60 protein-coding genes, 1 tRNA gene, 1 other RNA gene and 1 pseudogene (1 of these 63 only partly in view) are annotated in these 54633 nt (G+C 62.5%); 27 read left to right on the forward strand and 36 right to left on the reverse strand.

All coding sequences use genetic code 11. The features are described from left to right. Nucleotides 1-357 precede the first annotated feature (357 nt). Nucleotides 358-1266 carry a mechanosensitive ion channel family protein gene (locus DDE76_RS06400; protein WP_104893306.1) on the reverse strand — a complete coding sequence of 303 codons (909 nt, stop codon included), beginning with the start codon at nucleotides 1264-1266 and terminating at the stop codon, nucleotides 358-360. A gap of 160 nt (nucleotides 1267-1426) precedes the next feature. On the opposite strand from DDE76_RS06400, the gene DDE76_RS06405 reads away from it, so the two are divergent. Both DDE76_RS06405 and DDE76_RS06410 read left to right on the forward strand, forming a co-directional pair. After that, nucleotides 1427-1885, forward strand: a complete 459-nt coding sequence (locus DDE76_RS06405) for a PAS domain-containing protein (RefSeq protein ID WP_104893305.1) — start codon at nucleotides 1427-1429, stop codon at nucleotides 1883-1885. 371 nt (nucleotides 1886-2256) lie between these two features. Next, nucleotides 2257-3237 carry a calcium/sodium antiporter gene (locus tag DDE76_RS06410; RefSeq protein ID WP_104893304.1) on the forward strand — a complete coding sequence of 327 codons (981 nt, stop codon included), beginning with the start codon at nucleotides 2257-2259 and terminating at the stop codon, nucleotides 3235-3237. 330 nt (nucleotides 3238-3567) lie between these two features. Here the strand turns inward: DDE76_RS06410 and DDE76_RS20120 are convergent, their stop codons facing one another. Both DDE76_RS20120 and DDE76_RS06420 read right to left on the reverse strand, forming a co-directional pair. Next, nucleotides 3568-3978 (reverse strand): GGDEF domain-containing protein, encoded by a 411-nt coding sequence (locus DDE76_RS20120; RefSeq protein ID WP_104893303.1) that lies wholly within the window; start codon nucleotides 3976-3978, stop codon nucleotides 3568-3570. Nucleotides 3979-3986: 8 nt separating this feature from the next. Continuing rightward, a pseudogene (locus DDE76_RS06420) lies at nucleotides 3987-4247 on the reverse strand (transposase); the annotation flags it as partial. A gap of 99 nt (nucleotides 4248-4346) precedes the next feature. Between DDE76_RS06420 and DDE76_RS06425 the strand changes: the two are divergent. Both DDE76_RS06425 and DDE76_RS06430 read left to right on the forward strand, forming a co-directional pair. After that, the gene (locus DDE76_RS06425) at nucleotides 4347-7085 is read left to right on the forward strand and encodes an ATP-binding protein (RefSeq protein ID WP_198650857.1); all 2739 of its coding nucleotides are present in this window, start codon (nucleotides 4347-4349) and stop codon (nucleotides 7083-7085) included. Between the two features lie 91 nt (nucleotides 7086-7176). Continuing rightward, nucleotides 7177-7557: a tyrosine-type recombinase/integrase gene (locus tag DDE76_RS06430; protein WP_104893301.1), complete on the forward strand. Its 381-nt coding sequence runs from the start codon at nucleotides 7177-7179 to the stop codon at nucleotides 7555-7557. A gap of 1 nt (nucleotide 7558) precedes the next feature. On the opposite strand, the gene DDE76_RS06435 is transcribed toward DDE76_RS06430, so the two are convergent. From DDE76_RS06435 to DDE76_RS06445, 3 genes are all read right to left on the reverse strand, one after another. Then, nucleotides 7559-7635, reverse strand: a tRNA-Arg gene (locus DDE76_RS06435). A gap of 127 nt (nucleotides 7636-7762) precedes the next feature. Then, a complete protein-coding gene (locus tag DDE76_RS06440) occupies nucleotides 7763-9190 on the reverse strand; it encodes a sensor histidine kinase (protein ID WP_104893300.1) in 1428 nt (475 codons plus the stop codon). Between the two features lie 69 nt (nucleotides 9191-9259). Continuing rightward, the gene (locus tag DDE76_RS06445; RefSeq protein ID WP_104893299.1) at nucleotides 9260-10693 is read right to left on the reverse strand and encodes an FAD-dependent oxidoreductase; all 1434 of its coding nucleotides are present in this window, start codon (nucleotides 10691-10693) and stop codon (nucleotides 9260-9262) included. Between the two features lie 224 nt (nucleotides 10694-10917). On the opposite strand from DDE76_RS06445, the gene rpmH reads away from it, so the two are divergent. From rpmH to yihA, 4 genes are all read left to right on the forward strand, one after another. Next, nucleotides 10918-11052, forward strand: a complete 135-nt coding sequence (rpmH, locus tag DDE76_RS06450) for a 50S ribosomal protein L34 (protein WP_035077916.1) — start codon at nucleotides 10918-10920, stop codon at nucleotides 11050-11052. Between the two features lie 15 nt (nucleotides 11053-11067). Next, nucleotides 11068-11475 (forward strand): ribonuclease P protein component, encoded by a 408-nt coding sequence (rnpA, locus tag DDE76_RS06455; RefSeq protein WP_104893298.1) that lies wholly within the window; start codon nucleotides 11068-11070, stop codon nucleotides 11473-11475. Beyond that, nucleotides 11472-13310, forward strand: coding sequence for a membrane protein insertase YidC (yidC, locus tag DDE76_RS06460; RefSeq protein ID WP_104893297.1), 1839 nt, complete (start codon nucleotides 11472-11474; stop codon nucleotides 13308-13310). Before rnpA ends, yidC begins: the two co-directional genes overlap by 4 nt. Nucleotides 13311-13375: 65 nt before the next feature. Then, a complete protein-coding gene (yihA, locus tag DDE76_RS06465; RefSeq protein ID WP_104894909.1) occupies nucleotides 13376-14020 on the forward strand; it encodes a ribosome biogenesis GTP-binding protein YihA/YsxC in 645 nt (214 codons plus the stop codon). A gap of 82 nt (nucleotides 14021-14102) precedes the next feature. Here the strand turns inward: yihA and DDE76_RS06470 are convergent, their stop codons facing one another. The 16 genes from DDE76_RS06470 to ruvC form a co-directional block, all read right to left on the reverse strand. Further along, nucleotides 14103-14831 carry a type 1 glutamine amidotransferase gene (locus DDE76_RS06470; protein WP_104893296.1) on the reverse strand — a complete coding sequence of 243 codons (729 nt, stop codon included), beginning with the start codon at nucleotides 14829-14831 and terminating at the stop codon, nucleotides 14103-14105. A gap of 93 nt (nucleotides 14832-14924) precedes the next feature. Beyond that, complete coding sequence (locus DDE76_RS19750) at nucleotides 14925-15095, reverse strand: hypothetical protein (RefSeq protein WP_198650858.1); 171 nt, start codon at nucleotides 15093-15095, stop codon at nucleotides 14925-14927. A 56-nt stretch (nucleotides 15096-15151) separates the two neighbouring features. Continuing rightward, nucleotides 15152-15640 (reverse strand): peptide-methionine (R)-S-oxide reductase MsrB, encoded by a 489-nt coding sequence (msrB, locus tag DDE76_RS06475; RefSeq protein WP_104893295.1) that lies wholly within the window; start codon nucleotides 15638-15640, stop codon nucleotides 15152-15154. A 180-nt stretch (nucleotides 15641-15820) separates the two neighbouring features. Beyond that, the gene (locus tag DDE76_RS06480) at nucleotides 15821-16384 is read right to left on the reverse strand and encodes a fasciclin domain-containing protein (protein WP_104893294.1); all 564 of its coding nucleotides are present in this window, start codon (nucleotides 16382-16384) and stop codon (nucleotides 15821-15823) included. A 316-nt stretch (nucleotides 16385-16700) separates the two neighbouring features. Further along, nucleotides 16701-18011: a Tol-Pal system beta propeller repeat protein TolB gene (gene tolB, locus DDE76_RS06485; protein WP_104893293.1), complete on the reverse strand. Its 1311-nt coding sequence runs from the start codon at nucleotides 18009-18011 to the stop codon at nucleotides 16701-16703. Nucleotides 18012-18078: 67 nt separating this feature from the next. Next, nucleotides 18079-19242 carry a hypothetical protein gene (locus DDE76_RS19755; protein WP_198650859.1) on the reverse strand — a complete coding sequence of 388 codons (1164 nt, stop codon included), beginning with the start codon at nucleotides 19240-19242 and terminating at the stop codon, nucleotides 18079-18081. 9 nt (nucleotides 19243-19251) lie between these two features. Further along, nucleotides 19252-19689, reverse strand: coding sequence for an ExbD/TolR family protein (locus DDE76_RS06495; RefSeq protein WP_104893292.1), 438 nt, complete (start codon nucleotides 19687-19689; stop codon nucleotides 19252-19254). Between the two features lies 1 nt (nucleotide 19690). Then, the gene (tolQ, locus tag DDE76_RS06500; RefSeq protein ID WP_104894908.1) at nucleotides 19691-20392 is read right to left on the reverse strand and encodes a protein TolQ; all 702 of its coding nucleotides are present in this window, start codon (nucleotides 20390-20392) and stop codon (nucleotides 19691-19693) included. 187 nt (nucleotides 20393-20579) lie between these two features. Then, entirely contained in the window at nucleotides 20580-20978 is a 399-nt protein-coding gene (gene ybgC / locus DDE76_RS06505; RefSeq protein WP_104893291.1) for a tol-pal system-associated acyl-CoA thioesterase, read from the reverse strand. Beyond that, a complete protein-coding gene (locus DDE76_RS06510; protein WP_104893290.1) occupies nucleotides 20975-21184 on the reverse strand; it encodes a helix-hairpin-helix domain-containing protein in 210 nt (69 codons plus the stop codon). Before DDE76_RS06510 ends, ybgC begins: the two co-directional genes overlap by 4 nt. Beyond that, complete coding sequence (locus tag DDE76_RS06515; RefSeq protein ID WP_104893289.1) at nucleotides 21181-21681, reverse strand: NUDIX hydrolase; 501 nt, start codon at nucleotides 21679-21681, stop codon at nucleotides 21181-21183. The genes DDE76_RS06510 and DDE76_RS06515 overlap by 4 nt, the downstream gene beginning before the upstream one ends. Then, the gene (ruvB, locus tag DDE76_RS06520; protein ID WP_104893288.1) at nucleotides 21678-22715 is read right to left on the reverse strand and encodes a Holliday junction branch migration DNA helicase RuvB; all 1038 of its coding nucleotides are present in this window, start codon (nucleotides 22713-22715) and stop codon (nucleotides 21678-21680) included. Before ruvB ends, DDE76_RS06515 begins: the two co-directional genes overlap by 4 nt. Then, entirely contained in the window at nucleotides 22712-23110 is a 399-nt protein-coding gene (locus DDE76_RS06525; protein ID WP_104893287.1) for a type II toxin-antitoxin system VapC family toxin, read from the reverse strand. The genes ruvB and DDE76_RS06525 overlap by 4 nt, the downstream gene beginning before the upstream one ends. Next, nucleotides 23107-23391 carry an AbrB/MazE/SpoVT family DNA-binding domain-containing protein gene (locus DDE76_RS06530; RefSeq protein WP_104893286.1) on the reverse strand — a complete coding sequence of 95 codons (285 nt, stop codon included), beginning with the start codon at nucleotides 23389-23391 and terminating at the stop codon, nucleotides 23107-23109. Before DDE76_RS06530 ends, DDE76_RS06525 begins: the two co-directional genes overlap by 4 nt. A gap of 62 nt (nucleotides 23392-23453) precedes the next feature. Beyond that, a complete protein-coding gene (gene ruvA, locus DDE76_RS06535) occupies nucleotides 23454-24071 on the reverse strand; it encodes a Holliday junction branch migration protein RuvA (RefSeq protein ID WP_104893285.1) in 618 nt (205 codons plus the stop codon). Further along, nucleotides 24068-24574: a crossover junction endodeoxyribonuclease RuvC gene (gene ruvC / locus DDE76_RS06540; RefSeq protein ID WP_104893284.1), complete on the reverse strand. Its 507-nt coding sequence runs from the start codon at nucleotides 24572-24574 to the stop codon at nucleotides 24068-24070. The genes ruvA and ruvC overlap by 4 nt, the downstream gene beginning before the upstream one ends. 282 nt (nucleotides 24575-24856) lie before the next feature. Here ruvC and DDE76_RS06545 point away from each other — a divergent pair, with 282 nt between their 5' ends. Next, nucleotides 24857-25486 carry a GGDEF domain-containing protein gene (locus DDE76_RS06545; protein ID WP_157955687.1) on the forward strand — a complete coding sequence of 210 codons (630 nt, stop codon included), beginning with the start codon at nucleotides 24857-24859 and terminating at the stop codon, nucleotides 25484-25486. 64 nt (nucleotides 25487-25550) lie between these two features. Next, nucleotides 25551-26330: a GGDEF domain-containing protein gene (locus DDE76_RS06550; RefSeq protein WP_104893282.1), complete on the forward strand. Its 780-nt coding sequence runs from the start codon at nucleotides 25551-25553 to the stop codon at nucleotides 26328-26330. Between the two features lie 59 nt (nucleotides 26331-26389). Here the strand turns inward: DDE76_RS06550 and DDE76_RS06555 are convergent, their stop codons facing one another. From DDE76_RS06555 to DDE76_RS06595, 9 genes are all read right to left on the reverse strand, one after another. Then, complete coding sequence (locus DDE76_RS06555; RefSeq protein ID WP_104893281.1) at nucleotides 26390-27136, reverse strand: YebC/PmpR family DNA-binding transcriptional regulator; 747 nt, start codon at nucleotides 27134-27136, stop codon at nucleotides 26390-26392. Between the two features lie 118 nt (nucleotides 27137-27254). Beyond that, complete coding sequence (locus DDE76_RS06560) at nucleotides 27255-28673, reverse strand: alanine/glycine:cation symporter family protein (RefSeq protein ID WP_104893280.1); 1419 nt, start codon at nucleotides 28671-28673, stop codon at nucleotides 27255-27257. 170 nt (nucleotides 28674-28843) lie between these two features. Continuing rightward, a complete protein-coding gene (locus tag DDE76_RS06565) occupies nucleotides 28844-29659 on the reverse strand; it encodes a TIGR00282 family metallophosphoesterase (RefSeq protein WP_104893279.1) in 816 nt (271 codons plus the stop codon). Then, nucleotides 29656-30243: a 5-formyltetrahydrofolate cyclo-ligase gene (locus DDE76_RS06570; RefSeq protein WP_104893278.1), complete on the reverse strand. Its 588-nt coding sequence runs from the start codon at nucleotides 30241-30243 to the stop codon at nucleotides 29656-29658. The genes DDE76_RS06565 and DDE76_RS06570 overlap by 4 nt, the downstream gene beginning before the upstream one ends. Before the next feature lie 20 nt (nucleotides 30244-30263). Next, a non-coding RNA gene (gene ssrS / locus DDE76_RS06575) (6S RNA) lies at nucleotides 30264-30421 on the reverse strand. A 38-nt stretch (nucleotides 30422-30459) separates the two neighbouring features. Continuing rightward, entirely contained in the window at nucleotides 30460-30747 is a 288-nt protein-coding gene (locus tag DDE76_RS06580) for a type II toxin-antitoxin system RelE/ParE family toxin (RefSeq protein WP_104893277.1), read from the reverse strand. Between the two features lie 3 nt (nucleotides 30748-30750). After that, on the reverse strand, nucleotides 30751-31014 hold the full coding sequence (locus tag DDE76_RS06585; protein WP_104894907.1) for a type II toxin-antitoxin system ParD family antitoxin: 264 nt from the start codon (nucleotides 31012-31014) through the stop codon (nucleotides 30751-30753). A 47-nt stretch (nucleotides 31015-31061) separates the two neighbouring features. Further along, nucleotides 31062-31433, reverse strand: a complete 372-nt coding sequence (locus DDE76_RS06590) for a cell division protein ZapA (RefSeq protein ID WP_104893276.1) — start codon at nucleotides 31431-31433, stop codon at nucleotides 31062-31064. Nucleotides 31434-31437: 4 nt separating this feature from the next. Continuing rightward, entirely contained in the window at nucleotides 31438-31725 is a 288-nt protein-coding gene (locus tag DDE76_RS06595) for a DUF4164 family protein (RefSeq protein WP_104893275.1), read from the reverse strand. A gap of 240 nt (nucleotides 31726-31965) precedes the next feature. Between DDE76_RS06595 and tkt the strand changes: the two genes are divergently transcribed. The 6 genes from tkt to DDE76_RS06625 all read left to right on the forward strand — a co-directional run bounded on the left by tkt (nucleotide 31966) and on the right by DDE76_RS06625 (nucleotide 38126). Continuing rightward, nucleotides 31966-33942, forward strand: coding sequence for a transketolase (tkt, locus tag DDE76_RS06600; protein WP_104893274.1), 1977 nt, complete (start codon nucleotides 31966-31968; stop codon nucleotides 33940-33942). A 49-nt stretch (nucleotides 33943-33991) separates the two neighbouring features. Then, on the forward strand, nucleotides 33992-34999 hold the full coding sequence (gene gap, locus DDE76_RS06605) for a type I glyceraldehyde-3-phosphate dehydrogenase (protein ID WP_104893273.1): 1008 nt from the start codon (nucleotides 33992-33994) through the stop codon (nucleotides 34997-34999). Between the two features lie 202 nt (nucleotides 35000-35201). After that, nucleotides 35202-35732 (forward strand): putative glycolipid-binding domain-containing protein, encoded by a 531-nt coding sequence (locus tag DDE76_RS06610; protein ID WP_157955688.1) that lies wholly within the window; start codon nucleotides 35202-35204, stop codon nucleotides 35730-35732. A 64-nt stretch (nucleotides 35733-35796) separates the two neighbouring features. Beyond that, entirely contained in the window at nucleotides 35797-36084 is a 288-nt protein-coding gene (locus DDE76_RS06615) for a hypothetical protein (RefSeq protein WP_104893271.1), read from the forward strand. Between the two features lie 407 nt (nucleotides 36085-36491). After that, nucleotides 36492-37694 carry a phosphoglycerate kinase gene (locus DDE76_RS06620; RefSeq protein ID WP_104893270.1) on the forward strand — a complete coding sequence of 401 codons (1203 nt, stop codon included), beginning with the start codon at nucleotides 36492-36494 and terminating at the stop codon, nucleotides 37692-37694. Further along, entirely contained in the window at nucleotides 37695-38126 is a 432-nt protein-coding gene (locus tag DDE76_RS06625) for a GNAT family N-acetyltransferase (RefSeq protein ID WP_104893269.1), read from the forward strand. 1 nt (nucleotide 38127) lies between these two features. Here the strand turns inward: DDE76_RS06625 and DDE76_RS06630 are convergent, their stop codons facing one another. Continuing rightward, nucleotides 38128-38958 carry an aldo/keto reductase gene (locus DDE76_RS06630; RefSeq protein ID WP_104893268.1) on the reverse strand — a complete coding sequence of 277 codons (831 nt, stop codon included), beginning with the start codon at nucleotides 38956-38958 and terminating at the stop codon, nucleotides 38128-38130. Nucleotides 38959-39175: 217 nt separating this feature from the next. Between DDE76_RS06630 and DDE76_RS06635 the strand changes: the two genes are divergently transcribed. From DDE76_RS06635 to tilS, 9 genes are all read left to right on the forward strand, one after another. Further along, a complete protein-coding gene (locus tag DDE76_RS06635; RefSeq protein ID WP_104893267.1) occupies nucleotides 39176-40204 on the forward strand; it encodes a class I fructose-bisphosphate aldolase in 1029 nt (342 codons plus the stop codon). 182 nt (nucleotides 40205-40386) lie between these two features. Next, nucleotides 40387-40992 (forward strand): thiamine phosphate synthase, encoded by a 606-nt coding sequence (locus DDE76_RS06640; protein WP_104893266.1) that lies wholly within the window; start codon nucleotides 40387-40389, stop codon nucleotides 40990-40992. After that, nucleotides 40989-42098 (forward strand): tetratricopeptide repeat protein, encoded by a 1110-nt coding sequence (locus DDE76_RS06645; protein WP_104893265.1) that lies wholly within the window; start codon nucleotides 40989-40991, stop codon nucleotides 42096-42098. The genes DDE76_RS06640 and DDE76_RS06645 overlap by 4 nt, the downstream gene beginning before the upstream one ends. A gap of 132 nt (nucleotides 42099-42230) precedes the next feature. Beyond that, nucleotides 42231-43025, forward strand: a complete 795-nt coding sequence (locus DDE76_RS06650; protein ID WP_104893264.1) for an inositol monophosphatase family protein — start codon at nucleotides 42231-42233, stop codon at nucleotides 43023-43025. Nucleotides 43026-43141: 116 nt separating this feature from the next. Next, complete coding sequence (locus DDE76_RS06655; protein ID WP_104893263.1) at nucleotides 43142-44137, forward strand: flagellar motor protein MotA; 996 nt, start codon at nucleotides 43142-43144, stop codon at nucleotides 44135-44137. 3 nt (nucleotides 44138-44140) lie between these two features. Next, nucleotides 44141-45166 carry a peptidoglycan -binding protein gene (locus DDE76_RS06660; protein WP_104893262.1) on the forward strand — a complete coding sequence of 342 codons (1026 nt, stop codon included), beginning with the start codon at nucleotides 44141-44143 and terminating at the stop codon, nucleotides 45164-45166. Between the two features lie 636 nt (nucleotides 45167-45802). Further along, complete coding sequence (gene pal, locus DDE76_RS06665; protein ID WP_425430619.1) at nucleotides 45803-46297, forward strand: peptidoglycan-associated lipoprotein Pal; 495 nt, start codon at nucleotides 45803-45805, stop codon at nucleotides 46295-46297. 143 nt (nucleotides 46298-46440) lie between these two features. Beyond that, nucleotides 46441-47460, forward strand: coding sequence for a tol-pal system protein YbgF (ybgF, locus tag DDE76_RS06670; RefSeq protein WP_157955689.1), 1020 nt, complete (start codon nucleotides 46441-46443; stop codon nucleotides 47458-47460). After that, a complete protein-coding gene (gene tilS, locus DDE76_RS06675) occupies nucleotides 47445-48719 on the forward strand; it encodes a tRNA lysidine(34) synthetase TilS (protein ID WP_104893260.1) in 1275 nt (424 codons plus the stop codon). The genes ybgF and tilS overlap by 16 nt, the downstream gene beginning before the upstream one ends. Here tilS and DDE76_RS06680 read toward each other — a convergent pair. Further along, nucleotides 48716-49420, reverse strand: a complete 705-nt coding sequence (locus tag DDE76_RS06680; RefSeq protein ID WP_104893259.1) for an anti-sigma factor — start codon at nucleotides 49418-49420, stop codon at nucleotides 48716-48718. The two genes, tilS and DDE76_RS06680, sit on opposite strands and share 4 nt — an antisense overlap. Further along, nucleotides 49417-49968, reverse strand: coding sequence for a sigma-70 family RNA polymerase sigma factor (locus DDE76_RS06685; protein WP_104893258.1), 552 nt, complete (start codon nucleotides 49966-49968; stop codon nucleotides 49417-49419). Before DDE76_RS06685 ends, DDE76_RS06680 begins: the two co-directional genes overlap by 4 nt. Before the next feature lie 177 nt (nucleotides 49969-50145). Here DDE76_RS06685 and argB point away from each other — a divergent pair, with 177 nt between their 5' ends. Beyond that, a complete protein-coding gene (argB, locus tag DDE76_RS06690) occupies nucleotides 50146-51048 on the forward strand; it encodes an acetylglutamate kinase (RefSeq protein WP_104893257.1) in 903 nt (300 codons plus the stop codon). A 54-nt stretch (nucleotides 51049-51102) separates the two neighbouring features. On the opposite strand, the gene DDE76_RS06695 is transcribed toward argB, so the two are convergent. Further along, nucleotides 51103-52587 (reverse strand): MFS transporter, encoded by a 1485-nt coding sequence (locus DDE76_RS06695; protein WP_104893256.1) that lies wholly within the window; start codon nucleotides 52585-52587, stop codon nucleotides 51103-51105. 89 nt (nucleotides 52588-52676) lie between these two features. After that, on the reverse strand, nucleotides 52677-52910 hold the full coding sequence (locus DDE76_RS06700; RefSeq protein WP_104893255.1) for a hypothetical protein: 234 nt from the start codon (nucleotides 52908-52910) through the stop codon (nucleotides 52677-52679). 230 nt (nucleotides 52911-53140) lie between these two features. Here DDE76_RS06700 and ilvA point away from each other — a divergent pair, with 230 nt between their 5' ends. Next, on the forward strand, nucleotides 53141-54633 hold the 5' portion of the coding sequence (gene ilvA, locus DDE76_RS06705; RefSeq protein ID WP_104893254.1) for a threonine ammonia-lyase, biosynthetic. Its footprint extends 28 nt past the window's final position; the window shows 1493 of its 1521 coding nt (coding positions 1-1493); the start codon lies at nucleotides 53141-53143; its stop codon lies off the right edge, out of view.

Raw genomic sequence — 54633 nt, forward strand, 5'->3', positions numbered from 1 at the left:
ATCAAGCGCGCCATCGCCGTTGCCGGCGTTGCTTCAACACTCAGGGCGATAACAGGATGAAGGGAGCCTAGGTGCTCCATCGCAAATTACCTGAGCCAACAGCCGCGCGGAGTTCTCACACAGCCTCGGGCGCTTTGCCGATCGGCAAGTGTCAGCCCCATTTCTGCCGTTTGCGGGATAGCAAGACACGCCGACTGTAGCTTAATAAGGCACCGGTTCAGTCGTCCAATCCCTGCAATGCCCCTTCGCAGATCAGCGGAGATGATTGAAACGCGCAGCAGTCGATCAGGCGAGCTTCTTCCTGAACGCCTTGCTTGGTGTCGCCAGCGGAGGAAGTCTGCTGCCTTCGAACATCACCTAAAGAGTGTTCTCAACCCGAGATGAATTGGACTGTTCAGCCTCGGATTCTGCCTGCCGCGCCAGATCGTGCATTCGGCTCATGAGATCGCAGGTAATCTGGCGCTCCAGCGTCTCGGCAGCATTGCTGGGGCAGAACAGGGTGATGGCGACGCGGTACTTTCCGATGTCGGTGGTGCCAAAACGCACAGACACTAGTGCATCTTTGAGGTCGACAGCGCTGCGCCGCTCGATGGAGGCATTGACATGCTCGGCCTGCGCTCGGTGGGGAGCGTAGTGCTGATCGACGGTCGCCTCGATCATGTCTCGGTGCCCGAACACATTCGTGGTCGGCTCGAGCGTCAGCGAAAAACTATGATAGATGAAATCTCGCAAAAGTGAGAAATTGCGCACCGGCGTGTTGAGCAAGATGCTGTTGGGGATCACAACGGTCCGACCGGTGAACTGAAAATATTGGACGTTGCCATCGAATTCATGCAATGCGGTGACGAAGATGTTGTGGTCCACAACCTCGCCTCGCGAATTGCCGATTTCGATCCGATCTCCAATGGAGAAGGATCGGGTCGAGGCACGCAGGAACGACCCTGAAAAACACAGGATAAGTTCCTTGGTCGCCACCACAAGGGCAACTGCAACAGCGGTCAGCGAAAGGGCAAAGGTGCGAAGTTGCGGGGCCCAGATCAGCACCAGGCCAATCACGCCCAGGAGGAACAAGACGTTGCGGATCGTTGCGGACCAGCGACGCTGAATATGCGGACTGGCTTCCGTCTTGCTCCGGAGCAAGCGGGTGGCGACCAAGCGGATCACCACCAAGAGGCCGAGCAGGGCTATCGAGGCCGCGATGTCCAGCAGTGCGAGGCCGTCGAGTGCTGGCAGCGGCAATAAGAAATTGGTCGGGTCAGATCCCATTTATTCCTTCCATCATGAAGTCTGTACCCATATCAACCCAACAGCTTGCAAACCGAGCGGCGCGATCTTCGTGGCATAGTCGGCATACTTGTCCGCCCGCACCTGTGCTATCATAGCGATAGCCAAACATTCGAACCGATTGCATCTGGTCTGCGGAACAATGACGCTCACAAGGCACGCCCTCCCTGGGCCCGAAATTTCCGACGCAAAGCTCGATCCTTCGATCCAAGCTTTGACGTTGTCTGATGTTCGCATGCCTGGTGCACCGCTCGTCTACGTGAACCGCGGCTTTGAAAAAATGACAGGTTATGAACGCAGCGAAGTCATCGGGCAAAATTGTCGCTTTCTTCAAGGGCCAGATACGAGCTCAGACGCCATCGCGCAAATGAGGGCTGCAATCGCCAGTGGCGCCCCCTTGATCGTGGACGTGCTAAACTACCGAAAGAACGGCACTCCATTCTGGAACCGGCTCTCGCTGACGCCGGTCAAGGATCCTATGGGCAGAGCAACGCACTATATCGGCATCCAGAGTGACATTACACGAATGCGTTTCTTGCAAGAGCGTCTTCAGTTGATTGCACTTGACCTTGCGGCCACAGAAAAACACGAGCTCGACTGAGCCCCAATTTCGGAATTCGGCACGCGGTATCACCCTTTACCATAAAGGCCGTGCGGTCGATTCCCTGGACAGAGCCTTGGAATGGACTGGGATGCGTCCGGCGATATCGTGGTGGCCAGCTGGGCGTTCGGCTGCGGAAATGCGGTGAAAACTTCACGCGCAATCCTAAACCCGTTCTGCAAGGCCACATTGAGAGGATCTGCCGGTCGACTTGGCGAAATTTGCATGCCAAGTTTTTGCAGTATGCTTGATGTTCAACATACGCGATCCGGCCGTCGCGGAAAGCTCCTGCAGCAGGAAGCCCCAGTTTCGCCGACGCCGCGAGTTTGGCGACACGTTCCAAACGCTCAAATACAGGAGCACGAAATTTGATGGAGATCTGGGTACCGCTCTTTGGAGGGCTTGTCCTTTTGATCTTGGGCGGCGAACTGCTTGTGCGTGGCGCCGTGCAGGTTGCGACCCGTCTTGGTGTGTCGCCGCTAGTGATTGGACTGACCCTTGTCGGTTTTGGCACCTCTGCTCCGGAACTGGTCACCTCAGTGCAAGCAGCGCTCGCAAATGCGCCAGGCATCGCCTATGGCAACATCGTAGGTTCAAATATCGCAAATACGCTGCTGATCGCAGGTGTTGCAGCCACAATAAGCCCGATGATTATTGCCTCAACGGCGCTGAAACGCGATGGCGTTGTCATGCTTGCCGTCGTGACAGCCTTTGCCGCGATCGCATTTATTGTGCCGCTTGGCCGGGGCATTGGCGTCGTCTTTGTCGGTGCGCTTGTCGCCTATGTCTATCTTGCGTTCCGGCAAGAGCAATCATCAGCTCCCGATGGCCATGGGGCAATCTATGACAAGAGCCTCGCGCTACAAGAGACCGATACTGGCGTTGTACCGCCAGCGAAGATGGGCGGCTCCCTCCTCGTCTCAGGGCTGATCGCTTTGGGCGGTCTTGTCCTGGTCATTCTCGGCGGGCGGTTTCTCGTTGATGGGGCGGTATCACTGGCGCGCGGTTTAGGCATTGCGGAGACAGTCATTGGGTTGACCATTGTCGCGGTTGGCACGTCCATGCCCGAACTTGTAACCTCGGTTGTTGCCGGCCTCCGCAAGCAGGGCGATGTAGCGTTCGGAAACATCATAGGCTCGAACATCTATAACATCCTCGGCATCGGTGGCGTTACAGCCCTGATTGCACCTGGCGCAGTCCCCGCTGAGATTGTCGGCTTCGACAATCTCGTCATGGTCGGTGTATCTCTGGTGCTCGTACTCTTCGCGTGGACCGGACTGCGGATCGGCCGCAGGGAAGGGGCAGTTCTACTTGCCGGATACGTTGCCTATATCTATTTCGTCTGGCCGTAGGCTCTGGCTCCTATCTTCGCAGCATCGGCAGCCGAAGAGCGGCGACAAAGTATGAATCCTAGTCTGGCGGTCGCGCACATCGTGACAAAGGTTGTCTTCGCACGCAATTCAGCAGCGGCCAAACCACCTGACCTCTGATGGTCGCGCCCAGGCTTGGCACGCGCGCCGTCACGCTGTGGCACTCAACCTATGACCATATCTATTGGCGTGCAGACCGTGTCCTTGCTGACGGTAAGGGCAACGGGCGCATCTATGGTCGCGTATGCCTCATAGTGCGGGCCGCATCTTGCGGGCCAGGGGCAGTCCACCGCGGTTCGATTGGCGATTGGATCATGCGATGACGGCTGGCGCCGGGAGTAAGGTCGAAGCCCGGACCCGATTGCGTCCTTCATCCTTGGAGCGATAGAGCGCACGGTCAGCGCGTCCCATAGCATCATCTGGATTGTGATCGCCCTTTCGTAGAGCCGTCACACCGATGCTTGCAGTCAGGTTGATCGTTCCAGTTTCTACGTCCAGTGTAGATGAGGCGATCAGTGCGCGCAAACGCTCCGCGACCATGATGGCACCCCACTCATCAGTGCTGGGTAAAAGGACTGCGAACTCCTCCCCGCCAATCCGCGCTAACAGATCACGACGACGGATAGCGCACCTAAATTGCCCTGCAACGTGGCGAAGGGCTTCGTCGCCGGCCGCGTGTCCGTGTGTGTCGTTGATGGCTTTGAAGTGATCTAGGTCGACGATAAATAGACAGCCTCGCGCTCAAGCTTCCGGCTCGACGTCAGCTGATGCAGGTAGCCATAGACATAGAGCTTGAGCATCGTGCTGGGCGCGTAGCCGGGTCTGCCGGTCGATGCCGGCTGCACGCGGGCAAAGCCGAGTTCGGCCAGCTCGAGTTCATCCACGAAGGCGTCAATGATGCGGACCGGGTTGTCAGCATCCACATAGTCTTCCAGACACGCCGGCAAAAAGCTCGCCTGGTCACGGTCTGCAACTTCAACGAAACGTCCCATGCGGCACCTCCGAAGCAGTGCTAAATCATAGCATCATCGGGAGTTTTCACACAGCCTCCACCCCAAAGCTGACAGACCGCTTCCGGCCAAATCTGGTGCGTGGTTCGACATCGAAAGGTTCCTGACGGCCAGGCGTTCGACGAGTATGCCGCCAAACTCTCGCGCGACCTGCGGGACGAATGGACCAAGATCCACGGCCGTTTCGTCGACCTGCCGGTCAATGTCGGGGCCGAGGAGCAGATCGCGATCCTATCGCGGGCGGTCAACGGTTCGCCGTCGGATGATTCTCACACCTCGGCGGCTACTGCGGTGGCCGCTTCGATCTCTTCCGGGCGCCCCGAGTTCGTGAAGTCCCTGGCCGATCTTCTGGCCGGGTGCTGGCCGCTTCACTCCGCCACCGCGGCGCTTCTCGGTCCGATTTCCCGGCGCCGGTTCGGACAGAACCAGCGCAGTATCTTCGGCTTCCTCAACTCGGCCGAACCGTTCGGCTTCCGCGAATTCCTGCGCACCGCATCCGAGGGGATGTTCACGCCCGATCGGCTGTGGGACTACCTCCGCGTGAACCTCGAGCCGGCGATCCTGTCCTCTCCCGACGGGCACCGCTGGGCGGTGGCTGCCGAGGGGATAGACCGGTGTGCCGCCATGGGCGGGGACGAGCTGCACCTGAGGCTCCTCAAGACCATTGCGGTGATCGACCTTTTCAGGGAGCGGTCGGGGCTCGTCGCTTCCGAGGCCGTGATCGGTTCGTGCTTCCCCGGCACCGACCTGGCCGATGCCATGCGCCAGCTGGTGCAATGGTCGATCATCGTCTTCAAGAAGTTCATCGGCGCCTATGCCGTTTACGCCGGCAGCGACTTCGACATCGAGGCGGCCATCGAGCAGGAGGTCGCGGAGCGGCCGTCCCTCGATATGGCGCTGGTGCGGTCGCTTTCCGGCCTGCAGCCGGTGCTCTGCAAGAGCCACTACCACAGGACCGGCGCCCTGCGCTGGTTCGACATGGACATCGTGTTGTCGAGCGGGATCGAGAAGCACCTCGAAACCTACAGGCCGGCCGAAGGTACCATCGGGCAGTTCGTCCTCGTCGTCACGGACGGCGGAGAAACGACTTCCGCTCTCGGCAGGAAGCTGAGGGGGCTCGGCCGCAACGACGCCGAGTGGGACATGGTCTTCGGTGTCGCCGACAACACCGACTATCTGCTGAACCTTGCCCGCGAGGTGCAGGCACTCGGTCGTGTACGTGCCCATCCCGACCTACAGGGCGATCCGGTGGCCCGTCGCGAGGTTTCCGCCCGCCTTGCCGGCGCCCAGGGCATGTTCGAAACCGAGGTCAATCGCGCCTTCGAGCGGGTGACCTGGTATTCGGGTAAACACCCGCCCGAGGTCCGGCCGCTCCGGCAGGTCAGCCGGATGGCATCCGAATTCGCGGACGCCAGATACGTCGAGACGCCGTTGCTCCACAACGAATTGCTGAACCGCATCAAGCCGTCCAGCAACGCCGTGGCGGCGCAGAACGTGCTCCTCAAGCGCATGGTGTCCGACGGTCACCGCGAAAAACTTGGCATCGAGGGCTACCCCGCCGAGGGCGGTCTCTACCTGTCCCTGCTCGCCAAGACCGGCCTGCACGTCAAGGTCGACGGGACATACGGCTTCCATGACCCGCGAGCTTCGCGGAAGGATCCGGCCAGGCTGGGTCCGCTGTGGAACGCGGCAGAGAAATACCTCAAGGCGAACCATCAGCGCTCCGTGCCCCTTTCGGAGATCTACGACCTCTGGGCGGCCAAGCCGTTCGGCGTCAAACGCGGCGTGATGCCGGTCCTGGCGATAGCCTTCATGATGACCGCCCGGGCGTCGCTGGCCTTTTACCGGACCAGCATCTTCCAGCCCTTCGTGCGCGATATAGACATCGACTACCTCGTCAAGGATTCCTCCACGATCCAGCTGCGGTGGATGGACCTCAAGGAGGATGCTCGCGAGCTCCTCTCCGGGCTCGCCGGTGTCGTGCGGGACATCGACCGGCAGAACGCCCTGATGAACCTCGAGCCGATCGATGTCGGTCGCGGGCTCGTGGCCATCTACGACCGCCTGCCGCCTTGGACCAAGCGCACCCAGCGTCTGTCGTCGTACGCGGCGGCGGTCCGGGGCGTATTCAAAAAGGCCTCGGATCCGAACGCACTGATCTTCAACGACCTGCCGGGGCTGTTCGCTGTCGAAGGCAAGACCGACAGCGATGCCGTCATCGCCAATGTGCGCGAAGGGTTGGAAGAGCTCGTCTCCGCCCATCCCGACATGCTGCACCGGCTGCGCTCCAACCTGCTGGCCGAGTTGCAGGTGCCGAATGCCTCCCCTAATGCGATCGCCGATCTCAGGTCCAGGGCGGAGAACATCCGGGACCTCGCCGGCGACTTCCAGTTGGAAGCGTTCGTCGGCCGTATCGCCACGCTGCAGGGCACCGACGAGGATATCGAAGGCCTGGCGAGCCTGGCGGCGAACCGGCCGATGCGGGACTGGTCGGATGCGGATATCGACCGCGCGGCGGTGGGTCTGGCGGACCTGGCGCGCAGGTTCAACAAGGCCGAGGCCTTCGCTCATGTCAAGGGCCGTAAGGACAAGCGCGAGGCGATGGCATTCGTGGTCAATGTCGCGGGGCGGTCGGCGCCCGTTATGGAAGAGTTCGACGTCGGCGAGGCGGAAGGTGAAGTCGTCGACCGCCTCGTCGACACGCTTGCCTCGCAGCTTGCCGGCTCAGACCGCAAGCTCATCCTTGCGGCCATCACCCGGTACGGCGCAAGGCTCGTCACCGAGCGCGAGGCGGAAACGGACAGAAAGGCGGTCAGCTGATGGCGGAACGGCATGTGCTTGGTTTGTCCGGCGGGCGGGACAGTGCCGCCTTGGCCGTCTATATGTCCCGTGCACGCCTGCACTCAAAGACATGCTGGATCGTATGGACCGCAACGCGGCGGTAATCATGTCGACCAAGACAGGCCGAGCCTGGCAGAAGCGCTACTTCGCCGAGCAGTGGGATGAAGCGAGCAAGGCCGCTGGTATTACAGACCTGCATTTCCACGACCTCCGTGGCACCGCTGTGACCATGCTCGCTGAGGCCGGGTGCAGCGTGCCTGAGATTGCCTCCATTACCGGTCACTCCCTAAAGTCTGTGCACACGATACTCGAGAAATACATGTCGAGGACACGGGCGCTGGCGAAGTCAGCGATGACCAAGTTTGAGAACGCAAGCAGCACAGATTTTGCAAACCGGCTGCAAACCGTCGACCGCACTGAAGCGAGAAGAGCCACTAAGCTATTGAAATAATTGGCGCGCCCGAAGAGATTCGAACTCCTGACCCCCAGATTCGTAGTCTGGTGCTCTATCCAGCTGAGCTACGGGCGCGCAAACCGACATGTGCGGTAGGCTTATTGGATCGGTGCGTCTGGCGCTTCCGATCAAAGCGGGGCAACCCATACATGGGTGTTCTGGCCATTGCAAGCGGGGCGGTGACGATTTTCGTGGGAAGATATCAGCCTTCCTTGCGACGGACCGGCAGGGTGATGTCGAAGCGGGTCCCCTGCCCTTCGTCCACATGCGCCAGAACCCCGCCATGCGCTTCGGTAATCTCCCGGGCGATGGCCAGTCCCAGCCCGGTACCGCCAGAGCGGGCCGAGCCTTCAAAGGCCACGAACAGGTTTTCCCGCGCGCGCGGTGGCAGGCCCGGGCCATTGTCGCGCAGCGTTATGACCGTGCGGTCGGGATCGGCACTGGCGCGCGCCTCGATGCGAAAATCCTGGGCTTCGCCCGGCACGGCTTCCAGGGCCTCGCGCGCGTTCTTGAGCAGATTGACCAGCACCCGCCCCATCTGCCCCGCATCTACCTCAACCATCAACGAGGCATCCACGCCATTATCGAACGCGATCAGCGGATTGCCGGCGACGCGGGCGTCAAAGGCAGCATCATCCACCAGCGTGCGCAGATTGACCGGCGAGAATTGCGGTACAGTGGATGTTTCCCGGCCATAGTCGAGCACCGCCTGGGCAAAGCCGATCGCCTTGTCCAGCGTGGTCACCAGCCGTGGCGCCAGCCGCTGCACCTTGGGGTCATCCAGCGTCGCCACCTGGTCGGACAGCAATTGCGCCGAGCTCAGCGTGTTGCGCAGATCGTGATTGATCTTGGCCACCGCCAGCCCCAGATCAGCCAGATGCCGCCTTTGCCGCAACATGGAAAACAACTCCGTTTCCATATCGGCCAGCTCGCGCTCGAGAATGCCGATTTCGTCAGACCGGCTGGACGGGATCAGGATCAGGGCGGCATTTTCGGGCGCCTTGCGAAAGGCCAGCATATTGCCAGTCACCCGCAGCACCGGATCAATGAACAGGCGGCTGACCAACACATAGAGCACAAAGGCCGTCACCGCAGCGATGCCGAACGAGACCAGCGCAAAACTGCGCGAATAGTCGATCATGTCCCGCCGCAACGGCGTTTCGGGCATCAGCAACTCCACCAGGCTTTCATTGAGATCGCCCTCGCCCACCACCCGCAGCGTGCGTCCGGGCGGCGCAACCAGCGTATCGAGTGCGCCCCAGACCCTGCTGGGCAGGTCGCCCTGCCGCAGATCGGCGGTCACCACCGTGTCCGGCATCACCGGATTGGTCAATTCAATGAGCTGGCTCTGTCCGTCGCGCCGATAGACAATGGCATGGGCGCCGGCCGAATTGAGCAATCGGTCGGTCAGGTCGCGCGGCAGTGCCATCACGTCGGGTACCGCGTCCAGCACGCGGGCGGCCACCACCCCGACCTGCAGGCGGTCTTCCAGCCAGGTGGTTCGAAAACTCGCGACTGAGGGCAGAAAGATGACGATTTCGACCAGCAGGATCACCCCGATGATCGTGGCGATCAGCTTGCTTGAAAGCCCCGGAAACCGGCCGGCCATGGCATTGGGCTGGTCCTTCATCCTTGCAATCCTGCCAATCCCTCTCAGGCCCCCATTGGTCGCCGCTGCACAGCTTTGCCCGCGCGCAGCTTAAATACGGAGCCGCCGCCGCACCGCGCCGAGACGCCTTGCAAAGGAAGATACGGTTTCAGCCCCCCTATGGTTTTCACCCAAAGCAGCCAGAATGGCCAGCAGGCTTGGATGGGGCAGGCTGAGCTCGGCCAATTGCCCCAGCGCAATGCCTTTTTCCATTGCCAGCGCCAGCACGCCGGCCAGTTCGCCGGCTTCCGGCCCCACCAGGCTCGCCGCCAGTACCTGTCCCTTGGGATTAACCAGGACCTTGGCCAGCCCCCTGTCCTGACCGTGTGCGCGCGCCTTGCCGTTTTCGCTGAACCCGCTGCGCAAAATCACATGTCCCGCCGCCAGTGGCTTGGAGTCGGCTGGCCAGCGGCCAATCTGGGCCAGGCCAGGCTCGGTCTGCACCAATTGGGGCTGCTGGGTCGGCTGATGCCGCGGCGCCCCCAGCACCAGCGCCTCGATTACCGCCCGGCCATGGCTGAGCGCGTGATGCCATTGCCCGATACCCGCGCCGGCACCGACCACCCGGATCCGGCGATTGCTTGTCTGCCCCAGTGCACCAAGGGCAAATTGCCGCGCCTTGCCACGCAGTGGGCGCAGGCGCGCTGCCTCCAGCCCTATATCGTCAAGGCTGGCCAGCGTGCCGGCACAGACCAGCACATGCGATATGTCGAGTGCCTCGCTTGCCCCATCGGGTAGCGTGATCGTGGCACCAATGCCCTGCGACCGGGGCTGGATCGCATCGACCATGCCCCCATCGATGACCCGCACGCCCTCTTCGCCCAGGCATTGCAACACAATGCTGGCAGCCTCGATATCGAAGCCGGGCAGTGCCGCACCCTGTGGCACCAGCGTTACATCCGATCCCAGCCGCGCAAAGGCCTGTGCCAGAGCTAGACCTTCCGGATCGGAGCCAATCACCAGCAGATGGGTGAGCTTGCGGCTGTTCTCGAGAAGACTGTCGGGCGTGAAATAACCGGCTTCCTCAAGCCCTGGAATCTCCGGCAATATCGCAGCGCCGCCAACCGCCAGCACGATCACCTGCGGGCGCACCTGCACGTCGCCCACCGCAAGTGTCATGGCATCGACAAAGCGGGTTTCGCCCCGGAGCACCGATATGCCCAGCCCCGTCAATCGCTCGCGACTATCGAGCGGGGCCTGTTCGGCGGCCAGGCTTTGTGCCCGTTCCTGCACCGCGCGCATGCTGATCTTGGGTTCTATCCCGGCCAGGCCCAACTGACCGGCGTTGCGCATGGCCTGGGCCCGCGACGCGCTGGCCACCATTGAGGCGACCTGCACGGCCCGCTGCGGCCCGTCGCCGGGTTCGGCGTGTCCTCTGTCAACAAGCATGACGTGAGCGCCAAGGCGCCGGGCATGCTGGGCCAGCGCGATTCCGAGCGCGCCTGCGCCCACGATGCAAAGCTCGGGTCGAGTAATCTCAGCCATGTCCGCCACAGGCCAGAACCATTGCCGCTCTTATGCGGGGGAAAGCGCGGCTTGACAACAGGGCCACTCTGGCTGTTCCGCGTGCCAATGCGCGTTGACTTAGGCATGTCTTTTCCCTATAGACCCCACCAACGCGAAGGCGGCGCGCATGCCCGCCTCAGGGATTATTCTGCTTTCAAGCAGCACCAAAGAAGAGGAACCGTGCGACAGCGCGGTCTGATGTTATGAAGCGTACATACCAGCCTTCCAAGCTCGTGCGTGCCCGTCGTCACGGTTTCCGTGCCCGTATGGCGACCAAGGACGGCCGCGCGATTCTCAATCGCCGCCGCCGTGACGGCCGCAAGAAGCTCTCGGCCTAAGGGATTTGTGGCCGGATGACGGCCGAACAGTCCACGCGCCAAGCGACATTGCGCCGCCTCAGGCGGCGCGCGCAGTTCTTAAACGCCGCCCGGGGCAATCGCGCCGGGCGTTCTGCGTTTGGATTGCAGGTCGTGCCCAGCCCGGAGCCCGATCCCGGCATCGGCTTTACCGTCACCAAAAAAGTCGGCAATTCGCCTCAGCGCAACCGCATAAAGCGGCGTCTTCGCGCTGCTGCGGCAGCATGCGCGCGTGACTTTATGCCCGGACATGACTATGTCCTTCTGGCGCGGCGCGAGGCCATCAGCCAGCCTTTCACCAAGCTTGTCGCCGATCTCGGCGGCCTCATCGCTCGTGTGCATGACACAAAACTGAGCGACAATCGCAAATCACCCGGCCGCGGCCAACGGAACCCGAGACCATGAATTCTGACAATCGCAATGTGATCCTTGCCGTCGTGCTCAGCATGATCGTGCTGTTCGGCTGGCAGTTTTTCATTGCCGGTCCGCAACTCGAACAGGCCCAGCGCCAGGCCGAAATCGCCGCCGCCCAGCAAGCCGAGTCCGAACAGCTTGCCGTGCCCAGCACCAATGCAGACGGCTCCGCCGCCGCACCCGCAGCCACCCCCGGCGCACCACAGGTGTTCGCCGACCGCCAGACAGCCATCGCTGCCACCGACCGCATTGAGATTGCGACCGCTGATCTGGAAGGCTCGATCAACCTGACCGGCGCACGCATCGACGATCTTGAACTCAAGCAATACCGTGAGACGGTCGATCCCGATTCTCCGATCATTGCCCTGCTCAAGCCCGCCGGCCTGCCCGACGCCTATTTCGTCGAACAGGGCTGGGCCGCAGCCGCCGGCTCCAACGTCTCGCTGCCCACCAGCCAGTCGGTCTGGACCCTTGAAGGCGACAACGCCACGCTGACCGCCGATACGCCGGTTACCCTGCGTTTCGACAATGGGCAGGGCCTGGTTTTCCACCGCACCTTTGCCGTGGACGATTTCTATCTCTTTACGGTCACCCAGACCGTTGAAAACACCGGCGCGGGTGATGTGGCCCTGTTCCCCTATTCGCGCGTTGTCCGCCACGGCAATCCGCAGGTGCAGAACTTCTTCATCCAGCACGAAGGCCCGATCGGCGTGCTCGGCTCGAACAATTATGTCGCCCGCAAATATGGTGACCTGCAGAACGAGCAGCAGGTCGACTTCTCCTCGACCACCGGCTGGCTCGGCATTGCCGACAAATATTGGGCCACCGCCGTGCTGCCCAAGCCGGACACCACCATCAATGCCCGCTTCGCCTACACCCAGTCGGGCGGGACCAATGTGTTCCAGACCAATTACGTCGAGACCCAGCCCGTCATGGTGCCGGCCGGCGCTACGGTCAGCCATGAGGCCTATGTCTTTGCCGGCGCCAAGGAAGACCGCGTCATCGCCTCCTATCAGGAAGGCTACGGCTTCGACCGCCTTGAACTGCTGATCGACTGGGGCTGGTTCCACTTCCTGACCAAGCCGATGCACTGGTTGCTGGTCACGCTCTACGGCATTCTGGGCAATTTCGGCCTGGCCGTCCTTGCCGTGACCGTCATCGTCAAGGCCATCTTCTTCCCGCTGGCCAACCGCTCCTACGCCTCCATGGCCGCCATGCGCCGCGTGCAGCCGGAAATGAAGGCCATCCAGGAACGTCTCAAGGACGACCGCGCTGCCCAGCAGCAGGCGATGATGGAGCTCTACAAGAAAGAGAAGATCAATCCGCTCTCGGGTTGCTGGCCAATTCTCATTCAGATCCCGGTCTTCTTTGCGCTCTATACAGTCATCTTCATCTCGCTCGAAATGCGCCATGCGCCGTTCTTCGGCTGGATTCAGGATCTGGCGGCGCCCGATCCGACCAATATCTTCACCCTGTTCGGCCTGATCCCCTGGGATCCGACCGCGCTGCCGCTCCTGGGGTCCTTCCTGCATCTGGGCATCTGGCCGGTCATCATGGGTATTTCCATGTGGGTGCAGATGCGCCTCAACCCGCCACCGCCCGATCCGACCCAGGCCATGATCTTCAACTGGATGCCGGTGATCTTCACCTTCATGCTGGGCACCTTCCCGGCAGGTCTTGTGATCTACTGGGCCTGGAACAACACGCTCTCGATTGCCCAGCAATGGTTCATCATGAAGCGGCACGGTGTCGAGGTGAACCTGTTCGGCAACATCATGGACAGCTTCCGCCGCAAACCAAAGCCGGCCGAGCCAACCAAGAGCTGAGCCGTATTGAACGAATGAATGGGCCCGCCGCTTCGCCGGCGGGCTTCTCCTATCTGGGGTCACATATGACGCAACCCGACTATTCTCCCGACACCATTGAGCGCGGCCGCCTGCTGTTTGCCCGGCCCTTCCTGTTCGTGAAGGGTTGCGTGAAACTGGCCGACCTGCCGCCTATGGACCGGCTCGAAATCGCCTTTGCCGGCCGCTCCAATGTCGGCAAGTCCAGCCTGATAAACGCCCTGTGCGGCACTTCAGGCCTGGCCCGCACCTCCAACACGCCAGGGCGCACCCAGGAGCTCAACATCTTCGAGAGCCAGAGTGAAAATCTGCGCATCGTCGACATGCCCGGCTATGGCTATGCCAAGGCGCCCGAGCCCAAGGTCAGGGCCTGGACGGCTCTGATCCACCAATACCTCACCGGCCGCGCCACCCTGCGCCGTGTCTATGTCCTGATCGACAGCCGCCACGGCGCCAAGGACAACGACATCTCGGTGATGAACGAGCTCGACCGCGCAGCGGTCAGCTATCAGGTGGTGATGACCAAGGTCGACAAGCCCTCGGCCACCGATCTCGAGAGCGCCGTCGCTAAGACCCGCGCCGCCATCGCCAAGCGCCCCGCCGCCCACCCGGACATCATCCAGACCTCGTCCGAAAAAGGCACCGGCCTCAATCAGTTGCGCACCGAGATCGCATTGCTGCTGGAGAGCTGATCCGCCCCAAAAGAGAAAGGGCGCTCAGGGCGCCCTTTTCTATGGGTTGATTGGTCCGCCCTCATGCCGTGCCCTGCCATGTTCACCCCGCCTGGTGGCGGGTGCCAGCATCCTGCATGAACTGCGCAATATACTCGCGCAGACGGGCGCTGTCAGAGGCGCTTGAAAACGATCCCAAAGCCTCCTCGATCACCTCGTCTGTTGCCTTGCCGCGGCGCAGTTCTGTCAGCGCCGTGCCATAGCTGTCATCGAATTCGGGATGCGGCTGAAAACTCAGGGCCTGGCCGGTGCGATACAACAGACCCGCATTGGGAGTGAAGTCCGACGCCAGGATCACCTCGGCCTCATCGGGCGGGACGATCACCTGGTCCTGGTGCGAACACACAACCGATAAGGTGTCAGGCGCCAAATCCATGAAATCCGGGCGCCTGGTCACCCGATAATGGTGCCGCCCCAGCCCCCAGCCTTTCTCCGACTTGCGCACATCCCCGCCAAGCGCATCGGCCATCACCTGGTGCCCAAAGCAGATCCCCAGCATCGGGGTCTGCGCCGCATAAACCTGGCGGATGAAGTCGCGCAAGGGATCGAGCCAGGCATGGTCTTCATAAACGCCGGCTGAGGAACCGGTTATGGCGATGCCCTCCAGCCCCACCGGGTCAGGCAGCGGCTCGCCCTCAAGCACTTTGACCGCGTCATAGTCAAAACGCCGCCCGGTCGACGCGAACATCTCACGGAACATGGCAGAATAGGGAGCAAACTTGCCCTGGAGCGGCTCGGGAACCTTGCCGACTTCGATAATGGTGATCTTCATGGCCAACCGCCTGCGTGTACAACGATTGACATATCGGAGTCGCGCAGGCCCGATCAAGCACGGGTCTGCGCGAAGCAGCAATGCAACTGAAAACTAGTTGGTGCCGTCATTGGGTCGCGATTTGCGCCCACCCTCACGACGATCTTCCTTGGTCTTGGCATCCCCCGCGGCCTGGCCGAAATGGGTGCCGCCCAGATGGCCGCCTGTACTCACCTTGTCCAGCTTGGGATCGACATTGGTTTCGGCATGCTTGTCATCGGTCATTGTTGACCCTCCTTTCGAAGAGGCCAATGAACGACACCAATGATCGTTCCGTCACATCACGCCGCTGGCTCGAACCGCAATGACAATCCGTTGATGCAGTAGCGCAGACCGGTGGGCGGCGGACCATCCTCGAACACATGCCCCTGGTGACCGCCACAATTGGAGCAGTGCACCTCGATCCGGGTCATGAATAGCGAATTGTCTTCCTTGGTCCCGATCGAGCCGGGAATGAAATCCCAGAAGCTTGGCCAGCCGGTCCGGCTGTCATACTTCTTCTCGGATTCGAAAAGTGCCTGGTCACAGCCCGCACAATGGAAAGTGCCAGCCCGTTTTTCCTCATTCAGCGGCGACGTGTAGGGGCGCTCGGTATCTTCATGCCGCAACACCTGATAGGCGGCGGGCGACAGCCGCGCTTGCCATTCTTCATCGCTCAGAGTGAAGGGAAAATCCCCCTCCACCGCATTGGCCGTTCGCCCCAGCCCCAGGGCGGCGCCAAGCGCCAGCAGCGAACCGGAAAACAGTATCGAGCGTCGATCAAGGGTCATGGCAACCTCCTCAAATCGGCAATGCCCGGCAGATTGCCGGGCAGCACCAAGTCAACAAGAACGTGACCACATGCGCCCACGGGCGTCCACCAGGGTCACGTCAAGGTGAGGCTCCGCATATCGGGACGGGCGCATGCGGAGCCTCGGTTCCTGCACTATTCGTTGGCGTGCAGGGTTAGGTTACATCGCGGGGAGCAGAACCGCGTCGATGACGTGGATCACGCCATTGGACTGGTCCACATCGGCGATGGTCACAGTAGCCATGCCGCCATTGGCGTCGGTGATCTTGACCATGTCGCCGTCGAGGCTGAAGGTCAGTTCGCCGCCCTGCACGGTGGCAGCGCTATACTCACCGCCATTATCGTTGATCAGCTGCACCAGATCACCCGAGTGAATGTCACCGGCAATCACGTGATAGGTCAGAACGGCAGTGAGCTGGTCCTTGGCTTCGGGTGCCAGCAGGCCTTCGACAGTGCCTTCCGGCAGAGCTTCAAAGGCGGCGTTGACCGGAGCAAACACGGTGAACGGACCTTCGCTCGACAGAGTCTCGACCAGGTCGGCAGCCTGGACGGCGGCAACCAGCGTGGTGTGGTCAGCCGAGTTCACGGCGTTCTCCACGATATTGTTGGTGGCAGGCATGGCAGCGCCGCCGACCATCGGGTTTTCCTGGGCGATAGCGCCACCGGCAACCGAACCGAATGCCAGAACGGCAGCGACAGACAGAGCACGAAGAGAAAGAGTCATTGTGTAGTTCCTTCCTGTTTAATTCTGTTCCCATTCATCTCGATGGGACGCAGGAAGTTACGGGCCCTCGTCCTACCCAGTTTCGCTTGCTTCAAAAAAAACGAAAAAATCTGCACGGGCTAAAAAGTCGTTATTTTTCATAGGCTTGAGAGCCCATGAACGACTGAAACCGGCCCGCCGGAAAAGAAAAATTTGCGGTGATCCAAACGGCTCGCGCTTGCGTAAAAAGCCCCTTTTCCCACCCAGGTTCCCAGCCCAACAAAAAAATCCCTCCGACCGGCGGAGGGATTTCAGCATGATGCCAATAGGGAGCGATTTAGGTCCTCAGGCCCGACCAGGCCGGGTCCGACGCATAGCTTTCCGTCGGAACGGTCTGGGCCGCTCGCCCCCAGATATCCACGCTCATCAGGCGCGGGCCGTCATTGCCGCCGGGATCCTGGTAGAACATGATCACCCGCCCATTGGGTGCCCAGGTCGGCCCTTCGGCATGATAGCCCGAATAGAGCAGGCGCTCGCCCGAACCATCGGGGTTCATGATGCCGATATGGAACTGCCCACCCGACTGGCGGGTAAAGGCGATCAGATCGCCATTGGGTGACCAGACCGGTGTTGAATAGCTTCCTTGTCCGAAGCTGATGCGCTGGGCATTCCCGCCCCCTGCCCCCATCATGTAGATCTGCGGCGAGCCGCCCCGATCGCTCTCGAAGATGATACGGCTGCCGTCGGCCGAATAGGATGGCGCAGTATCGATCGCCGCGCCCGAGGTGAGCTGCAGAGGTTGTCCGCCGCTGGTCGAGATTGCATAAAGATTGGTGCTACCGCCCTGCTCCACCGAAAACGCCACCGTGCCCCCATCGGGCGAGAAGCGCGGGGCAAAGGTCATCGCCCCCACATTGGCCAGGCGCTGCTGCTGTCCGGTCGAAAGCTGCAGTAGATAAACCTGCGGGTTGCCCTCGGCAAAATTCATATAGGTGACCAGATCCCCATTGGGCGAAAAGCGCGGCGTCAGCGCCATGGTCTGCCCATCGGTGAGATAGCTCACATTGGCCCCGTCCTGGTCCATGATCGCCAGGCGCCGCACGCGATTGGCCTTGGGCCCGCTTTCGGCGACATAGAGTACGCGGGTATCGAAATAGCCCGTGCCCCCCGATAATTGCGAATAGATCGCGTCCGATACCAGATGGCCGATGCGGCGCGCCGAGCTGGGGTCGGTGGCGTAGCTGTTGCCGACAACCTGCGCTGCCTGCTGCGTATCCCAGACCCGCACCGAGGCACTGATCTGCCCGCCGCGCTCCACCGCGCCCATCACCACGCCATCGACGTTGGCCGTGCGCCACATGTTGAAATCGGGGGTGGCATTCACATCGCCCACCGCAACCGGCAGCGAGGCCGGATCGAGCGGCAGGAACAGGCCGGAGCGCCGCAGATTATTGCGCACGATGTCGGCAATTTCGCGCCCAAAGGCCGGGTCCGACGAGGCAAAGTCGGGAATGGCGATGGGCAATGGCTGAAAATTGGCGCCTTCCACCACGATACGCAATTGCGCAAGCGACATCGGGGCGGTGGCCAACAGGGCGCCGCCGGCCAGGCCGAGCTTGAGCGCCGCGCGTCTAGTGAACAGGGTCATCGGTCCTATTATACTCCGGTCTTGCCGTTTGCGCCGCAGTGTGGCCAGCAAACTGGCAAATTCAAGGTCAGGGTCTCAGTTCCACTTCAATGGAACGCCATTGGTCGTAGGAATCGGCAGACAAATTGAACGGTCCGTCCTGCGAAGCTGCCATGACGGCTCGCACGGCGGCGCGGGCAATCTGCCCACCGGCCGGCGACGGGTCTGCCGCCAGGATTTGCGGCGTCCCTGCCAATGTCCCGTCGCGATTCATATTGATCTGCAGCGTCACATTCATCCCGCTATTGAAGTCGCTCGGCAGCAATTGCCAATTATTCTTGATCCGGGCGATCAGCCCGTCGATCTCGTTCTGGCTCAGCCGCGCCGAGGTTCCCGTCGTGTCACCCAGCGTGGGCGAACCGCCCTGCCCGGTGGTCGCGCCGGTGGTCGGGGCATTATTGATGATCGAGGAGATCTCGTCAGCCGTCTCCGAGCTGATTTCGGTCGGCGGAGCCTGTTCCGCAGCCGCAGCCTGACGTTGACGCTCCTCCTCTTCCCGGCGACGCTGCTCTGCGGCCAGTGCCTGCTCACGCACCTGCGCCAGATCGCTCGGACGCGAGGTTGGCAGCGCAACATCCACCTGCGGTGGCGTTGGTTCCGGCTCTGGCTCCGGCTCAGGCTCGGGTTCTGGCTCCGGCAGAGGTTCCGGCTCCGGCTCGGGTTCTGGCTCTGGGACGGGCTCCGGCAAAGGTTCTGGTTCTGGTTCTGGTTCTGGCGCGGGCTCTGGCTCCGGCGGCGGCGCAAGGTCCTCCGGCCGCGTCTGCGGCAGGGTCACCGGCGTTGGTTCTGGCTCAGGCACAGGCTCTGGTTCCGGCGCGGGCGCAGGCTCTGGTTCTGGGGTTGGCTCCGGCTCAGGCGCAGGCTCCGCCTCTGGCGCAGGTGCGGTTTCGGTCACCGGGGCCGGCGTCGGTGTGTCCGCGGGCGAAGGGGTAACCTGGTCCTGCTCGGTATTCCCGGTAGGCTGTGCCAGCTCGGCTGGCGCCTCGCTCTCGACCACCGAAGGCGTATCGGTCTCGACCACCTCGCTGTCGAGCTGCCCCAGGCGGATGTTGGAATATTCCTCGATGGGCACAAGATCGACCGCAATGGACTGCACATTCGGCTGCAACGGCTCGGTCAGTCCCAGATTGACCAGACCCAGCACCAGCAGCAGAACATGAAGCGATATCGATGCGACCAGGCCCGTGCGCATATGCCCGGCCTACCTCTCGCGCTCGGTAACGAGCCCGATCTTGGTATAGCCGGCCGCCGAGAGCAGGCCCATTACCCGCATCACAGTGCCGTAATTTGCGGTAGTGTCGCCGCGCAGATAGATGCGGTCTTCCACCGTCGCCAGCGTGCCCATGGTGGAGACCAGCTCGGCTTCCGCGACCGGCGCTTCATCGACAAAGATCGCCCCCTCGGGCGAGACCGAAACCGTGATCGGCCGCGTCTGGCTCGGTAGTTCATTGGCCGCCGTGCGCGGCAGGTCCACCGGCACGCCCGACGTCATCATGGGCGCGGCCACCATGAAGATGATCAGCAGCACCAGCATGACGTCGACCATCGGCGTCACGTTGATTTCACTCATGACCGCACTGCGCTTGCGGCGCCGACGGCGCCCGCCGCCACCCCCGCCTGATGCGACACCCATGCCCATATCAGCGGCCCCGCGCTTCGAGCTGGCGGGACAGAATGGTCGAGAATTCGTCGGCAAAGCCTTCCAGCCGACCGGTCAGCTTGCCCGCGTCGGAAGACAGCTTGTTATAGGCAATCACCGCCGGAATGGCGGCCACCAGGCCAATGGCGGTCGCAAACAGCGCCTCGGCGATGGGACCCGCCACCACGGCCAGATTTGTGTCCGAAGAGGCCGCAATATTGGTGAAGGCGTTCATGATGCCCCACACCGTGCCAAACAGCCCCACAAAGGGGCCAGCCGACCCCACCGTGGCCAGAAAGCCCAGGCGCTTCTCAAGATACTCGCTTTCCCGCGCAATCGCCACGTCCAGCACCTTGTCCAACCGCTGCTGCATGCCCACGAAGCTGGCTGCATTCTGCTCGTGGCTGCGCTTCCATTCCTTCATGGCCGCAACGAACACCGAACCCAGCCCGCCCGACGGCTTTTCCGCCTGCTGCTGATACAGTTCCTCAAGCGACTGACCCGACCAGAACGTGCGCTCGAACCGGTTCATTTCCGATTGGGCACGCCGATAGGTAATGGTCTTGTCGATGATGATCGCCCAGCACCAGATCGAGGCCGCCAGCAGGCCCAGCATGACCGATTTGACAACGAAGTCGGCGGCCCAGAACAGGCCCCAGATGGAGAGGTCCGCATGCGGAGCGACTGCTCCCACTGCATCCATGGCTTCCATGTCGTGATCCCTTTTGGCCGGCCCGTGCGTATGGCCCCATTGCCGCTGCGATGGGGATGAAATCTGTCAAAATTAAGAGAAATGCCCGCAATTCCGGGCGCAGGGTGGTCCGGCGCGGCGCAAATCTGCCTAAGCGCCATTTATGGTCACCAAAGGGTTAATAAAGAGAGTCCGAGCCCTAGGCGCCGGGCACCAGCCGCGCGCGCAGATGGGCTGGCAGGCGCGCCGGGCCGCCGCTCATTTTGATGGCGACGACGGTCACGCGAGCCGATGTGATTACCTTGTCGTCACGCAAAATTGTCTGGTCCAGCACCAGCCGCACGCCGCCGGCGTTCGCCACTTCCGTCATCACCGTCAGCAGATCGTCGATCCGCGCCGCGGCCACAAACGCGATCTCCATGGACCGCACGGCAAAGGCAATGCCCTGCTCGGCCAGTTCGGCGTGATGCACGCCCAGGTCGCGCAGCAGCTCGGTCCGCCCGCGCTCGAAGAATTTCAAATAGGCCGCGTGATAGACATTGCCCGAAAAGTCGGTGTCCTCGTAATAGATGCGAACGGGAACACAATGCCTTGTCATGGCGCCTTGTAGTCCAGGCCACGCGCCTTCATCGCCGGATCCAGCTCGACAAAGCTCTTCGGGCCTACCCCGTGCAGCGCCGCAACGGCCGTGCGCGTCCACTGCGCCAGATCGGCAAAGGTGAAGATCCCGGCCGCTGCCAGCGCCCGCTGTGCTGGGCGGCTCAGCTTCAGCGTTGCAGCGATGGTGTCGTCTGCCGTACTCATGCCTGCCTCCGCTCGTCATGGGTGATATGGACCAGCCCCGACGGCAAGGCGCGCAGGAACGCCGGCAGCCAGCGCGGCATCAACTGGGCCGTCTCCAGCGCATCCCCCGCCAGCGGCACCCAGTCGAACGAGAGAATATGCCCTTCATCGGGCCGCTGCAGCCAGGGCGAAGACCCGTTCGGTCGCTGCCCGGGCAGTTCGGCCGCATAGAAAAACCCCAGCTCGTGGAAATCCTCATCATCCCGGCGATAGAAGCTTTCCGAGGTCGCGATCATCGCCCCGACAACGGCAGGCATCGCCAGTTCTTCTTCCATCTCGCGCTCCAGGCTCAGCGCGCTCGGCTCGCCCAGCTCGATCCGCCCGCCGGGTAGCATGCAATAGTCATCGTCATCCTCCCGGCATACCAGCACATGCCCATCCACGATGATGATGCCCGCCACGCGAAAATTGAACCGCTGTTCGCCAATGGGAAAGCTGATGACATGGCGGTCATTCATTGCCCGTCCTCCTCGAACAGGCTCGATTGCAGCCCGACAAAACCTTGTGGAACCACCTTGCCCATATGCTGAAAGGCAATCGAGGTCAGCATGCGGCCGCGTGGCGTCCGCTGGATAAAGCCCTGCTGCAGCAAATAGGGCTCGACGATTTCCTCGATGGCGTCCCGCGGCTCGCTCAGCGCCGCCGCGATGGTTTCGATGCCAACCGGCCCGCCATTGTAGAAATCCGCGATCTGGGTGAGGTAGCGCCGGTCGAGCTGGTCCAGCCCGCGCGCGTCCACATCGAGCCGCAACAGGGCTTTGTCTGCCACCGCCCGATTGACCTCGGCCACGCCATCCACCATGGCAAAGTCGATCACCCGGCGCAGCAACCGGCCGGCAATGCGCGGCGTCCCGCGCGAGCGGCGTGCGATTTCCATCGCCCCGTCCGGCGCCATGGCCATGCCCAGCAGCCGCGCGCCGCGGGTCACGATCAGCACCAGTTCCTCGGGCGTATAGAAATTGAGCCGCACCGGAATGCCGAAGCGGTCGCGCAATGGCGTGGTCAGCAGCCCCGCGCGCGTCGTTGCCCCCACCAGCGTAAATTTGGCTAGGTCGATCCGCACCGAGCGCGCCGCCGGTCCCTCCCCAATGATCAGGTCGAGCTGGAAATCCTCCATCGCCGGATAGAGCACTTCTTCGATGGCCGGGTTGAGCCGGTGAATTTCGTCGATGAACAGCACATCGCGCTCTTCGAGATTGGTCAGCAGCGCCGCCAGATCCCCGGCCTTGGCGATCACCGGCCCGGAAGTCGCTCGAAAACCCACGCCCAGCTCCTTGGCGATGATTTGCGCCAGCGTGGTCTTGCCCAGGCCCGGCGGCCCGACAAACAGCACATGGTCCAGCGCCGCCCCACGCTGCTTGGCCGCCTCGATGAACACTTCAAGATTGGCCCGCGCATCCGCCTGTCCGACAAAATCGGAAAAGCCGGAGGGTCGGAGCGAAACGTCCAGATTGTCGTCACGCCCGGAAATCGGGGAAGTCAGATCGGTCACGCGAGAAGTTCCATTCCGGCAATGCGTTTGGCGGCGTTTTTGTCAAAGGTCACGACTTTGCTCGCTCCTGCGGCAACCGCGCTCAACGCGATCAGGCTATCTGCGAGATCGGAACCATGCTCGTGGGCGGTCGACACGGCTGCTTGCACCATGTCTGCGTGCTCGATCTCGATATTTGCGCTTTCGAGTAGCGAGTCGACAGCCGCCAGAATGGCATTGTCATCGAACCCGTAGCTGCGCTTGAGCACCCAGGCCAATTCAATCAGTACGATCGTACCGACAAACGCCGGATTATCCTGCGACAACCCGCTGAGAAGGTGCAGCGCCGCGCTGGTCTGTTCCGGCGCTTCATCGACAAACACCCGCACCAGGACATTGGTATCAACACCGATCATCTGGTCGTCTTGCGCCGGAAACGGTCTGCGGCCTCATCGAGAACGGCCTTGTTCATTTCTTCGATACTGACGCGCCGGCCATTGGGCGGTTTACCGAGCAGACCCGCAAAATCTTCCAGCCGTTTGGTTTTGGCCGTCACGATCAGCACACCGTCCTTCAGCCTCCACCGCAAAGGCGTGCCATCCTTGATCCCGAGAGCATCGCGAACCGACTTCGGTATTGTCGTCTGCCCCTTGCTCGTCACGGATGAGGACGCCTCAAGCTGGGTGATCTCATTCATCTGGAGGACTCCAAATATTCCTTACCAATGCAAATTAGTAAGGAAACTCGTCTCAAACAAGGCTACTGGCTCAATTCCCGCAAGCCCAGCCGGATCAGTTTCTCTGTGGGCGTGTCGTCACCCTCCCGCGCCACCACCCGCGCCAGGGCCGAGGAGGCCTGGGCGCTCGAATAGCCCAGATTGGTCAGGGCGGAGACCGCGTCACTGACGTTGGAGGACGCAACACCGTCGCCCAGCGCGCTTTGCAAGCCCAGCGTACCGGCGTCGATCGCGCCAATGGCCGGCACTTTGCCCTTGAGCTCGGTTACGATGCGCACGGCCAGTTTCGGCCCCACGCCATTGGCCCGCCCGATCATCGCCTTGTCCTGCAGGGCAACTGCGCTCGACAATTCCGAGGGCGAGAGCACCGACAGGATCGCCAGCGCCACCCTGGCGCCTACCCCTTGTACGCTGGTCAGCAGCAGGAACCAGCTCTTTTCCGCCTCATTGGCAAAGCCATAGAGCTTGATGAAATCTTCGCGCACAATGGTCTCGATAAAGACCACCGCCGCCTCCCCCACCCGGGGCAGGGCCTGCAGCGTCCGGCCCGAGCAGAACACCTCGTAGCAAACCCCGCCACAATCGATCAGCACCACATCGTCGCCGAAACTGTCGACCAGACCTTTGAGCTTGCCGATCATGCCAATGCTCCCATACGGCGCGCGGAAACCCGATGATGCGCATGGCAAATCGCCACCGCCAGGGCGTCCGCGGCGTCCGCGCCCTTGACCACCGCCGAGGGCAACAACGTCTTGACCATCAAGCCCACCTGGTTCTTGTCCGCATGCCCAGTCCCGACCACCGACTTCTTGACCAAATTGGTGGCATATTCGGCCACCACCAGCCCCCGCAGCGCCGGCACCACCAGGGTTACCCCGCGCGCCTGCCCCAGGATCAGCGCGGAACGCGGTCCCGAATTGACGAAAGTTTCTTCCACGGCCGCTTCATCGGGCCGATGCAAGTCCAGCACTTGCCCCAGCCCTTCGGCCAGAGCGGCAAGCCGGTCCGCCAGCGCGCCGTCCGTTGGCGGTGTCAGCGTACCGCCCGCCACAAAGCTCAGCCGGTTGTCCACAGCTTCGATGATTCCCCAGCCGCATCGCCGCAGCCCGGGATCGATCCCGATGATTCGCACAGCCCTTGTCATGGTCTTCCTTGTAAAGGCGAGGCCCGACCTTACCAAGCGCCAAGTGAACAAATAGGCAACAAAATGCACCTGCTGGTCCTGTTCCCTAAAGTTTTAGCGTTTCGGCAAACCACCTGTTGAGAGCCGAACTCTACCTTAAAACCGGGAATGCATCGCAACGGGGCGCAAATGTCAGGGGCAAAACTTCGGTTGTCCCGCAGGTCGAAACTGCGGATTTACAGAGTAACCGGGCTTCTGACAGCCATTTCCATTGTTGTTTCGATCGCGACCACCAACTTTATCATGGAAACGTTTTCGGCCGGGATCAACATCCCCGGCCTGATGACGGCAATTGTCATGCCCATGCTGCTGGGCACACCGGCCATTGGCATCATCATGTTCAAGCATGAGCAATTGCGCGCCGCCAATGAGCAATTGCAGCGTCTTGCCGCCACCGATTGGCTGACCGGCTGCCTCAACCGCGGGGCCTTCACCAAACGGGTCAGCCACGCGCTGACCGAGCCGTCTGCCAGCGGCGCCCTGCTCATTCTCGACATTGATCACTTCAAGGCCATCAACGACAATCACGGCCACGACCGGGGTGACGATGCCTTGCGCCTGATCGCCCGCACCTTCACTTCGGTCTGTGGTCCTCAAACCCTTGTGGGCCGCGTTGGCGGCGAGGAGTTCGGGATTTTTCTGCCCGGAGCCAGCGCGGCCGAAGCCAGCAATTGGGCCGAGACCATCCGCAATGCCATTGCGCAACTGACCTTCCGCGCGACCGGCAGCCACTGCCCCCTTTCCGTCAGCGTCGGCGTGGCCACATTTCAGGGTCGCACCGATTTCCGCGCCCTCTACCGCCGCGCCGATGCAGGGCTCTACCGCGCCAAAAGCGCGGGGCGGGATCGTATCGAAATAGCTACTGCCGCCTGACCTGCGTTCTTTTTTCCAAGGGCATGACCATCTGCCTACCCCTTTTCAAACCGAGCTATTTGCAATGCCGCTTTTCAAGACCATCGCAATACCGGGTTTATCCAGCGTGGGACGCTGGACAGTGTTTGGCACCTTGGCCTGTGTCCTCGCCTCGCTCGGTCTGACCTGGCTGATGCTGCTCGACCTTGAGAGCGAGTTGACGCCCCGCATCCTGCTTGCCTCTGCCACGCTGCCCATCCTGATCGGCGCACCGCTCTTTTTCTATTTCAGCCTCAAGCTGCGCGGCCTGGCGATTGCCAATATGCGGCTCGACCGCGTGGCGCGTATCGATGGGCTCACGGCCTGCCTTAATCGCCGGGCCTTCACCGCGCGCGTCAATGCCTGGCTGCAAAATCCCGCCTCCCCCTCCTGCGGCGCGCTGCTGATGATCGACGCCGACAATTTCAAGTCGATCAACGACCTCTACGGCCATGAAAACGGCGACGAAGCGCTTACCATCATCGCCCGCGCCATTCGCTCGGTGTTGCGCAGTGGCGATATGGTCGGCCGCATGGGCGGCGAAGAATTTGCCGTCTTCCTGCCCGGCGTCACCCAGCATCAGGCGCAGATCGTGGCCGAACGCATCCGCATGTCGGTGATCGTGGCCTGCTTCGCGCCCGCCGGAGAGGCACACCCGCTTTCGGTCAGCATTGGCGGCGCCGCCTTTACCGAGACGACAAGCTTCACCGAGCTGTTCCGCATTGCCGATCAGCGGCTCTATGGCGCCAAGCATGCCGGACGCAACGCCGTCGTGGTGGCGGACACCATGGATCATCCCCGGCTCGTCCTCAAGCGCATCGCTTGAACACGTTGGGGCGGCCCATCGGACCGCCCCATAACCCTGGCCTGACCTGAAACGGGCTCTCAGCCTTCGAGCTTGGCCGCCTCTTCTTCGCTCATGTTGAAGTTCGAATAGACGTTCTGCACGTCATCGTCCTCTTCGAGCGTATTGAGCAGCTTCATCAGGGTCGCCCCCTTTTCCGCGTCGATCGGCGTCTCGTTCTGCGGCTTCCAGATCGCTTTCACCGACTCAGCTTCGCCCAGCACCGCTTCGAGCGCCGAAGAGACCTCGGCCATGGTCTCAAAGGTGGTGTAAATGTAGTGGTTCTCGTCATCGCTCTCGACATCGTCGGCCCCGGCCTCGATGGCCGCTTCCATCACCTTGTCTTCCGAGCCGACGGAGGCCGGATAGGTGATTTCGCCAACCCGGTCGAACATGAAGCCGACCGAACCGGTTTCCCCCAGCGCGCCACCATTCTTGGAGAAGTAGGAGCGCACATTGGACGCGGTGCGATTCCGATTGTCGGTCAGCGCCTCGACGATGACGGCAACGCCACCCGGGCCATAACCCTCATAGCGGATCTCGTCATAATTCTCTGCATCGCCGCCAGAGGCCTTCTTGACGGCCCGCTCGATATTGTCCTTGGGCATGGACTGCGCACGGGCATTGGCAATAGCCAGGCGCAGGCGCGGATTGAAGGCCGGGTCGGGCTGTCCCATCTTGGCCGCCACGGTGATTTCGCGGGCCAGCTTGGAAAAGATCTTGGACCGGATGGCGTCGGACTTGCCCTTGCGGTGCATGATGTTTTTGGCGTGGGAATGGCCAGCCATGAAGAACCTCGGATATGCAATTTGCGCTTTTTCGCGCTGCTTATAGGGGGCCGGAGCGCAAAAATAAAGCGCCCGCCCGGTGCTGTACCGGACGGGCGCTCCCAATCCGCCTTGTCGATCAACCCGGATCGTGCTTGTTCCAGATGCTCTGGTCGATCTTGCCGCTGAGTTCAGGATAGTCCGCCGCGTGGAACAGCGGCTCCTTGCCCGCCTTGCGCTGCGCCCGGTAGTCCTTGGTCAGCTTGGCCACCGTGCCCGAGAGCAGGACGATGGCAATGAGGTTGACCGTGGCCATCAGCCCCATCGAGGCATCCGCAGCGTTGAATACCGTCGCCACGCTTTCATAGGCGCCCCAGATCACCATCCCCAGCACGCCCAGCCGCAACACGGTCAGCCCCGGCATATTGCCAATCCTGAGGAAGGTCATGGCATTTTCGGCGTAGGAGTAATTGCCGATGATCGAGGTGAAGGCAAAGAACAGGATCGCAATGGCAATGAAATATTGTCCGGCCCCGCCAATGTGAACCGTCATCGCCGCCTGGGTCAGCGGCGTGCCGGTCAATTCACCGCCGTCCACCATCACGCCCGAAAGCAGGATCATCAGTGCCGTCGCCGTGCAGATCAGGATGGTGTCGATGAACACGCCCAGCGCCTGCACGAAGCCCTGCGAAGACGGATGATGCGGATCGGGCGTCGCCACGGCCGCAATATTGGGCGCCGAACCCATGCCGGCCTCATTGGAAAACAGCCCCCGCTTGACGCCATTGAGCAAGGCCCCGGCCAATCCGCCGCCCGCCGCATCAAGCCCGAAGGCAGATTGCACGATATGGCCCAGCATGCCCGGCACTTCGCCGATATGGATGGCCACCACGTAAAGCGCCACCAGCAGGTAAAGCACCGCCATGAACGGCACGACGATTTCGGCCACCCGCGCGATCTGCCTGATGCCGCCGAAAATCACGATGCCGGTCAGAATGGCCAGCGCCACGCCCACCCAGATTTTCTCGAACCCGAAGGCACCCTGCATGGCATCGGCAATGGAATTGGCCTGCACCGCGTTGAACACCAGCCCGAAGGCAATGATCAGGCAGACCGAAAAGATTGCCCCCGCCCAGGGCGCTTTGAGCCCCTTGGCGATGTAAAAGGCCGGACCGCCGCGATACTCGCCGTTCTCGTTCTTGGTCTTGTAGAGCTGGGCCAGCGTGGATTCGGAATAGGCCGTGGCCATGCCGACCAGCGCCACCATCCACATCCAGAAAATCGCGCCGGGCCCGCCCAGATAGAGGGCCACGGCCACCCCGGCCAGATTGCCGGTGCCCACGCGGGACGCCAGGCTGATGGTCAATGCCTGGAAGGGTGAAATCCCGGCACTGTCACCCTGGCGCGAGCCGGAGACGGCCCTGAACATTTCACCGAAATTGACGAACTGAATAAATCCCAGCCGGATGGTGAAGAACAACCCCACCGCCAGCAGGCCGTAGATGAGGACATAGCCCCAGAAGATATCGTTCAGAAAATTGATGACCGGATCGAGCATGGCCCCACTCCTCGCATGCATGGACGATTGATCGGCACTTCCTGCCGCGTCCGGGGCCCGTTCTTCCGTTTCAGCCAACCGTCAATATATGCGCCCCAGGCACAACATCGTGATCGGAGCCCAATTTGCAGGTTCCGGCAAGGGGGAAATCTGCCGATCAGCGCAGATAGTCAGAAGTCCGGGATGGCCTGTGCCAGCACGCCGCCGACCCTGAGTGGCGCGATCTTGGCGCACCGCCCGGTAGCCGGGTCCGTTTCCACCGCCACGCCACACAAGGTCGCCTCGCCTTCCGATGGCGTGAACCGTCCCCCCGGAATACCGGTGAGAAACCGATTGAGCGGCTCCTCGGTGTCGGTGCCGATAATACTGTCGAAATCGCCGCACATGCCCGCATCGGCCATGAAACCCGTGCCGCCCTTGAGCACGCGATGATCGGCTGTGGGAATATGGGTGTGGGTGCCCACCACCAGCGTCGCCCTGCCGTCGAGATAGTGCCCCATGGCCTGGATTTCCGAGGTTGCCTCGGTATGGAAATCCACGATCACGGCATCGGCCACCTCGCCCAGCGGACAATCGGCAATCGCCGCTTCAACCGCCCGGAACGGGTCGTCGATTGGTGGCATGAACACCCGTCCCAGGGCATTGACCACCAGCACGCGATGGCCCTTGCGGCTCTCCACCAGCATGGCCCCGCGCCCCGGAGTGCCGGGAGGGAAGTTCAGCGGACGGATGAGATTGGGTTCGCGCTCGATATAGCTCAACGCCTCGCGCTGGTCGAAGGCATGGTCGCCAAGCGTGACGATATCGGCCCCGGCATCGCGCAACGCATTATAGTGGTTCTCGATCAGCCCCTTGCCGTGGCTGGCATTCTCGCCATTGACGACGACAAAGTCGAAGCCATGGTCGGCAATCAGCCCCGGCAGGCGTTCGCTCACCGCGTCCCGGCCGGAGCGGCCCATCACATCGCCCAGAAACAGAAATCTCATTCGGGCGCGCCAAAAAAGCGGATGCCCGCCTCGGTAATGACCAGGTCGAGCGGCACGTCATGGGCATCGCGTGGAATATGCGCCAGTTCCTGAGCGGCAAAGGCGAGGCCCACCAGCAAGGGCTTTTTGGGCAAGACAGCCAGCGTCCGGTCATAATAGCCGCCGCCATAGCCGAGCCGTGTGCCCGCATTGTCAAACCCCAGCAGCGGCATCAGTACCAGGTCCGGAACTGAGCGCGGCGCCAGGTCTGACGGCGCTAATGTGCCGAAGCCAGCTTCATAAAGAGGCGCATCGGCCTCCCACACGCGCATGTCGAGCGGCTCGTTGTCGCCCTGCACCACTGGCAGCAGCACCTTCTGCCCGCTATCCATCAGCCGCACCAATATGGCCTGGCAGTCCAGTTCATCCCGAATCCGCCAATAGCCCGCGATCACATAGTCAGGCCCGAAAGCGACCGATTCAAAGAAATGTCCGGCCACCGCCTTGGCCGCGTCGGCACGGTCCTCACTGGAAAGGGCTGCGCGGGCGGCATGTGCCTCCGTCCGCAGCGCGGCCTTTGCCTCTTCGAATGCCTGGTCCGCCATAAGCCCTCTTCACCAACAAATTCGGTGCCGCCCTGGCCGTGGGACTACTGATCCCGGGAACCTACATACGTAGGTGGGCGCCGTATGTCCGAGCCCACGGGCCCGGTCAGGGACAGCTCCCTTAGGATCGATTAAGGCCCCGGGGATATGTGAGTCCTCACGCGCCGGGCAGCGAGACGAGATATAGGCGCATGTTTGAGGCCGTGCAAAGGGCACTCACACTAAATCGGGCCAGTTTTGCAAAGCGTGAACAACGCGGAGAATGACAACGTCATCATTCTCAAGCGTGTAAATAATGTGATGTCGACCACAGGGCATCAGGCGCACCGCCCCCCTCGACGAACTTCGCTCCATGCCCAACATCGGGTTTCTGGCCAGAGTATCGAACATATCGACAATCTTAGCGATATAGTTTCGCGACTGGCGGGTGCCGAACTGATCTATACCCGCGATAGCAATCCACTCCAGATCACGATCAGCAAGTTCGCCAGTTTTCCACGCCATGCCTCAGCGTTTCTCGCGCCCGGCGATGGCGGCTTCGGCCCTTTTCATGACTATGTCGAGTAGTTCATCCTTACCATAGCTATGCCGAGGGCTGTCCAGCGCCTCGCCCACGACGCGGTCAAAATCGGCTTGCTGCCGAGCCCGCTCCTGCTCCTTGCGCACTAGGTCGCGGACAACATCGCTGCTATTGGCATATCGCCCGGTCTGGACCTGCTCCTCCACCCACTGCTTCATCGCATCGGGCAGCGAAATATTCATCGTGGCCATGGCAGCCTCCTGACAAATTTTGGCAAACTTTGCCAATCCTTGCCAATTTAGGGCAGCGATGCCGTCCCGTCCAGCGTTTCGGCCACGCTCTCGAGCGCCTCGGCCGCATCGGCCAGTTTCTGCGCGAACTGGGCTTCGGTGCTTTCCAGCTCGGCCGCAATATCCTGCCCGGCCTGCGTCAGCTCGGCCACCTGCGCCTCGAGTGCCTTGATCCTGCGCTCGGCCTCGGACAACTCATCAAGCACGGCAATACCGGCCATCACCGTCAGCCGGTTGTCGCCGATCTCGCCCACGGCCCCCTTGAGCCCTTCGACCTGGGCATTGAACCGCTCGGCCAACCCGATCAGATGCGCCTGCTGCCCCTCTTCGCAGGCCATGCGATACTTGCGGCCATTGATTTCGACATTCACCTCGGGCACGCGTTTACTCCGCCTTTGCCAGTACAGAGCGCACCGTTTCCATCGCCTCGACCAGGCGCCTGGAGACTTCATGCGCGCTGTCGTCGAGCCGTTTGGCGCGGGCTGCCGTCTTGTCGAGTTCGGTGGCCAGACGCGCGCGCTCCTGCACCAGCCGCTGGGTATCCACTTCCATGCGCTGCTGACGCTGCAACCGTGTATTGAGATCGCGGGTACTCGTGGCCAATCGCGCCAAAGCCCGGTCAAACCGGGCCGTGGCCGAGATCAGTCCATCTTCAAGTTCCGTCTCACTCATGGCCGCTACTGCCCTCAAGACGCGACGATTCCATCTCGGGTCAGCCTGCCCCAGCCATTGTGTCATTGCAACTGCGTTGCAGGGCGAACCCCCGGAAATCCGGCCTCGAACCGAACGCTTGCGCCCCTGGGTGACATTGACAGGCAAGACGAACCTGTTATGCCTCAACCCCGCCTTTGGGAGGGGAGCGCCGAGCGCCCGCTCCCGCCAGTTCCAAGCCTTTTTCAAGCGAGCGGTCCCATGACGAACACAGCCCAGCAGAACGATTTGGCCAACGCGATCCGGTCGCTCAGCATGGACGCGGTCGAGAAAGCCAGTTCCGGCCATCCAGGCCTGCCGATGGGCTGCGCCGACATTGCCACCGTGCTCTTCACCAAGGTGATGAAGTTCGATCCCGCAGATCCCCATTGGGCCGACCGCGACCGCTTCATTCTATCGGCCGGCCATGGCTCGATGCTGCTCTATTCCTCGCTCTACCTGCTTGGCTATCAGGATATGACCATCGACCAGGTCAAGAACTTCCGCCAGCTCGGCTCGAAGACTGCCGGCCACCCCGAGTTCGGCCATGCAACCGGCATTGAAACCACCACCGGCCCGCTCGGTCAGGGCCTGGCCAATTCCGTGGGGTTCGCCGTTGCCGAAGCCAAGTTGGCCGCCGAGTTCGGCTCTGAACTTGTCGATCACCACACCTGGGTGCTCGCCGGTGACGGTTGCCTGATGGAAGGCATTTCCCAGGAAGCCATCTCGCTGGCCGGACATCTCAAGCTCAACAAGCTCACGGTCATTTGGGACAACAACTCCATCACCATCGACGGCGCCGTCTCCAATGCCGACTCGACCGACCAGATTGCCCGCTTCAAGGCCGTCGGCTGGAACACCATCGAGATCGACGGCCATGATCAGGACGCCATCGAAAACGCGCTCAATCAGGCCAAGGCCTCGACCGACAAGCCCACCCTGATCGCCGCCAAGACCACTATTGGGTTCGGCGCCCCCAAGAAGGCCGGCACCGAAAAGGTCCACGGCGCTCCGCTCGGCGCCGAGGAACTGGCCGGCGCCAAGGCCGCTCTGGGGATCGACTATCCGCCCTTTGAAGTGCCCGCCGGCATTCTCGAAGCCTGGCGCGCCGCCGGCACCCGCAGCCGGAATATCCGCGGTGAATGGGAAGCCCGCCTTGCCGCTTCGGACAAGAAGGATGAGTTCTCTCGCCGCATTTCGGGCAAGCTGCCGGCCGATTTCGCCTCGGCCATGGCCGACTACAAGAAGAAGCTCGCCGAGGACAAGCCCAAGGTTGCCAGCCGCAAGGCCAGCCAGATGGCGCTTGAGATCATCAACAAGACAGTGCCCGAGACCCTGGCTGGCTCTGCCGACCTCACCCATTCCAACCTGACCAACACGCCCGAGACCCTGCCCTTCCAGGCCGACAATCGCACCGGCCGCTACATGATGTATGGCATTCGCGAGCACGAGATGGGCGCCGCCATGAATGGCGTGGCGCTGCATGGCGGCTTCATTCCCTATGGCGGTACGTTCATGGTCTTTACCGACTATGCCCGCCCGGCCATCCGCCTTTCGGCCCTGATGGAACAGCGCGTCATCTATGTAATGACCCACGATTCCATTGGCCTGGGCGAAGACGGCCCGACCCACCAGCCGGTGGAGCATCTCTCGGCCCTGCGCGCTATTCCGAACCTTCTGGTGTTCCGCCCGGCCGATGCCATGGAAACCGCCGAATGCTGGGAACTGGCTCTTGAGGCCGAAAAGAACCCTTCGATCCTCGCCCTTTCGCGCCAGAACCTGCCGGCTGTCCGCACTGAATATTCGGCCGAGAACAAATCGGCCAAGGGCGCCTATACCCTTGTCGGCCCCGCCAATGCCGATGCGGTCATCTTTGCCTCCGGCTCGGAGGTCGCCATCGCCGTCGAGGCCCAGAAGGAGCTGAGCGAAAAAGGCATCAAGGCGCGCGTCGTGTCCGTGCCCTCCATGGAGCTTTTCTACAAGCAGCCCAAGGCCTATCAGGACGAGATCATGGGCAAGGGCGTTGCCCGTGTCGCCATCGAAGCCGGCATTTCCATGAGCTGGGACAAGATCCTGGGCCGCAAGGGCAAGTTCGTGGGCATGAGCTCGTTTGGCGCCTCCGGCCCGATCGACGCGCTCTATGCCCACTTTGGCCTTACGTCCAAGGCCGTTGTTGAAGCCGTCACCAGTCAGTTGTAAGAGAGCCGCGCCTCCCTTTCTCCTCCCCTCCCGCTAGGAGCTCAAAAACATGGCAGTTCGCGTCGCCATCAATGGATTTGGTCGTATCGGCCGCAATGTCCTCCGGGCCATCATCGAGTCGGGCCGCACCGACATCGAAGTGGTGGCCATCAACGATCTCGGCCCGGTCGAAACCAATGCCCACCTGCTGCGCTTCGATAGCGTGCATGGCCGTTTCCCGCACAAGGTGACAGTCGATGGCGACACCATCGACGTCGGCCGCGGCCCCATCAAGGTCACCGCTGTCCGTGATCCTGCCGAGCTGCCGCATGGCGAAATGGGCGTCGATATCGCGCTCGAATGCACCGGTATCTTCACCTCCAAGGAGAAGGCCAGCGCCCATTTGAAGGCCGGCGCCAGGAAGGTGATCATCTCGGCCCCCGGCGACGGCGCCGACAAGACCATCGTCTATGGCATTAACCATGCGTCGCTGACCAAGGACGATGTGGTGATCTCCAACGCCTCGTGCACCACCAACTGCCTGGCGCCGCTGGCCTATGTCCTGCACAAGGAATTCGGCATCGAAAAGGGAATGATGACCACCATCCATTCCTATACCGGTGATCAGCCGACCCTCGACACCATGCACAAGGATCTCTATCGCGCCCGTGCCGCCGCGCTGTCGCAGATCCCGACCTCGACCGGCGCTGCCAAGGCCATTGGCCTGGTGCTGCCTGAGCTCAAGGGCAAGCTTGATGGCGTCTCGATCCGCGTGCCGACCCCCAACGTCTCCTGCGTCGATTTCAAGTTCATCGCCAAGCGCGATGTCACCGCCGAGGAAATCAACGCCGCGGTCAAGAAATACGCCGATGGCGAACTCAAGGGCGTGCTCGGCTACACCGAGTTCCCCAACGTCTCCATCGACTTCAACCACGACCCCCACTCCTCCACCATGGCGCTGGACCAGACCAAGGTGATGGATGGCAATTTCGTCTCGGTCCTGAGCTGGTATGACAATGAATGGGGCTTCTCCAACCGCATGGCCGACACCGCCGTGGCGCTGGGAAAGACTCTCTAGGCGAATTGAAGACCTGACAATGAAGGGCGTCCTCCGGGGCGCCCTTTTTTGTCCGCCCCACCACCACCCACAATGTCACCCCGGCGAAGACCGGGACCCAACCTGAGATCTCCGGGCGGAGGCCGGCATTCGCCGGGATGACAGGCCTTGACGATTAAGGCATTGTGATGCCGCCCGAATTCAGCCCGCGCAGGTGGCCGCATTGAATCTCAACCGATCCATCCGCTGGCGCGGCCTTGACCTCGAAACCATCGAGCATTGCCATATTATCGCCAATGGCCGCGATACGCGCATCCGCGGCACCATAATCGGCCCCGATTTCGGCCTGTTCTATCGGCTCAAGCTCGACGAGAACGGCCATATCCGCACGGTCAGGATCGAGCGCACCGACGGGAAATCCCTCGAACTCTTCGCTGACGGCGCCGGCGGCTGGTCCGATGATCGCGCCGAACCCATCCCGGCCCTCAGCGGCTGCGTCGATGTCGATATCTGGCCCACCCCCTTCACCAATGCCCTGCCCATCTGGCGCAGCGAGTGGGCGGACGGCCAGCCCGTCTCCTTCGCCATGGCCTGGATCGACGCCACGGACTTTTCCTTCAAGCGCGCCGAGCAGATCTACACCCGCCTCGACGCCACCCACTTCCGCTATCAGTCCGCCGATTTCCAGGCCGTGCTCGAGATCGACGCGGACGGCATCGTCACCGATTATCCAGGCCTCTTCACGCAAATCTGATTCACGCCTCTGTCACCAAATCAGCCTAATGGCTGATATTGTGTCGGCAACGGAGCAGTGAAAAATGTTCCTCCTCACCAAGCGCATCTCGGCAACTCTGCCCTTGAGCTGGCTATTGCTCGGCCTCATGCAGATGCCCTGGCTGATCCCGCTGCCAGCCGCCTTGATGCTGGGCTTTCTGACCTGGCGCCACCGCCGCATTCTTACCCAGGTTGGCACCGCACCGCTCGCCAGCGACGGTTTTGCCAAGCATGTCATGGTCGACGATCTGCTGCGTCTGGGCGGTCAGGTGCTCGTCTCGCCCTTGCTCTACATGCTGGGTGCGAGCCTAAATCGCTCGCTGGGCGGTTAAGTCACGACAGACTTATCCACGGTCCCAAATCTTCCCGCATACTCCTTGTCATCTCTCCCGCGATGGGCGGACTGCAGCGAACAGTTGCGGGAGGAGCCGGTGAGACTGGATTCGCTCCAGGGCTCGTCTGCTAGTCGGGCCACCTTGCGACGAGCGATCAATAGGGGCCACGACAGCAGGAGAAACCCGGTGTCCCGAGGCGGCTTCCGTCTCATTTTTATTTTCGAGACTGAAGCCGTCTCGGGTCACGCTCTGTTCTCAAACCCGGAAGTGGCGACACTGTCCGGCCACAGGCCGTGGCAGATTGCGCCCCTCTGCCCAAACGAGAAATTTTCTGTCCCCGCTTCCGCCAAACGTGCCACTCTGCTACCCACGGCCCGATTGGACCTGACCGCGGAGGCAGCACGATGAGCATGAGCTTCAAGACCCTGGACGAACTCGATCTGACGGGCAAGCGCGTGCTCCTGCGGGCCGACCTCAATGTGCCTGTGGCCGACGGCAAGGTCACCGATGCCACCCGCATCGAGCGCCTGGTGCCCACCATCCGCGAAATCGTCAAGAAGGACGGCAAGGTCATTCTTCTGTCCCATTTCGGCCGCCCCAAGGGCCAGGTGAACCCCGAATTTTCGCTCGAGCAGGTTTGTTCGGCCGTCGCCGACCAGACTGGCCATCCGGTCGGCTTCGTTGCCACCGACTGGATCGACGTTAGCGCTGCCCAGGCCGCCATCGACGAGGCCCCCGCCGGCTCTGTGCTGGTCATGGAAAACACCCGCTTCCATCCGGGTGAAGAAGCCAATGATGTCGAGCTGGCCCAGCGCATGGCGAGCCTGGGCGATGTGTATGTGAACGACGCCTTCTCGGCCGCCCATCGCGCTCATGCCTCGACCGAGGCGCTGGCACGCCTGCTGCCCGCCGCTGCAGGCCTGGCCATGCAGGCCGAGCTCGAAGCCCTGGAATCCGGCCTCGGCAAACCGAAAAAACCTGTCGTCGCCATTGTCGGTGGCGCCAAGGTCTCCTCCAAGATCGACCTGCTCGAAAACCTCGTCACCAAGGTCGATGGCCTGGTCATCGGCGGCGGCATGGCCAACACCTTCCTGTTTGCACAAGGCTATGGTGTGGGCAAATCGCTCTGCGAGAAGGATCTGGCCGACACCGCCCGCCGCATCATGGACAAGGCCGACAAGGCCAATTGCGCCATCATCCTGCCCATCGACGCGGTCGTCTCCTGGCACTTCAAGGCCAATTCGCCCACCCGTCTCTATGGCGTGGACGCCATCGACCCCGATGGCATGATCCTCGATATCGGCCCTTCTTCCATCGAGCGCATCAATGCCGCGATCGACGACGCCCATACCGTGGTCTGGAACGGCCCGGTCGGCGCCTTTGAAATGGAGCCCTTCGACGCCGGCACCGTCGCCATCGCCAGGCACGTCGCCAAGCGCACCCATGACGACCTGCTGGTCTCGGTCGCCGGCGGCGGCGACACCGTCGGTGCCCTCGCCCATGCCGGCGTCAAGGACAAGCTCAGCTACGTCTCCACCGCCGGCGGCGCCTTCCTTGAGTGGATGGAAGGCAAGCCCCTGCCGGGTGTGGAAGCGCTGAAGAAGTAAATGAGAAGCGTCATCATCCGACCTGCAAGGCCGGACGATATCGCGGCCCTTGTCGGGCTTGACAGCTTTGCCGCTTCGGACAATGCGCGAGCGGCGGAAATTGCGCGCTGGGTAGACGCGGGCCAATGTGCCTGCGCCACACTGAACGGCAAGCCGGCTGGGTATGCCGTCATGCACCAGCACTTCTTCGGGCATCCCATGCTGGAAATGGTGATGGTCGGCGCAGAGTATCGGAGGCGGGGCGTTGGCGAAGCCCTGATCCGCCACGCCATCGAGACAGCTCCCGGTCCAGCCCTCTGGACCTCGACGAACCAGTCCAACGCGCCCATGCAGGCGATGCTGGCTCGCCTCGGCTTCCAGCGCAGCGGCATCATCGAGGGTCTGGATGAGGGCGACCCGGAATTAGTCTACCGGGTCGCCAAGAGCAATTAGATCAGAACGTCGCCGTCACCGGGTCCGACCCGATCCGGCCATCGGCGGCATCAAGCCCGGCAATCGCCGCCTTGTCCTCATCGCTGAGCGCAAAGTCGAACACGTCGAAATTCTCGACAATCCGGCTCGGCGTCACCGATTTGGGGATCACCACCAGCCCCAGGTCGAGATGCCAGCGGATGATCACCTGGGCCGGGCTCTTGCCGTGCCGCTTGGCGATCTCGCCGATCACCGGATCGGCCAGCACCTGGCCCTGCCCCAGCGGGCTCCAGCTCTCGGTCACCACGCCCAAGCCCGCATGCTTGTCGCGCATCGCCTTCTGCTGGAAGCGCGGGTGGAGCTGGATCTGGTTGATCGCCGGGGTCACCCCGGTGTCCCGGATCAGATCGTCGATATAGCTGCCCTCGAAGTTCGACACGCCAATGGACTTGGCCTTGCCCTCTTCGCGCAGTCGGATCATCGCCTTCCAGGTCTCGATGTACTTGCCCCGGAAAGCCGAAGGCCAGTGGATCAGGTAGAGATCGACATAGTCGGTCCCAAGGCGTTTGAGGCTCGCATCCATGGCTGTGAGGGTCTCGTCAAACCCTTGATCCTCGTTCCACACCTTGGTGGTCAGAAAGATATCCCCGCGGTCTATGCCTGAGGCTACAATGCCCTTACCGACGCCTTCCTCGTTTTTATAGACGGCAGCGGTGTCGATATGCCGGTAGCCGGTTTTGAGCGCAGTGCTCACGGCCTCGACCGCCACATCGTCCGGGGTCTGCCAGACGCCCAGGCCCAGTTGCGGGATCGAACGGCCGTCATTGAAGCTCACGTGCGGTTGCGTGCTCATCTTTCTATCCTGACTTTGCGTGATTTTTGGCGCTTGGGACGCCTTGGAGATATCGTTAACTTACGATGGAAAGGCGAAATCGCCAAGCCCCGGAACAGGTTCCATGTCAATCTACCATACAAGATTAGCCTTTCGTCTCATATCCGGAGGTCTAATCGAATCCCGGCCAACGAAAGTCTAATCTGGCGGCCAGTTCACATCCGAGGTTCCCACCGCCATGACCAAGTCGCTCAATGCTATTGCCCAGAAATTGATGACCCCCGGCATGGGCATCCTGGCTGCCGATGAATCTGAAGGCACCATCGGCAAGCGTTTCGACAAGATCAACCTTCCCAATACGCTGGAGCTGCGCCGCGACTACCGCGAAATGCTGTTCGGCGCCGCCGAGGCGATGAAGTCCTATATCTCGGGCGTCATCCTGACCGAGGAAACCCTCAAGCAGGAAGCCGCCGACGGCACCCCCTTCCGCGCCATTCTGGCCGATGCCGACGTCGTTCCCGGCATCAAGGTCGACCGCGGCGCCTTCCCCATGCCCGGCGAAGGCGGCGAGAAGATCACCGAAGGGCTCGATGGCCTGCGCCAGCGCCTGGCCCACTATGCCGAGCTGGGGGCCGGATTTGCCAAATGGCGCGCGGTCATCACCATCAATGACATCGCCCCCACCCGCAACAATATCCGCGCCAATGCCCATGTACTGGCCCGCTATGCCATGCTCTGCCAGGAGGCCGGCATTGTCCCCATTGTCGAGCCCGAAGTGGTCGGCGATGGCGAGCCGGGCAACCACTCCATGGAGCGCTGCGCCACGGTTACCGGCGATGTTCTGGAAAATGTGTTCAAGGAGCTGCGTCTCGCCGGTGTCGACCTTGCTGGCATGCTGCTCAAGCCCAACATGATCCTGCCCGGCATCAATTCGCGCGAGCGTCCCAGCGTCGAAGAGGTCGCCCGCCGCACCGTTGACGTGCTCAAGGAACACGTTCCTGCCGCCGTCCCCGGCATTGCCTTCCTCTCCGGCGGCCAGACCGATGAGGAAGCCACCGCGCACCTCTCGGCCATGAACCGCATCGCTGGCAAGCCCTGGCCGATGACCTTTTCCTATGGCCGGGCCTTGCAGAACGTCGCCTTGCGCACCTGGGCCGGCCGTCGTGAGAATTTCCAGGCCGCGCGCCAGGCCTTCACTCACCGGGCTCACATGAATTCCCTCGCTGCCACTGGCGAATGGAGCAACGACGTGGATCGGGCTGCCTAGCCCCGTCCCGTCTTCCCGCGGACCCAACGCCGCGGCTGGCGCGCACTTCCCTCCCGGGGTGCGCGCCGTTTTGTCCCCGGTCGAGCGCCATTGCCTATGATGGGGTCAATCCCCTATTGAGGCATGTCCCTTTATTGCCAAAATGACACTCTAGGGACCACGCCGCGAATATCGGGAACATCATGGCTCCGCAGCTCTATCTCATCACACCGGAAAATCCGCAGCTCGAGCAGTTTCCGCGCCAGCTCATGGGCGTGCTGTCCGGCCCGGAAATCGCGGCACTCCTGGTGCGGCGGGGCGCCCTGGACGATGCTGGCTATGCTGCCCTTGCCGAGCGTGCCATCCAGATCGGCCAGGCCGCCGGCGCAGCAGTTCTTCTCGAAGACGACGGTGAACTCGCGCGCCGCCTCGGCGCCGATGGTGTGCATGTCACCAGCGGCGGCACCAAGGCCATCCGCGATGCCATCGCCTTGCTCAAGCCCGACGGCATTGTCGGCGTCGGCAATATTCGTTCGCGCCACGATGCCATGAGTTTTGGCGAACTCGACGTCGACTACGTCATGTTTGGTCCGCTGGGCGGCACGACCGACCCCGCTGCGGCCGAGCTGGCAACGTGGTGGGCCGAGACCTTCGAAGTCCCGGCCATTCATTCCGACCCGCAGATCCAGACCGCATCCCTTGACCTGACCGGCGCCGAGTTCATCGCCCTGTCCGATTGCATCTGGTCGGCCAGCGACCCGGCTTCTGCGCTCAGCGCCTTCGACAAGGCCGCCAGGACAGTGGCATGAGGGACGCGCGCCTCCTGCCTGCATTGGCGTTCGCCGGCATGGCCCTGCCGGCCTTGGCGCAGGGCAATGTGGCCGACCAGATCAGCGATTCCGTCTTCGGCCCCCGCGCGCCGACTGACTACGCCTATGGCGCCTATCAGCGCGGCTATTTCCTGACCGCACTTGAGCTGGCCCTGCCACGCGCAGAACAGGGTGATGCTGCGGCCCAGACCCTGATCGCCGAAATCTATGCCCGTGGCCTGGGCGTGGCGCAGAATGCCGAGCGGGCCGCCGGCTGGTATCAGCTCGCCTCCAACAATGGCGACCGGCTCGCCACGTTTGAACTGGGGATGCTGTATCAGGATGGCGTTGGCGTCCCCCGCAACCGCCAGCGCGCCGCCGAACTGTTCACGGCTTCTGCCGAGGCAGGCTACATTCCGGCCAAGTACAATCTGGCTCTGCTCCACGTCGAAGGCGTCTATGCCGATCCGAACCTGACCCGGGCGGCCGAGCTGATGAAGGAGGCGGCCGACGCTGAACTGCCCGAAGCACTCTATGATTACGGTGCCATGCTGCTCGAAGGCGCGGGCCTTGCCCCCGATATCGAACAGGGCGCCGACTACATCCGTCGCGCCGCCGAAGCGGGCCTCGCCGACGCGCAGGTCGATTATGCAACCCTGCTCTATCTCGGCCAGGGCGTTGAGCGGGACATTGAAGCTGCCGCCTCCTGGTATGGCGTCGCCGCCGGGCAGGGCAATGTGGTGGCGCAGAACCGCTATGCCAAGCTCCTCGCCGTGGGTGAGGGGGTTACCCTGGATCTTGAGGAAGCGGCTATGTGGCGTGCCCTGGCCCGCCGTCAGGGCCTGACCGACCCGGATCTGGATCGCCTGCTGGTCTCGATCCCCGCCGAAGCTCTGGAGCGCGCTGAGGAGCGCGCTCGATTCTGGCCATCCACGCCGCCCAGCATAGAAACGGTTGCTACTGTTCCGACCGTCGTCGGACCCGTTCTGCCCAGCCCGACTGACGCGGACAACGCGCCCACCCAGGTGGTCGATCCCAATCCTGCGACCGAGGATGCGCCCAAAACCGAAACCACCGGCGGCAGCGCGGAAACGCAAGACCCTTGAACCAGCGCCGGTTCTGGGGCAATAAGCGCGCCACACTTCAATCCAGCGGCGGGGCCCTTCTCCCCTTGGCCGGCCGGCAGACCGATCTGCCCGCCCCGGTCAAACCGCATGAGCTAGCGAGCAGTTTACGTCATGGCCCGTTCCGCCCTCCTCAACGTTATGGTCAGCGCCGCCATCAAGGCCGGCAAGTCGCTGGCGCGCGATTTCAACGAGGTCGAGAACCTGCAGGTCTCCCGCAAAGGGCCGGCCGATTTCGTCTCCAAGGCCGATCTGCGCGCCGAACAGATCGTCTATGACGAACTGCGCAAGGCTCGTCCCACCTACGCCTTCCTCATGGAAGAAGGCGGCGAAGTGGCCGGCACCGATGGGCAGCATACCTGGATCATCGATCCGCTCGACGGCACCACCAATTTCCTGCACTCCATTCCTCTGTTCGCGGTCGCCATTGCCCTGCAGCGCGGTGACGAGATTGTTGCCTCGGTGATCTACAACCCGATCATGGACGAGCTCTACACTGCAGAAAGGGGCGGCGGGGCCTGGCTCGCCGACACCAAGCGCCTGCGCGTGGCCGGGCGCCGGCACCTGTCGGATGCCGTGGTAACCACCGGCATCAAGACCCAGGGCACGAGCAATGACACCCTCCAGCTCCGCCAGCTCGCCCAGATCAATCCCGCCGTTGCAGGCATCCGCCGCTCCGGCTCGATCGCAGTCGACATGGCCTGGCTCGCTTCCGGTCGCTTCGATGCGCTATGGGAAGCAGGCCTCAAGCCCTGGGATGTCGCGCCGGGCCTGCTGATGGTCAAGGAAGCCGGTGGCCTAGTCACCGATTTCGCCGGCCAACCCGGATCGGTCTGGAACGGCCAGATCGTAGCCGGCAACGAGACGCTGCAGGGTGCCCTGCTCAAATCCCTGCGCACGATCCAGTAGCGCTGCCGCATTCCTGTCATTCCGCACCGTTAACCTTTTTAATTGTCACGCCTTTCTACCGCCTCTAGACTCAGGGGTGGTTGATTTGCGCGCGCGAGGGGCAAGGTTCGGGACAGATGACGCAGACTTACGATCCCTATCACCTCGCCAGCCCGACCGTTTATCTGGTCAAAATCGTGATCTTTCTGGTGCTGGTGGGGCTGGTCGCCGCCATCCTGGTCACCAACATCGTTGCGTTCTTCTGGGCAAACCCCTTCATCAATTCGATGATCTTCTTTGCCCTGTTCATCGGCATCTTCCTCAGCTTTCGGCAGATATTCCGCCTCTTCCCGGAAGTGAAATGGGTCAATTCCCTGCAGGATGGCGACGCCAGCTCGGCCCGCCCGCCGGTGCTGCTGGCGCCCGTGGCCGGTATCCTGCGCGAGCGGATCGGCGAAGCCATCATCACCCCGGCCTCGATGCGCTCCATTCTCGATTCGGTGGGCAACCGGCTCGACGAGGCCAAGGACACTTCGCGCTATCTGACAGGCCTGCTGGTTTTCCTGGGCCTGATGGGCACGTTTTACGGCCTGCTCGAGACTGTCAGTTCGGTCGCCGGCGTGATCAATGCGCTCGACGTCACCTCGGCCGATAGTGCTGCCTTGTTCGCCAATCTCAAGGAAGGTCTTGCCGCGCCGCTGGGCGGCATGGGCACCGCCTTTTCGTCCTCGCTGTTCGGCCTTGCCGGATCGCTGATCCTGGGTTTTCTCGACCTGCAGACCAGCCAGGCACAAAATGCCTTCTACACCGATCTTGAGGACTGGATGACCTCGATGACCGAGTTGGACCATCCGGTTACTGCCATGCAGGCCAATTCCATGGGTGTAGCCGGCGCAGATATGCAGGCCATGATCGAGCGCATGGGCGCCAATATGCAGAACCAGAATTCCTCGCAGAACGCCATTCGTGCCATGGCCGAGCTGGCCCGCGGCATCGATGGGCTGGTCAAGCATATCCGCACCGAGCAGGAGGATTTGCGCCGCTACATCACCGAGCAGGGCGAAACCAACCAGAAGCTGCGCGACCTGATCCAGGCCATGCTCGACGAAGCCGACAACGAGCGCCGGAACTAGCCCATGCCCGCCGCGCGCGCCCGCCGCAGACAGGAAGCCAATTACTGGCCCGGCTTTGTTGATGCGCTTTCGAGCCTGCTGCTCGTCATCATCTTCATGCTGTCCCTGTTCATGTTGACCCAGTTTTTCCTCGGCCAGGAAATCCAGGGACGCGACACGGCCCTGGCCCGGCTCAATAGCCAGATTGCCGAGCTGACCGAGTTGCTGCAGCTCGAACGCGCCAATTCCGACGACCTCAATGCCCAATTGGCCACGCTGACCGCAACCCTGGCTGGCGCCCAGTCGGAAAACGAGGCCCTGTCCGACCAGCTTGCCGGCATCGGCGCGGGCCTGGGGGATCGCGACGACACCATCGCTGCGCTGGAATCGGACCTGCTGCAGGCCGAACAGCTCTCCGATGAGGCCAATGCTCAGGTGGCCCTGCTCAACCAGCAATTGGCGGCGCTGCGGACCCAGATTGGCGCGCTCGAGGCTGCCCTTGAGGCATCCGAGGCCCGCGACGCCGAATCGCGCACCCAGATCGCCGACCTTGGCCGCCGGCTCAACCTGGCACTGGCCCAGCGCGTGCAGGACCTGACCCGCTATCGCTCCGACTTCTTCGGCCGCCTGCGCGAAATTCTGGAAGGCCGCGCCGATGTCACCGTGGTCGGCGACCGCTTTGTCTTCCAGTCCGAAGTGCTGTTCGACGCCGGGCAGGCGGAGGTCAATCCGGCCGCTTTGCCCCAGCTCGATTCGCTGGCCGACGCCATTTTGCAGCTCGAAACCGAGATCCCCACCGACATCAATTGGGTGCTGCGCATTGACGGGCACACCGATAGCCGCCCGATTTCCAATGCGCGCTTCCCGTCCAACTGGGAGCTGTCGGCCGCCCGCGCCATCTCGGTCGCGCAATATCTGGTCACCCAGGGCGTGTCGCCCAACCGGCTGGTCGCCGCCGGCTTTGGCGAGTTCACCCCCCTCGATCCGGCCGAAACCGAAGAAGCCTATCGCCGCAACCGCCGTATCGAATTCAAGCTGACCGAGGGTTAGGCCGCCGCCAGGCGCGCCGCTGCGCCGCCCGGCCAGAACGGCGTCGCGGTTATGCGGTAGAGAGCGGTGTCCCGAGACGGCTTTCGTCCCTGAAACTAAAAACTGAGACGAAAGCCGCCTCGGGAACGCCGGGTTTTCTCGATAGGGGGTAACTTGGAAGGCTGTCCGGCGCGGCCGCCCCTGGGGCACCCGCTTTCAGCGACCGATCACAAGACCGGCAACAGGCACGAACTCTCACCGACCGACCCCCAGACCATGGCGGCACGCGACTGCCCCATGCCCGGCTGTCCCTCCCGCCACTGGTCGCTGCAGGCCGCCCTGACGCGAGAGGAATAGTGTGAGTATGCGGGAGAATTTTGACCCGGGGATAAGAAACTTGGTTGAGCCGCTCTTTCATCGGTCTTGAAGGGGCGAAGATAGCCCGGCGCAGGACCCCACAAGATCACGGGTTGATCTTAACCCTATCTCCCGATCCCCTCTCCCTGTTGCGCCACGGCAACGTCACAAAAAAGCCAGGATTTCCGCCACATCCGCGCCCCATTAGGCAGGGATTAACCACTCCGGCACACCCGGTTTTAAGATTAAGCGCGGTAAATGCTGTCCTTAAGATTTTAGCATTCCCCCTAGGAGTCCGCCTTGGCCATCCCCGCCCCCATCAACACCGCCCTGCGCGCCGCAGCCATGCTGCTGTTCGTCGTGGTCATCGCCGCCTGTTCGCGCAGCGCCACCGACAATGTCGGGCTGACCGGCGTTGGCAATACCGGAGCCGGCGCTCCGGGCAGCCAGCAGGAATTCATCGTCACCGTGGGTGACCGTGTCTTCTTCGAAACCGATTCCAGCTCGCTGACCAGCGAAGCCATGGCCACGCTCGACAAGCAGGCCCAGTGGCTCAACCAGTATGCCAACTACCGCATCATGATCGAAGGCCATGCCGACGAACGCGGGACCCGCGAATACAATATCGCCCTGGGCGCCCGTCGCGCCTCCGTGGTGGTGAACTATCTGGTCAGCCGTGGCGTCAACGCCCAGCGCATCACCAGCCAGTCCTTTGGCAAGGAACGCCCGGTGGCGATCTGCAACGACATCTCCTGCTGGAGCCAGAACCGCCGCGCGGTCACGGTGGTCCAATAGGCATCAGATCCAGTGGAAACTGGAGGCAAGGGCGCCCGGAACCAGAAAATGGTCCGGGCGCTTTCTTTTGACCAAAATTGCTCTTTATCGGCGGACGCATAACCCCCATCTTGGCCGGCATCGGCAGCATTTCGGAGGCAGGCGTGACGCTTAGGAATTTCAGGAAAATTGGCCGCGCGGCGCTGTGTGCGCTTGGTATCGGACTTTGCGCCCCGGCAGTGCAAGCCCAGACCGTGCTGCCACCGGGCGAACTGAGCGGCCTCAGCTTCAACAATGACGGCGGCCGCATTCTGGTGGCCCAGGCCGATAATGCCCAGCTCTTGGTGCGCATCCAGCAGCTCGAAGAGCAGATCCGCGTGCTCAACGGCCAAGTTGATGGCCTGACCTTCCAGCTCACCCAATTGCAGGAAATCCTCAACCGTTTCCAGGAGGATGCCGAATTCCGCTTCCAGGCTCTGGAAGGCGGTGACCCGGGAAACGGTGAAGCGGCAACACCACAGGGCGGCGCAACGCAGCCCCAGGCGTTGCCGCAGGACCCGGCAGTCAATGAAACCGATGTGCCCCTGACCGACATTCCCGAACAGGGCGTGCAGCCCCTGCCCGGCGAAATCGAATTCGACCCCACTTTTGACGATGGTACCGCGCCCATGGACGACCTGGGCCAGTCGGGCGACCCCCTGGTTGGCACCGGCCAGCCTGGAGGCATCGACCTGATCACCGGCGAGCCGCTGAACTTGAGCTATGACCCGGCCGCCGACCAGACCGGCAATCCGGATGCAGACGCCCAGTTCCGGGCAGGGTATGAGGCGCTGCTGGCCGGCGACTACGCCTTTGCCGAGCAGCAATTCGGCCAGTTCATCGAACTCTACCCGGACAATCCGCAGGTGGTGGATGCCGGCAATTGGCTGGGCGAAGCCATGCTGGCGCGATCCGCCTATGCCGAGGCCGCCGATGTGCTGGTGGACGCTTATCAGCAGGACCCCGAACACGAACGGGCGCCCGATATCCTGCTCAAGCTGGGCGTCTCGCTGGCTGGCGTGGATGAGCGGGAAACCGCCTGCCGCACCTTCGACGAAGTCTCGACCCGCTATCCAGATACCATCCCCGCCTTCCAGGCCCGTCTTGCCGAGGAAAAGGCAAAGGCCGAATGTCCACCGGCCTGACGCCCGATCTGGGCGATCCAGAGGTTCTGGCACGCCTGTTCGCGCCAGCGGCAGATCAGGCAGCGGTCGGGCTTGCCGTCTCGGGCGGGCCCGACAGCCTAGCCCTGATGTTGCTGGCCCAGCGCTGGGCCAGCGCACTCGATTCACCGCCCCGTCTGATCGTCTATAGCCTCGACCATGGCCTGCGCCCTGAAGCAGCAGGCGAAGTGCAGATGGTGTTGCACGAGGCCGAAAAGCTGGGGCTGGCCGCACGCGGTCTGAGCTGGACCGGCGAAAAGCCCGAGACAGGCGTGCAGGAAGCGGCCCGGCAGGCGCGCTATCGCATCATCGGCGAAGCCATGCAGGCCGATGGTGCAGGCTTGCTGCTGACCGCCCATCATCGCGCCGACCAGGCCGAAACGGTGCTGATGCGCCTGGCCCATGGGAGCGGCATTGAAGGTCTCAAGGGTATGAATGCGCTCAGCCAGGTCGAGGGTGTCGCCGTGTTCCGGCCACTGCTCGATGTCGAGCCGGCCAGCATGGCCCTGATTGTCGAACAGGCCGGACTGGCCCCGGTGACCGACCCGTCAAATACCGACTTGGCCTATGAGCGCGTGCGCTGGCGCAGGCGCCTGCCGTTGCTGGCCGAAGATGGGCTGGACAGCGCCACCCTCGCCCGTTTTGCCACCCGCATGGCCGAAGCCGATCTGGCCTTAACCCAGGTGGCCGACGCTGCCTTTGCCGAGCTGGTGACGCTGGACGGCTTTGGCGCGGCCAGCATGCCACAGGCCGCTTTTCATGCCCTCAGCCCCGCCATTGGAAGGCGCGTCTTGGCGCGCACACTCAACATTGTCGGCGGTCGGCAGAAGCCGCGGGCACTGGGGCAGGTCGAAAAGCTCTACGATCATATCGCCTTGGGGGACTTGCCCCGCGCCGCAACGCTGCTGGGCGCCGTGGTGCGGCTCAAGGGTCAGAACCTGACCATATCCCGCGAGCCCGGCCGCGCGCTGCCCGAGGCCTGTGTCCTGGGTCCGCACCAAAAACTGGTCTGGGATCAGCGCTTTCTGATCACCAATCTTTCGGACACCAGCGGCCTGATGGCTGGCGCCACCGATTTCATGCCGCGTCACCGGCTCGAGCATTTCCTGGGTTTCAAGGTGACCACGCCTGCCGAAGCCATCCGCACCGCGCCGCTGGTGCGCGACGCCGACGGCGAGATCTTGTCCCTTGGCGGCTGGTCGTTCGACGACCGGATCAGCGTGGAACTGCTGGTCGACTAGATCTGGCGCACTTCACCCAGGGCCACGACCGGACCGGTCGCCTTGCCTTCCGGCGACCCCCCCTTGGGTTCAAGCGTGATGGCCAGCACCGAGCCCTCGCCCCAGCCCGCCTGTACCTCATCACTCAGTTCCACCACCGAGCGCTCATTGACCGGGATGACGCCCATGGAAATAGGGTCCTGCTGGTCCTGGATCGCCCAGAGTTCCAGATCACGATCTGTCGGCACCTCGCCCGAAAGCGCGGTCAACCGCACCGCACCGGCACCATCGTAAAGGGCCAGGAAGCGCACATCGCTGCCTTCGGCCTCAAGCGCCGCAACGAGTTGGGTGGTGAGCGTCGTGACGCTGGGGGCTGGTTGCATCAGGTTGAAGCCGATCGCCGCGACGGCGACCGCCAGGGCGCCCGCAGTGATGCCGCGCCAGAGCGCCAGGCTATCCCAGATCGAGGCTTTCTGCGCATGGCCGAACAGGCGAGTCTCGACCCGGTCCAGTACATGGGCTGGCGCCGCCACCTCGGCAAACTCATCGTCCAGTGCGGCAAAGCGGGCGGCCCAGAAATCGCGTTCCGCCTGCAAGGCCGGGTTGGACGCAATCAGCGCTTCCACGCGCGCATGCTCGGCTTGTCCCAACAGGCCCAGGACATATTCAGCCACCAGCGCGCTGCGCTCGCCACCGCCAGTGCTGTCCTGTTCTTCGCTCATGCCGTCAGACACTCTCTCAGTTTAATCAGGCTGCGCCGCAGCCAGGTTCGCATCGTATTGAGCGGCACGGAAAAGCGCTGTGCCAGCTCGTCATAACTATAGCCGTCCAGATACGCGCCGCGTACCGCCTCGGCCCGGTCAGCCTCAAGTTCGGCAAGGCACGCTTCAATGCGCGCGCCCTCCTGGCTCGACTGCGTCAGCCGCTCGGGGCTGGGTCCAGTATCGGCAATTTCCATCGCCGTATCCAGATCATCACCCGCCGGGCGCCGCGCCCGGACCATGTCGAGCGCATGATTGCGCGCGATGGCCACCAGCCAGCTTATCGGCGAATATTGCCCAGCGACATAGCGATCCGAACGTTGCCAGACCTTGATATAGACCTCCTGAATGGCCTCTTCGGCCTCGGCCCTGTTTCTCAAGATACGCAACACCACGCCGAACAGTTTCGCGCTTGTGCGTTGATAGAGCGTCCGAAATGCTTTGCGGTCGCGCAGCGAACAGCGCGCGATTAGGTCCGCAATCTCGGCGGTTCCCGATTGATTTGGCATGGGCTTAGGCCCTCCCCGTCCATGAGGCCGTGCCGCGGCCTGTATCTGAGGAACGTGGCCAATGGATAAATGGATCACTGCTCTTCAAAAAAGCTGGGCAATGGCGTTTCATAGCACAGCAAAATGAAATAGACCCTTCACCCTGATGAAGGCCACGCCAGGGAGCTGCCCGCCACCATGACCGATCAAGCCTCCGACACCGACCGGTTCAGCCACGATGCCGGCATTCTCGCCCAGGCCTTGCCCTATATGCAGCGCTATGAGGGCAAGACGGTCGTGGTCAAATATGGCGGCCACGCCATGGGCGATCTCAAGCTCGGCCAGGCCTTCGCCCGCGACATCGCCCTGCTCAAGCAATCCAAGGTCAACCCGATCGTGGTGCATGGCGGCGGCCCGCAGATTGCCTTGATGCTCAAGAATTTGGGCATCGAATCCAAGTTCGAAGGCGGGTTGCGCGTCACCGACGCCCGGACCATGGAAGTGGTCGAGATGGTGCTGGCCGGCTCGATCAACAAGGAAATCGTCGCCTTGATCAATGCCGAGGGCGAATGGGCCATTGGCCTATGCGGCAAGGACGGCAATATGGTCTTTGCCCAAAAGGCCGAAAAGACCGTCAAGGACCCGGGCTCCAATATCGAGCGCGTGCTCGATCTCGGCTTTGTCGGCGAGCCGGTGGAGGTCGACCGCACCCTGCTCGACCTCCTGGCCCGCTCCGAGCTGATCCCGGTGATCGCCCCGGTGGCGCCCGGCCGCGATGGCAACACCTACAATATCAATGCCGATACCTTTGCCGGCGCCATTGCCGGCTCGCTCGGCGCCAAGCGCCTCTTGTTCCTCACCGACGTGCCCGGCGTGCTCGACAAGGACGGCAAGCTGATCCCCGAATTGACCGTGCGCGACGCCAAGGCGCTGATCGCCGACGGCACCATCTCGGGCGGCATGATCCCCAAGGTCGAAACCTGCCTGGAAGCGCTCGACAATGGTGTCGAGGGCGTCGTCATCCTCAATGGCAAGCAGCCCCATGTGGTGCTGGTGGAACTGTTCACCGAGTTCGGTGCCGGCACGCTGATCGTGCGCTGATCGCGCCAAGCGCTGAATGCAAGCCGGGCCGCCCAATGGGCGGCCCGCGCTGTTTCAGATCTCGACAGGCGCAGGCTTGGTCTGCTCCCCCTCGGTCACGCGGCGATTGCCCTTGAACACAAAGGCCAGCGCCAGCACGAGGGCGAACGAAACCACCTGATACCACATCGCCAGGGCGGCAGCGCCGCCAAAGGCGGCTTGCGGCCCGGCTCCAGCCGCTAGATTGCTTGCGAGCTGGGAAAAGAAAATCTGTCCCACCAGCGCCACGCCGAGCGCGCCGCCAACCTGCTGGAAAGCCTGCAACGCGCCTGACCCGGCCCCGGCATCACGCGGCGGCACATTGCGCAACACCAGCTGGAACAGCGAGGAAAAGCCGGTACCCAGGCCGATGCCGGCAATCAGCAGCGGCAACAGGAAGCTCCACGGGTCGATGCTGTTGCCCGTGCCGGCGATCACAAAATGCAGCCAGCCAATGCCAAAACTCACCATCGCCCCGGCTGCCGCAAGCCGGCTGCGCAGATAGTTCGATCCGAACCGCCCGGCAATGAAGGAGGCGATCAGCACGCCCACCGAAAAGGGCAGATTGGTCAGGCCCGATTGCAGCGGGGTGAACCCGAAGCCGGATTGCAGCAACAGCGAAATCACCAGGAACAGGCCCGGAATGCCCGAGGCAAAGACGGTGACGACAAAGGCCCCGAACATGTAGTCGCGATTGGCCAGGAGGTCGTAATTGAGCAATTGCGGCTGCCCCGCACGCGCCCGCCGCTTCTGCCAGAAATAGAACACCACCAGCAGCACCAGCCCCGCTGCCATCATGCCAAAGCTCCACGCCGGCCAGCCCAGCGCCCGCCCCTCGATGATCGGAAACACCACCGCGACGATACCCAGGCCAAACAGCGCGATGCCGGTATAGTCATTGCGCAGTTCCGCATGCCCCGGCAGGCGCGGGATGAGGAACCATCCGGCAATGATCGCGGCAATGCCGATGGGAATATTGACCAGGAAGATCGGCTGCCAGTCGAGCCCGAAGAGCTGGGCGTCGATCAGCAGGCCCCCCAGCACCGGTCCGCAGACCGAGGCCAGGCCAGCCGAAAGCCCGAACAGGGAGAAAGCCTGGCCCCGTTCATGCGGCGGGAAGGTCACCGTGGCAATCGCCAGCACCTGGGGCGTCATCATCGCCCCGCCCAGCCCCTGCAGCACGCGCGCGCCAATCAGCATCTCGATCGAAGGCGCCATGCCGCATAGCGCGGAAGCCAGCGTAAAGGCCGCCACGCCAATGAGGAACATGCGGCTGCGCCCCACAATGTCCCCCAGTCGCCCGAACGGCAGCAGGCCCAGGGCAAAAGCGAGGACATAGGCCGCCACCACCCATTCGATCTGGGCGTCGCTTGCCCCCAGATTATCGCGCATCGAGGGCAGCGCCACATTGACGATGGTCACATCGATCAGGTTCATGAAATTGGCAATGAGCAGGATGCCCAGCGCCAGCCAGCGGCGCGGGTCAGCGGGCGCAGCGGCTCCGGCTTCATTGGTGGACATGCAAATTCCTCAAAATACGGAAATGGGCCATATCGGCCCATTCAAGCGATCAAAAAAATACGCCCCCGCCAGAACAGCGAGAGCCAGACTCAATCGGCGACACCTTCGGGCAGAATGCCCGCCTTGAACAGCACCTTGGGCTCGTCATAGGTGTCGGCCTCGACATCCACATCGGCCGAATAGGCCCACACACCGGCGCGCATCGGGGCGATGCGCTCGGCGGATGCAATGGCCGCCTCTGCCGATTTGGACTGCTGCGGCTGATCAGGCTCCAGCTTCCGGCCCTTCTGTCGAAAGCCCTGCACATAATAGAGCGTCGCCACTGTTCGTATCCTTTGGTTGCCCGGTCGCGCACAGACTCGCCATGCCGGTAAAAACTGCCTCCATTTACGCCACAATCGGGCTCGTGTCGCAGGCCAAGTTCGACTTTGACCCAATCGGCGTGGCGCTGTGGACACCAACCGCCACCCCGCGCCACTATCGCCCGGCGTTGACATTTGCTGTCAGCAGGCGTCCATCACCGCCACACTCAAGAGCCGCCCGAGACCGACTGATGACTGACTATGTCCGCAAGATCCTGACCTCCTCGGTTTATGAGGTGGCTGTCCAGACGCCACTGGAAAAAATGGACCTGCTCTCGGCCCGGCTGGGGCAGACCATTCTGGTCAAGCGCGAGGACTTGCAGCCGGTCTTCTCCTTCAAGATCCGCGGTGCCCATAACCGCATCGTCCACCTCAGCGCCGAAGAACGGGCCCGCGGCGTGATCTGCGCTTCGGCCGGCAATCACGCCCAGGGCGTGGCGCTGTCGGCAACCCGGCTGGGCATCCGCGCCATTGTGGTGATGCCCACCACCACCCCGATCATCAAGGTCAATGCCGTCAAGCGTCTGGGTGGCGAAGTGGTGCTGTTCGGCGACGGGTTTGACGCGGCGCGCACTCATGCGGCAGGGCTGGCGGAAAAGCATGGCCATGTCTTTGTGCATCCATTTGACGACCCCGACGTGATTGCCGGGCAAGGCACGGTGGGGCTGGAAATCATGCGCCAGCACCCCGAGCCCATCGGCGCCATCTATGTGCCGGTCGGGGGCGGAGGCCTGGCTGCAGGCATTGCCAGCTTCGTTAAATTCCTGCGCCCCGAAATCCGTGTCATCGGCGTCGAACCGGACGAGGCGGCCAGCATGAAAGCGGCGATTGCCGCCGGAAGGCCGGTGCCACTCGACCAGGTGGGCCTGTTTGCCGATGGCGTGGCGGTGCGACAGGTGGGGGACGAAACCTTTCGCCTTTGCCGCGACCTGCTCGACGATATTGTCACCGTCTCCGCTGACGAAATCTGCGCCGCCATCAAGGACATTTTCGACGACCATCGCGCCATTACCGAACCGGCCGGCGCCCTGGCACTGGCGGGTCTGCGCCGCGACATTGAAAATGGCAATGCGCCAAAGGATGGCGCGCTGATCGCCATCAATTCGGGCGCCAATGTCAATTTCGACCGGCTGCGCTACGTGGCCGAGCGGGCCGAAATCGGCGAACGGGCCGAAGCCCTGCTGGCCGTGACCATTCCCGAACGGCCGGGCAGCTACCGTGCTTTCATCCGCCTGATCGGCAATCGGGCCATCACCGAATTCAACTATCGCTATCGCGCCGGCGACAGCGCCCGCATCTTTGTCGGCGTCAAACTCTCACGCGGCGATATCGAAAAGCGCGAAATCATCGACCTGCTCGAAGACAACACATTGTCGGTGACCGATCTGACGGACAATGAAGTGGCAAAACTGCATGTCCGGCACATGGTCGGCGGCCGCGCAGCGGGGCTGACCGACGAGCAGGTGTTCCGCTTCCAGTTTCCCGAACGACCCGGCGCCCTGCTCAAATTCCTTGAAGGGCTGAACGACGCCTGGAACATCACCCTGTTCCATTATCGCAATCATGGCTCGGACTATGGCCGCGTGCTGGTGGGGGTACAGGTGCCGCCCGAAACGCAGGCCGACTTCTTCGCCCATATCGACGCCATTGGGTTTCCCTATTGGGACGAAACCGGGAACCCGGC

The sequence above is a fragment of the Devosia indica genome, from assembly GCF_003056405.1.
Lineage (GTDB): Bacteria > Pseudomonadota > Alphaproteobacteria > Rhizobiales > Devosiaceae > Devosia > Devosia indica.

What these genes read in the sequence shown, in the direction of transcription:
- DDE76_RS06400 (WP_104893306.1), bottom strand. Translation starts at nt 1,266, where the DNA reads ATGGGATCTGACCCGACCAATTTCTTATTGCCGCTGCCAGCACTCGAC.
- DDE76_RS06405 (WP_104893305.1), top strand. Translation starts at nt 1,427, where the DNA reads ATGACGCTCACAAGGCACGCCCTCCCTGGGCCCGAAATTTCCGACGCA.
- DDE76_RS06410 (WP_104893304.1), top strand. Translation starts at nt 2,257, where the DNA reads ATGGAGATCTGGGTACCGCTCTTTGGAGGGCTTGTCCTTTTGATCTTG.
- DDE76_RS06430 (WP_104893301.1), top strand. Translation starts at nt 7,177, where the DNA reads ATGCTGGATCGTATGGACCGCAACGCGGCGGTAATCATGTCGACCAAG.
- DDE76_RS06440 (WP_104893300.1), bottom strand. Translation starts at nt 9,190, where the DNA reads ATGAAGGACCAGCCCAATGCCATGGCCGGCCGGTTTCCGGGGCTTTCA.
- DDE76_RS06445 (WP_104893299.1), bottom strand. Translation starts at nt 10,693, where the DNA reads ATGGCTGAGATTACTCGACCCGAGCTTTGCATCGTGGGCGCAGGCGCG.
- rpmH (WP_035077916.1), top strand. Translation starts at nt 10,918, where the DNA reads ATGAAGCGTACATACCAGCCTTCCAAGCTCGTGCGTGCCCGTCGTCAC.
- rnpA (WP_104893298.1), top strand. Translation starts at nt 11,068, where the DNA reads ATGACGGCCGAACAGTCCACGCGCCAAGCGACATTGCGCCGCCTCAGG.
- yidC (WP_104893297.1), top strand. Translation starts at nt 11,472, where the DNA reads ATGAATTCTGACAATCGCAATGTGATCCTTGCCGTCGTGCTCAGCATG.
- yihA (WP_104894909.1), top strand. Translation starts at nt 13,376, where the DNA reads ATGACGCAACCCGACTATTCTCCCGACACCATTGAGCGCGGCCGCCTG.
- DDE76_RS06470 (WP_104893296.1), bottom strand. Translation starts at nt 14,831, where the DNA reads ATGAAGATCACCATTATCGAAGTCGGCAAGGTTCCCGAGCCGCTCCAG.
- DDE76_RS19750 (WP_198650858.1), bottom strand. Translation starts at nt 15,095, where the DNA reads ATGACCGATGACAAGCATGCCGAAACCAATGTCGATCCCAAGCTGGAC.
- msrB (WP_104893295.1), bottom strand. Translation starts at nt 15,640, where the DNA reads ATGACCCTTGATCGACGCTCGATACTGTTTTCCGGTTCGCTGCTGGCG.
- DDE76_RS06480 (WP_104893294.1), bottom strand. Translation starts at nt 16,384, where the DNA reads ATGACTCTTTCTCTTCGTGCTCTGTCTGTCGCTGCCGTTCTGGCATTC.
- tolB (WP_104893293.1), bottom strand. Translation starts at nt 18,011, where the DNA reads ATGACCCTGTTCACTAGACGCGCGGCGCTCAAGCTCGGCCTGGCCGGC.
- DDE76_RS19755 (WP_198650859.1), bottom strand. Translation starts at nt 19,242, where the DNA reads ATGCGCACGGGCCTGGTCGCATCGATATCGCTTCATGTTCTGCTGCTG.
- DDE76_RS06495 (WP_104893292.1), bottom strand. Translation starts at nt 19,689, where the DNA reads ATGGGCATGGGTGTCGCATCAGGCGGGGGTGGCGGCGGGCGCCGTCGG.
- tolQ (WP_104894908.1), bottom strand. Translation starts at nt 20,392, where the DNA reads ATGGATGCAGTGGGAGCAGTCGCTCCGCATGCGGACCTCTCCATCTGG.
- ybgC (WP_104893291.1), bottom strand. Translation starts at nt 20,978, where the DNA reads ATGACAAGGCATTGTGTTCCCGTTCGCATCTATTACGAGGACACCGAC.
- DDE76_RS06510 (WP_104893290.1), bottom strand. Translation starts at nt 21,184, where the DNA reads ATGAGTACGGCAGACGACACCATCGCTGCAACGCTGAAGCTGAGCCGC.
- DDE76_RS06515 (WP_104893289.1), bottom strand. Translation starts at nt 21,681, where the DNA reads ATGAATGACCGCCATGTCATCAGCTTTCCCATTGGCGAACAGCGGTTC.
- DDE76_RS06525 (WP_104893287.1), bottom strand. Translation starts at nt 23,110, where the DNA reads ATGATCGGTGTTGATACCAATGTCCTGGTGCGGGTGTTTGTCGATGAA.
- DDE76_RS06530 (WP_104893286.1), bottom strand. Translation starts at nt 23,391, where the DNA reads ATGAATGAGATCACCCAGCTTGAGGCGTCCTCATCCGTGACGAGCAAG.
- ruvA (WP_104893285.1), bottom strand. Translation starts at nt 24,071, where the DNA reads ATGATCGGCAAGCTCAAAGGTCTGGTCGACAGTTTCGGCGACGATGTG.
- ruvC (WP_104893284.1), bottom strand. Translation starts at nt 24,574, where the DNA reads ATGACAAGGGCTGTGCGAATCATCGGGATCGATCCCGGGCTGCGGCGA.
- DDE76_RS06545 (WP_157955687.1), top strand. Translation starts at nt 24,857, where the DNA reads ATGGAAACGTTTTCGGCCGGGATCAACATCCCCGGCCTGATGACGGCA.
- DDE76_RS06550 (WP_104893282.1), top strand. Translation starts at nt 25,551, where the DNA reads ATGCCGCTTTTCAAGACCATCGCAATACCGGGTTTATCCAGCGTGGGA.
- DDE76_RS06555 (WP_104893281.1), bottom strand. Translation starts at nt 27,136, where the DNA reads ATGGCTGGCCATTCCCACGCCAAAAACATCATGCACCGCAAGGGCAAG.
- DDE76_RS06560 (WP_104893280.1), bottom strand. Translation starts at nt 28,673, where the DNA reads ATGCTCGATCCGGTCATCAATTTTCTGAACGATATCTTCTGGGGCTAT.
- DDE76_RS06565 (WP_104893279.1), bottom strand. Translation starts at nt 29,659, where the DNA reads ATGAGATTTCTGTTTCTGGGCGATGTGATGGGCCGCTCCGGCCGGGAC.
- DDE76_RS06570 (WP_104893278.1), bottom strand. Translation starts at nt 30,243, where the DNA reads ATGGCGGACCAGGCATTCGAAGAGGCAAAGGCCGCGCTGCGGACGGAG.
- DDE76_RS06580 (WP_104893277.1), bottom strand. Translation starts at nt 30,747, where the DNA reads ATGGCGTGGAAAACTGGCGAACTTGCTGATCGTGATCTGGAGTGGATT.
- DDE76_RS06585 (WP_104894907.1), bottom strand. Translation starts at nt 31,014, where the DNA reads ATGGCCACGATGAATATTTCGCTGCCCGATGCGATGAAGCAGTGGGTG.
- DDE76_RS06595 (WP_104893275.1), bottom strand. Translation starts at nt 31,725, where the DNA reads ATGAGTGAGACGGAACTTGAAGATGGACTGATCTCGGCCACGGCCCGG.
- tkt (WP_104893274.1), top strand. Translation starts at nt 31,966, where the DNA reads ATGACGAACACAGCCCAGCAGAACGATTTGGCCAACGCGATCCGGTCG.
- gap (WP_104893273.1), top strand. Translation starts at nt 33,992, where the DNA reads ATGGCAGTTCGCGTCGCCATCAATGGATTTGGTCGTATCGGCCGCAAT.
- DDE76_RS06615 (WP_104893271.1), top strand. Translation starts at nt 35,797, where the DNA reads ATGTTCCTCCTCACCAAGCGCATCTCGGCAACTCTGCCCTTGAGCTGG.
- DDE76_RS06620 (WP_104893270.1), top strand. Translation starts at nt 36,492, where the DNA reads ATGAGCATGAGCTTCAAGACCCTGGACGAACTCGATCTGACGGGCAAG.
- DDE76_RS06625 (WP_104893269.1), top strand. Translation starts at nt 37,695, where the DNA reads ATGAGAAGCGTCATCATCCGACCTGCAAGGCCGGACGATATCGCGGCC.
- DDE76_RS06630 (WP_104893268.1), bottom strand. Translation starts at nt 38,958, where the DNA reads ATGAGCACGCAACCGCACGTGAGCTTCAATGACGGCCGTTCGATCCCG.
- DDE76_RS06635 (WP_104893267.1), top strand. Translation starts at nt 39,176, where the DNA reads ATGACCAAGTCGCTCAATGCTATTGCCCAGAAATTGATGACCCCCGGC.
- DDE76_RS06640 (WP_104893266.1), top strand. Translation starts at nt 40,387, where the DNA reads ATGGCTCCGCAGCTCTATCTCATCACACCGGAAAATCCGCAGCTCGAG.
- DDE76_RS06645 (WP_104893265.1), top strand. Translation starts at nt 40,989, where the DNA reads ATGAGGGACGCGCGCCTCCTGCCTGCATTGGCGTTCGCCGGCATGGCC.
- DDE76_RS06650 (WP_104893264.1), top strand. Translation starts at nt 42,231, where the DNA reads ATGGCCCGTTCCGCCCTCCTCAACGTTATGGTCAGCGCCGCCATCAAG.
- DDE76_RS06655 (WP_104893263.1), top strand. Translation starts at nt 43,142, where the DNA reads ATGACGCAGACTTACGATCCCTATCACCTCGCCAGCCCGACCGTTTAT.
- DDE76_RS06660 (WP_104893262.1), top strand. Translation starts at nt 44,141, where the DNA reads ATGCCCGCCGCGCGCGCCCGCCGCAGACAGGAAGCCAATTACTGGCCC.
- tilS (WP_104893260.1), top strand. Translation starts at nt 47,445, where the DNA reads ATGTCCACCGGCCTGACGCCCGATCTGGGCGATCCAGAGGTTCTGGCA.
- DDE76_RS06680 (WP_104893259.1), bottom strand. Translation starts at nt 49,420, where the DNA reads ATGAGCGAAGAACAGGACAGCACTGGCGGTGGCGAGCGCAGCGCGCTG.
- DDE76_RS06685 (WP_104893258.1), bottom strand. Translation starts at nt 49,968, where the DNA reads ATGCCAAATCAATCGGGAACCGCCGAGATTGCGGACCTAATCGCGCGC.
- argB (WP_104893257.1), top strand. Translation starts at nt 50,146, where the DNA reads ATGACCGATCAAGCCTCCGACACCGACCGGTTCAGCCACGATGCCGGC.
- DDE76_RS06695 (WP_104893256.1), bottom strand. Translation starts at nt 52,587, where the DNA reads ATGTCCACCAATGAAGCCGGAGCCGCTGCGCCCGCTGACCCGCGCCGC.